We start from the raw sequence: 54611 nt of genomic DNA on the forward strand, positions 1-54611 counted from the left end.
AGAACGCCATGGCGCGATCCGCGTCGGCACCCCGCAGGAACTGGCGACCCTGCGCCGCTTGTTCGCGGTGATGGGCATGTACCCGGTGGGCTACTACGATCTGTCGGTGGCCGGCGTGCCGGTGCATTCCACCGCCTTCCGCCCGCTGACCGCCGCTGCGTTGGCACTGAATCCGTTCCGCGTGTTCACCTCGCTGCTGCGCCTGGAGCTGATCGAAGACGAGGTGCTGCGTGCGCAGTCGGCCGAGATTCTCGCCCGCCGCCGCATCTTCACCGACGACGCGCTGGCGCTGATCGAGCAGGCCGAGCGTGACGGTGGCCTGACCCAGGCCGATGCCGAGCGCTTCGTCGAACAGGCGCTGGAAACCTTCCGCTGGCATGGCGACGCCACCGTGGATCTGCCGACCTACCACGCCCTGCACAAGGCGCACCGGCTGGTGGCAGATGTGGTCAGCTTCCGTGGCCCGCACATCAATCATCTGACTCCGCGCACGCTGGACATCGATGCTGCACAGGTGGCGATGATCGAGCACGGCATGGCCGCCAAGGCGGTGATCGAGGGCCCGCCGCGTCGTGCCTGCCCGATCCTGCTGCGGCAGACCAGCTTCAAGGCATTGGAAGAAGCCGTGCATTTCCCGGACAACGAGGGTGGCGACGCCGGCACCCATACCGCGCGCTTCGGCGAGATCGAGCAGCGCGGCCTGGCACTGACCGCCAAGGGCCGCGCGCTGTACGACCAGCTGTTGACGCAGGCGCGCGATGCCGGCGGCGCGGGCAGCACCGGTGGCGACTACGGCCAGCGCCTGCAGGCGGTGTTCGCCAGTTTCCCGGATGACCACGACACCCTGCGCCAGGAAGGCCTGGGCTACTACCGCTACCAGCTGACCGACGCGGGCCGCGCCGCACCGGAACGCGTGGCCGACCTGCCGGCCGAAGTACTGGTTGCAGCGGGCTTGGCCACGGCTGATCCGATCGTCTACGAGGACTTCCTGCCGGTCAGTGCAGCCGGCATCTTCCAGTCGAACCTGGGCGGTGGCGAGCAGCGCGCGTACGCCGCCCATGCCAATCGCGAAGCCTTCGAGCAGGCGCTGGGCACTGCCGTGAATGATGAGTTCGAGATCTACGAGCGCATCCAGGCCGAATCGCTGGCGGCGCTGCGCGGATAAGCCGCGTGCCGCGGAGCCGAGCATGGGCTCGGCTCTACAGGGATGTTGCGGTGCTGCCATTTGTAGAGCCGAGCCATGCTCGGCTCCACAGAAGCGGGCGTCAGCCCTTCATCGTGCCCGTATCCAGCCACCGCTGGTGCCACGACAGCGCCTCCGGCAGCAGATGCGGGGTGTGCTTGCCGTAACTCTCGCGGCTGGCGCGGTCGAAGTAGTCCTGCAGCTGCGCGCGGAAATCCGGGTGCGCGCAGTTGTCGATCAGCACCTGCGCGCGCTTGCGCGGGGTCAGGCCACGCAGATCGGCCAGGCCCTGTTCGGTCACGATCACCGACACGTCGTGCTCGGTGTGGTCGACGTGGCTGGCCATCGGCACGATCGCCGAAATGGTGCCGTTCTTCGCCGTCGACGGGCTCAGGAACGCGGACAGGAAACCATTGCGCGCGAAGTCGCCGGAACCGCCGATTCCGTTCATGATCCGCGTGCCCATCACGTGCGTCGAATTGACGTTGCCGTAGAGGTCCACTTCGATCATGCCGTTCATGCCGATGCAGCCGAGGCGGCGCACCAGTTCCGGATGGTTGGAGATTTCCTGCGTGCGCATGATGATGCGCTCGCGGTAGAAATCGATGTTTTCCTTGAACGTCTCGTTGGCCTGCGGGCTCAGTGCGAAACCGGTGCACGAGGCATAGCTCAGCACGCCGTCGCGCAGCAGGTCGAGCATGCCGTCCTGGATCACTTCGGTGAACGCGGCCAGGTCACGGAAACCGCTCTTGGCCAGGCCGGCCAGCACGGCGTTGGGGATGTTGCCCACGCCCGACTGCAGCGGCAGCAGGTTGGCCGGCAGGCGGCCGCGCTTCACCTCGTGCTGCAGGAACTCGATCAGGTGCGCGGCGATCTGCTCGCTGGTCGCATCGATCGGGCTGAACGGGCTGTTGCGGTCCGGGCCGTTGGTGCGCACCACCGCCACGATCTTGTCCGGGTCGCAGCGCAGCGCGGTCTCGCCGATGCGGTCGTTGGCATTGACCAGCGGAATCGGCTTGCGGTGCGGCGGCAGCGCGGTGCCGTAGTAGATGTCATGCATGCCATCGACGCCGGCCGGCTGCCACTCGTTGACCTCGATGATCACCTTCTTGGCCAGGTCCAGCCAGGTCTTGTTGTTGCCCAGCGAGGTGGACGGCACCAGCGAACCATCCTCGCGGATGGCCGAAACCTCGATCACGGCGGTATCGATCTCGCCGTAGAAGCCGAACCAGACGTGCTGGGCGACGTGGCTGAGGTGGATGTCGATGTAATCCAGCTTGCCCTCGTTGATGCGGTTGCGCGCATCCGGGTCGCTCTGGAACGGCATGCGCATGGCGATGCCATCGGCCTTGGCCAGCGCGCCATCCAGTTCCGGCGCAGTGGAAGCGCCGGTCATCAGGCTGATCTGGAAGGGCAGGCCCTGGGCATGCACCGATTCGATGCGGCGGGCCAGTTCAACGGGAACAGCCTTGGGGTAACCGGAGCCGGTAAAGCCGCTCATGGCCACGGTTTCACCGGGCTGGATCAGCGCGGCTGCGGCCTCGGCGGAGACCACGCGGTCACGAAGACGCGCGTTGGCGATGCGATCAACAGTCATGACGACAGCGTTTCTGGGGGGAATCCCGATTATCGGCCATCCCCTGCCGTACGGGGGGTTCTACCTTCGTGGAATGGCGTTTCCGCGAACGCCTCTCCCATACCCGCCGGTTTTGTTTTGCAGTGCAGCGTGCAAAGTACTTTCGTACACCGCACGATGGCCCTGCATCCCGACGTGGGGGAGGGAGCAGAGCCCGCTGGCAGTTCGCTGCAAGCGGGCTTTTTTATTGCCTGCCGCTAAAGCTGAATGCGCGGTGCCGGGGTCGGATCCTTTTGCCAAGGGCAAAAGGCTCTGACCCACAGGCCACGGCAACGGGTCACAGCCCTTCGCCGTTGGCAAAGGGATCCGACCCCGCGAGAATCACGGTATGACCCTCGCCCCCGCCGAATTGCCCGCCACCCTGCAGCCCCTCGTCGACCGCGCGCTGGCGCGCCTGGCCCAGGCAGTACCCGATCCCATCCCGGCCGAGCTGCAACCGATGCTGGTGCAGTTGGCGGTCAGCAGCGACTTCGCCATGGACACCCTGGTGCGCCAGCCCGGGCTGTTGGCGCAGCTGTCCGCACCCGGCTGCCCGCCACTGCCGGCGCCGGTGCTCGACCCGCTGCAGCCCGGCGACTGGCCGGCACAACTGCGGCGCTGGCGCACGGCGATGTCGACCCGCTTGATCTGGCGCGACCTGGCCGGGCTGGATGACGTGCCGCAGACCCTGGCGGGCGCCACCGCGTTGGCCGAGGACTGCCTGCGCTTGGCGCTGGACGCCCTGCAGCAGGAGTTCGCCCAGCGCCACGGGGTGATTGCCGATGACAACGGCCGACCGCAGCAGCTGGTGGTGTTCGGGCTGGGCAAGCTGGGCGGTGGCGAGCTCAACTTCAGTTCCGACGTCGATCTGGTCTACGCCTACGTGCAGGGCGGTGAATCCGACGGTCCGCGCGCGCTGGCGGCCGAGGAGTACTTTGCCCGCCTCGGTCAGCGCTTGGCCAAGCTGCTGGATGAAACCACCGTCGATGGCTTCAGCCATCGCGTTGACCTGCGCCTGCGCCCGTTCGGCAGCGCCGGCCGCGTGGCGCTGTCATTCGCGGCGATGGATCAGTACTTCCAGCGCGAAGGCCGCGACTGGGAGCGCTATGCGTGGTTGAAGGCGCGCGCGGTGGCGGGCGATATCGCCGCTGGCGAGGCGTGGCTGCAGACCCTGCGTCCGTTCGTGTACCGCCGCTACCTGGACTTCACCGCGCTCGATGGCCTGCGCGAAATGAAAGCGGCCATCACCGCCGAAGTCGCGCGCCGCGAGATGCACGACGACATCAAGCGTGGCGCCGGAGGCATCCGCGAAATCGAGTTCCTGTGCCAGGCACTGCAGCTCATTCGCGGTGGCCGCGAGCCGGTGTTGCGCGAGCGGCGGCTGCTGGTCGCGCTGGATGCGCTGGTCGCCGCCGGGCAGATCGCCAGCGATGATGGCGCCGCGTTGCGCGAGGCCTACCTGTTCCTGCGCCGGCTGGAAAACCGCCTGCAGATGCTGCGCGATGCACAGACCCATGTGCTGCCATCCGATGTGCTGGATCGCGAACGCATTGCCATCGGCCTCGGCTATGCCGACTGGGATGCGCTGCGTGCTGCATTGAGCGTGCAGCAGCAGCGCGTCAGTACCGAGTTCGCTGCGCTGCTGGCACCACGCAAGGGCCAGGCCGCGCCGGATGCGCTGGCCAATTACTGGCGCAGCCTGCCCGAGGGCAGCAACGCGCCGCTGCTGGCCGAGGCCGGTTTCCTCGATGCGAATGGCGCCGATCAGTCACTGCGTGATTTCGCCCAGGGCACGGGCGTGAAGTCGCTGTCCGATGCGGCACGTGCGCGCCTGGATCGCGTATTGCCGGCCTTGCTGCACGCCGCCACCCGTTCGCCGCAGCCCGACGCTGCACTCAAGCGCGTGCTCGGCCTGCTGCAGGCGGTGCTGCGCCGTACCAGCTACCTGGCGCTGCTGGACGAACAGCCCAGCGCGCTTGCGCGCCTGGTCGACGTGCTGGCCCGTAGTGCATTGCTGGCCGAACGCCTGGCCGCGTATCCGCTGCTGCTGGATGAACTACTGGACGTGCGCGTGTCCGGGCCGATGCCCGATGCGGCCGGCATGCTGGCCGAATGCCAGCAGGTGCTGCCGGTGGAAGATCCGGAATCGCAACTGCGCTGGCTCAATGAGACGCGGCTCGCCCTCAGTTTCCGCATGGCCATGGCCACGCTGGATGGCCGCCAGGGTGCGGTCGACAGCACCCGGCAACTGGCCGAACTGGCGCAGGCGGTGGTCATCACCGTGCTGGCGATGGCCGAGGCGGATATGCACGCCGCGCACGGCGCTATCGCCGGAGGCCGCTTCGCGATCATCGGCTACGGCAGCCTGGGCGGCCTGGAGCTGGGTTTCGGCTCGGATCTGGACCTGGTGTTCCTGCACGATCACCCGGCGGGTGTGGAAGCGAGTGATGGCGCCCGCCCGCTGGAGCCGGGCCGCTGGTATGCGCGCCTGGCCCAGAAGGTGATGGCGCTGCTGGCTGCGGTCACCGCCGCCGGGCGGTTGTACGACATCGACGTGCGCCTGCGCCCGGACGGTGGCAAGGGCTCGCTGGTGTCTTCCCTGGCCAGCTACACCGAGTACCAGCGTGATCGCGCATGGACCTGGGAGCACCAGGCGCTGGTACGCGCACGCGGCGTGGCCGGCGATGCCAGCCTGCTGCAGGATTTCGAACAGGTACGTGCGCAGACGCTGGGCCGCGAACGTGATCGCGCGACGCTGTACGCCGATGTGGTGAAGATGCGCGGGCGCATGCGCACCGAACTGGACCGCAGCGATGCCGCACGGCTCGACCTGAAGCAGGGCGCAGGCGGCGTGGTCGATCTGGAATTCCTGCTGCAGACCGGTGTGCTGGCGCGCAGTGCGCAGACACCTGCGTTGCTGCAGCCGCGTGCCACGCCGGCGTTGATCGACGCGTTGGCAGCGGCGGGATTCCTGCCCGATGCCACCGCACAGGCGCTGCATGGCGCGCACGCCACGCTGCTGGAGGTGGGGCTGGCCTGCACGCTGGATCGCCGGCCGCGGTTGGCGCCGACGACGCCGGCCATCGAAGACGCGTGTGCGGCGATCAGCGCTGCGTGCATCGCCGCGGAGCTACCGTTCGGCTGAGTACCTGAAATGGCTGTAGCGGCTTTGGGTGGGTGCCGACCGTTGGTCGGCACAATCTCTCAGCTGCGATGAACCCTGAAGAAGCGTGCCGACCAACGGTCGGCACCCACCGGGGTATGGGATCGTGCCAACCCAGGTTGGCACCTACCAGTGCAACGGTGGTCAGCCGGCCGTACGCAGCGGCGCCATCTTCCACAGCAGCGCGCGGAACGGGGCCAGCAGGCATACGCCGATCGCCAGCTTCACCGCCAGGTCGCCGGCGGCCCAGCTCACCCACGGCAGGGTGGAGCCAGCGAACGCGATCGACCAGAAGATGGTGGTGTCCACCGTCGCGCTGCAGGTGGTAGCCACCATCGGCGCGCGCCACCAGCTGCCACGGCGCAGGCGGTCGAACACGGTGATGTCCAGCAACTGGGCCACGATGAAGGCCGAGCACGAGGCGATCGCAATGCGCGGCGTCGCCACCCACACCGACAGCAGCACCGCCACCGCAAAACCAATCCACGCCACGCGGCGGGCCGGGCCCGGGCCGAAGCGACGGTTGATCAGGTTGCTGACCAGAAAGGCCACTGGGTAACTGAAAGCTCCCCAGGTCAGCCAGTCATTGATCGGGTACTGCACCAGCACGTTGGACAGCAGCACCACCGCGCCCATGGCCAGCACCGCCAGCACCAGGGCGCGGGCGGTCAACGGAGCAAAAACAGGCGCAGGACGCGCGGACATGGCGAGCCAGGAGAAAAATGGGATCGCCCATTATCCGCCCGGCCCGCCGCAAAGCCAAAAACGGCCGTTCAGCTTTACAGCTGCTCGCTCAGCGCGTCGCCGGCCGCATAGGCCGTGGGGACATAGGCCAAGGCCTTGCCGTCGCTGTTCTTCACCGTCCAGCCGGCACCGGCATCGGTCGGGTCGAAGCGCACCTGCTGGCCGACCACGAAGCCGGCCACCGGGTCATCGCCCTCGATCGCCGGCCACTGCAAGGTCGCAGTCTGGTCGGCCTTGTCCGGCACCTGCAGCTGCACCTGGCGCTCGCCAGCGGCGGTGGTCGCCACCTGCTTCACTTCCATCGGCGGCAGCGGCACCGCCGGGGTGCGCTCGGCAACCTTGCCATTGCGCTCGCTGGCCTTGAACGGCGCCTTGGACAGCGCGGCCAAACCCATCGAGGTGGCCAGCGGAACCGACACCACGATCAGCGACGTGACCAGCACGCTGGCCTGGCCGCTGTTGATGTGCGGGGCAGCACCGGCGTGCACGGTCGGCACCGTCAGGGCCGAGAGCAGCAGGGCGGCGGCGGGGGCGCGCAGGGAACGAAGCATGGTGACCTCCTGGTCAGGATGGAGGCAGCGGCTCAGCGCTGCGTATCGAAGATGTCGCGTGGGCCGGTGGCCTCGGGCAGGTACTCCAGCGGCCGGCCCTGGTTGTCGCTCACCCGCCAACCGTTGCCCGATTCAGCGGGTTCGAAGTTCACGGTCTGGCCCACGTTGAACTGCACGGCCGGGTCACCGGGGCGCTTGGGCCATTGCATGGACGCGGTGTTCTGCGGGTTGGCGGGGTCCTGCAGCAGCACCTCGCGGCGACCATCGACGGTGGTGGAGATGGCGCTGACCTGCATCTGCGGCAGCGTCACCCGCGGGCCCTGGCCCGGAGGCATGCCCGCATCGTTGGTTTCCCCAGCCGCGGCTGCGCGCGCCCGTTCCACCATCGGTGCGGACATCTCCAGGCTCGGACCCTCGGGCACGCTGTTCTGGATGATCACGATGCGGCGCTCGGCATGTGCCGGCGCTGCAGACAACAGGCTGCCGCACACAAGCACGGCCAACGCGGAAAACGGCAGGTTGCGCATCATCTTCTCCTTGCCAGGTCAGGGCGCAGCGGCGGCAGTGTCGGCCGTCGCATGCGCAATGGTCAGTTCCTGCTGCAGCTGGCTGCGCTGGTGCAGGAAGTCGAATACCGATTCCACCGTCACTACCGAGTAGTTGCCGGAAATACGTTCGCTGGCCGGATGGTCGGTGGTGGTGGCGTTGGCCACGAACAGGCGCGCACCCACGCGCTTGCCCAGGCCGATATGCAGAACGCTGGGCTGGTACTTCTGCGCACGCAGCCAGTGCTGTGCCTGTTCGCGCTTGACGATCACCGGGCCGCCTTCAGCCTGCGCCATCGCCGCGGCCAGCACTTCCAGGATCCACTGGTTGGAATTCTGGAAGTCGGTGGCGAACGGATAGGCCACGACGTTGTACTTCGATTCGTGCAGCGCCTTGGGCTGGATCGCCGGTGCTGCCAGCATCCGCTTCAGTGCCAGCTGCAACGCCGGTGGCGGCACGCCGATGCGCAGATCGGTATGGGTGCCGCTCTCTCCGACGAAATTGCCCAGGCCCTCGCGGTAAAGCTGCGAGCTGTCGGTCTTGCAGCGGTTGAGCAGGTGCATCGCCCGCCAGCGGCCGTCGTCCTCGCGCAGCAGGAAGGCCAGGTGGCTGTGGTGCAGGCCGTAGCGGCTCAGGTCCTGGCCACCACGCGCGGCGATCACCACGTCCACGCCGGGCAGCGCATCCAGGCGCTCGGCGGCGGTCCACGCCACATCGAACATCGCCGCCTGCGCGGCCACGCTGGGGTAGCGCTCGACGCAGGTGCCGCTGTCGGCCCATGCCGGCGCGGTGGCCAGCAGGCCCATCAACAACAGCAGACCGCAGCGCAGGCGATGCAGACGTTCCATGTATACCGCTCCAGACACGGGCAGGCCCGCGCGCCGATCATACCCGCATCGCTGGAATCAACGCTCCACGCCCTTGCGCCGCAATTCCTTGTCGCAGGCATCGCTGATCGGCGCGATCGGCAACGGCGGGCGCTCGTTGCGCGGATTACGCAGCGCCGGCTGCTCGCGGTAGGCATCCAGCTGCTGCTGGCAGGCGTGCGACAGCGGGTCCAGTTCGGTGGGGGTAGTGGAGCAGGCCGCCAGCAGGGCCAGCGGCAGCAGAAGCAGGGTACGCATGGGGACGTCCAGTCCGAGGGGGAGGCTGGACTCTAACTGCGCCGACGGATCGAAATGTTCAAAAAGCGCTGGACGCCCTCACGCCAATGCGAGGCGCGCTTTGACTTCGGCGGCAATCCGCGTGGTCTCGCGCAGCGGCTCGATGCGGTCGTACTGCCAGTCCAGCCAGCGCGCCTGCAGCCGCCCGCGCTCGCGCAGCTGCTGCTGGAAGCGCGCCAGCCGACCCTGCGCCGTATCGGCCAGGGCCACCATCACCGGCATGCGCGTGGCGCTGGCCTCGGACAGCAGGTTCACCGAATCGGGCGACACCACCACCCGGTTGGCCCAGCCGAGCAGACCGGCGTACGGGTTCACGCCATCGCCGCCATCGCCCCAGATCACATGCGGCAGGTCGGCGAACTTCGCGCGCAGGATCTCGGCCAGCGCCGGCGGCGTGCGCCGCGAAGTAGTCGCCAGCAGGCTGCCACCCTCCCTGCGGATCTGTTCGGCCAGCGCCTGGAACACGTGCACCATCGCCGTCTCATCCCATGGTGCCAGCGGCGTCGGGCCGCCCACCAGCAGCGCGGTGCGCGGGCCGGGCAGGGTGCTGAAGCTGGCGAACGCGGCGCGGCCCAAGGCCAGCCAATCATCGTCCACCGGGTTCAGGCTGCCGATCAGGGTCAGCACGTTGCTGCCGCGCAGGGCGTCATGCTCGGGCACCACCACCACGTCCCAGTGGCGGGAGCCGATGCGCGGGTCGAGGATCTGCACCACCTGGCTGCCACGCGCACGCAGCACGCGCAGCGCACCGGCGGCCTGGCGCCCACAGCCGATCGCCAGTGCGGGCGCTTCGGCAGCGAGTGACGCAAACGCCTCGCCGTAGCCGTTCACATCACCGGGCAAGCGCCGCGGCGACAGCCAGCGCCACGGGGCGCGGGGTTGCAGTACCAGGGGGCGGTGGCTGCCCAGGCGCAGCGCCGTCGCCAGCGCGACCGCCTGGCGGACATTACCGGCACGGCCATCGGTGACCGTCCATGGCGTGCTCGATCGTTTCACCATTGGCATTAATTCGTTTCAATCCTGCTGGGTGTTGCAACAGTCGCGACACTCTACACTGCGGATCGACGTTTCGCCCCGCGCCGCCCGCGGGCACTGACCTTAGCCGCCCTGGAGATCCACCGATGTCCCACGCGCTCGACGCTGCTGCACTGGACCAGTTGTTCCGCACCGCCCGTACCCAGAACGCCTTCCTCGACAAGCCGGTCGAAGACGCACAGCTGCACGCTCTGTACGACCTGCTGAAGTGGGGCCCGACCGCCGCCAACGGCAGCCCGGCGCGCTTCGTGTTCGTGAAGTCGGCCGAAGCCAAGGCCAAGCTGGCACCGGCGCTGTCCGAAGGCAACCACAACAAGACCCTGGCCGCCCCGGTCACCGTCATCGTGGCCTTCGACCAGGACTTCCACGAGAAGCTGCCGTACCTGTTCCCGCACACCGATGCCAAGGCCTGGTTCGACGGCCCGCGCGAAGGCCGCCACGAAGGTGCGTTCCGCAACGGCAGCCTGCAGGGTGCCTACCTGATCCTGGCCGCACGCGCGCTGGGCCTGGATGCCGGCCCGATGTCCGGCTTCGACAATGCCAAGGTCGACGAAGCCTTCTTCGCCGGCACCAGCATCAAGTCGAATTTCCTGGTCAACCTGGGGTACGGTGACGATTCGGGCCTGTTCCCCCGTCTGCCGCGCCTGTCCTTCGACGAAGCGGCGCGCATCGCGTAAGTCGCTGTATCGGTTTCGGGCCCGCCCGCCGTGGCGGGCCATTGCTGCACTGTGTTCCCACCCTACGATCCGGAGAGTTCCTGAGATGAGCGCCACCCGTAAACTGCTGCTGCCGCTGGCCCTGACCCTGGCCATCGCCGCCTGCTCCAAGCCGGCCGACACCGCCGCCCCGGCCGCCGATGCTGCTGCCCCGGCCACCACCGAGCAGGCTGCCACCACCCCGGCTGCCGATGCCGCTGCTGCCGCCCCGGCCGCTGCCGCCATCACCATCGCCTCGGGCACCTACAAGCTCGACCCGACCCACACCGACGTGCTGGCGCAGTGGAGCCACTTCGGCTTCTCCAACCCGAGCGCGCACTTCGGCAACGCCGAAGGCACCCTGGTGTACGACGCCACCGACGTCACCAAGTCCACCGTGGAAGTGAAGCTGCCGCTGAGCGGCCTGAACAGCTTCACCGCCAAGTTCGACGAGCACCTTAAGAGCGCCGACTTCTTCGACGCTGCCAAGTTCCCGGCTGCCAGCTTCAAGAGCACCAAGGTCGAATCGGCCGGCACCAACAAGCTGACCGTCACCGGCGACCTGACCATCAAGGACATCACCAAGCCGGTGACCCTGGATGTGACCGTCAACGGCGGCGGCGAGCACCCGATGGCCAAGGTTCCGGCCGCCGGCTTCGATGCCACCACCACCATCAAGCGCAGCGATTTCGGCGTCGGCGCCTACGCCCCGAACGTCAGCGATGAAGTGAAGATCCGCATCACCACCGAAGCCACCGGCGAGAAGCCGGCTGCTTGATGCAACATCCCGCTCACTCGTCGTGAGAAGGCAGAAGGCCCGCTGAAAAGCGGGCCTTCTTTTTTGGGTTCTGGTAGAGCCGGCCGCTGGCCGGCTGCGGACCTGGATTCGGTGGGTGCGGACCGTTGGTCCGCACAATCTCTCCGAAGCAGGATTTCTCAGCGCAGCGTACCCAGCCATGCGGCCGATGCTTCGCTCGGGCTCTGCTTGGCCTTCACCGTCAACCCGCTCGCGCGCACGAACGTCTGTGCGGCCTGTGCCACCACCTGGCGGGCGATCAGTGCCGCCTGCCTGGTAGACGCCTGCTGCTTGCGCAGCTGCACGATATGCACCGACGGGCGACCCACCGGCGCGTACTTCTGGTCGCGGCGCAGGATGTCGGCCACCTGTGCCACTTCATGTTCGGCCTGCAGGTAGCGGTGCTGTGCTTCGACCAGCTCACGCAGCGGTACGCGCGCCGCAGCCGGGTCGGCGAAGGCGGACAGCACTGCGTCGCAGGCGCTGTCGTCGGCCAGGCGGGTACGCAGCGTATCCACGCCGCTCAGGGTCAATTTGCCCACGTGGGGCCTCGTTGGTGCAGGAAAGGAGCGCGATTGTCGCATGGGGTCGCGGTTACCATGGCGGCCGCACTGAACCACGGAAGGCAACACCATGCAGGAAGCGCAGTACTGGCTTGGCGAATTCTGGACCGGCCTGAGCGTGCTCGATCTGATCGGCGGCAGCGTGCTGGGCACCCTGTTGGGGCTGGCGCTGGGCATCTTCGCTTGGCGCGGGTTGCATCGGCGCGGTTGGCTGCGGCGACAGCGAGGTTGGCACCACGGGCTGCTGGCCTCGTATGTGGTGCTGCTACCGTTGCTGGTCGCGTTCTTCGGCCTGCAGCTGGGCTTTACCACCGGCGCGCACCGCGCGCTGTTCAAGCAGCTCGATCACTTCCAGCCATACCTGCAGACGATGGTGGAAGGCTGGAGCAGTGGCTTCACCGCCTCGCTGGAAGACGAGCGCATGCGTGCAGCGCTGCAGAGCCAGGGCACGGTGGGGGATGTGGCAGATTCGCTGGCCGCGATCTACCTGAGCGAGCATCCGTTGCCCGGCGTGGACCGGCTGGGTGACGGGCCGATGGCACGTGGCGTGGGCTGGGTGATCGGCAAGGTGCGCGCCGGGCTGCTGCGCGCGATGGTGGAAGACACACTGATCGACAAGGCCGGCACGGTCGGGCTGGAGCCGAAGATGGTGCGCGAGGCGCTGACCATGCGCATCGACGAACTGCTGCATACACGCGGCGTGCTGCGGCTGGTGAAGGCGCAGATCAACGGCATGATGCCGGGCGTGTACCTGGGGTTGCTGCTGCCGCTGGCGATCATTGCGCTGCTGGTGGCGCTGGAGATCTGGGCCGCGCATCGGTTCGGGTGGACGCGGCAGGTGGCGCCCAGCGCTCTTGTAGAGCCGAGCCCATGCTCGGCTCATCGCGCGTAGCGCGAGGGCGGATAGAACAGCAGCCGAGCATGGGCTCGGCTCTACATAGTCAAAGACGTGCGGACCAACGGTCCGCGCCCACCGGCTGCCCGGTCAATCGCCGTCCTGTTCGTCCGGGTGCGCCTTCCAGTAACCGGTCGAGCGGATCCAGTCGCGCGGCACGCCCAGGTGGCCTTCGATGAACTTGCGCATCATCCGTGCGCGGCGCGATTCGGTGGCGATCCAGTAGAACGCATCGCCGTCCGGGGCCTCGAAGTCGGTCAGCATGTCTTCCAGCAGCGTGCTGCTGGCCGCCGGGAAGCCATTGCGCTCCAGCCAATGGATACGCACGTTCTCGTACTGCGGCAGGTCCTGGCGCTCGTCCTCGTCGGCCACTTCGATGTACGCCTGTACCTGCGCGCCTTCGGGCAGCACGTCCAGCCAGCGGGCGATGGCTGGCAGCGCGGTTTCATCGCCAATCAGCACATAGGCGTCGTAGCTGTCGGCCACCACGAACGAACCACGCGGGCCGCCGATCACCAGCGTGTCGCCGGCCTGTGCGCGCTCGGCCCACGGCCCGGCAATGCCCTGGTCGTGCAGCACGAAGTCGATGGCCAGTTCGCCGGTTTCGTGGTCCCACCAGCGCGGGGTGTAGTCCCGTGCCGGCGAAGGCTGCTTGCCCTCCGGGTAGCTGCGACCCTCGGCGGTCAGCACCGGCAGCACCATCTCGCCGCTGGCGTTGGGGAAGAACAGCTTGATGTGGTCGTCGGCGCCGGGCGAATCGAAGCCGGCCAGGTCGTCGCCGCCCAGCACGATGCGGCGCATGTGCGGGGTGACAGTCTCGGTGCGCAGCACCGTCAGTTCACGGAAGCGCACATCCAGGCGCAGGCGCGAGTTGTGATGTTCGGTCATGGGGGTACCTGTGGGAAGGTCGCGCGGGGGCGCGCGGCATGGGGGAAGACCTGGCTGGATTCAGTCTGGCTGGGTCGTAGAAAAGGGAGAGGACACGTTGCCGGCCTGGCCATTGATCAGCGCCGACGCGCGCGACAGCAGCGCGGCCACCTGCTCGGCTTCACCGTCGGCCCAGCGCCCGTGGTGGTGCACCAGCGCCAGCTTGAACTCGCGCAGCGCAGCGGCCAGCGGCGCCGGCAGCGAGGCCTTGGTGATCTCGCGGGCGCGGTCGAACGCGCGTCGCTGGGCCAATCGCACCTGGGTGCGCTGCACCTTCAGCTCGAACTCGCCGGCGCTGGTGATGCGGAACACGCGACGGCCGTCCACCTCTTCCGATTCCACCCAGCCGGCCTGCTCGAAGCTGGCCAGCAGCGGGTACATGGTGCCGGCACTGGGGGTGTAGGCCTGCATGAACATGGTGCTGATGTGCTGCATCAACTCGTAGCCGTGGCGCGGCTGCTCGCCGATCAGCGCCAGCACCAGCAGGCGCAGGTCGCCACGGCTGAGCACGCGCGGCTGGCCGTTGCGGCGGGGTACCGCGGCATCGTCGGTGCGGCTTTTGGGGGAGGGGGAGCGGCCCATTTCGATATATCGGTAACGTGTGTCGCAAACGATATATCGATACGCCGGGCCCGACAAGCATGGTTTCGGCCACAACGCTTGCCAGATCGGGCCACGCAGCCAGGTACCGCAAGGGATCAGGGCAGGGTTGCGTGGGGCGCAAGCCACCGTTGCGCGGCCCGACATCCGTATCGGGCCACGCAACGGCGCTGCGGGTTTTCGCCCCGGGCGGGGCGCAGCAGACGAGCGGCGAACCGCGGGAAGGGGCCTGCTCGCCGCCAACCGTGCGCAGCGGTGTCCTCCGCGTCGAGAGGCGCGCGCGACACGTTGTCGCGGGTTCAGCGGCAGCCCGTCAGACAACGCCGACACGGCGCCGGGCTTGCCCCACAACGGTCATCCGCAGCAGTAACACTGCGTCCTGCGCATGGGCGCAGCAGGCCGCAGGCGACAGCTGGCGCAGCCCTTGCAGGCAGCCACAGCGGCCTGCAGCAGTGCTTTGTCCCGCCGGTGGACGTCCCGGGACATGCCATGCAGACAGGGGTGGCCTGCCTCCATACGCCAGCGTAGCCAAGTGACGAAAGCCCTTGGTGCGCTACACTTTGCGGTCTAGAAATCTATCAACAGTCGCGCGCGTGCGTGCGGTAATGGGAGCGCTAATGAACTGGTTGAACGAGGTGCTGAACAACGACCCGAATCCTGTGGAAACCCAGGAGTGGATCGAGTCGTTGAAGGCCGTTATTGATGTCGAGGGCCCCGAGCGCGCGCATCAGCTGCTGGAAGGCATGGTGGAACTGACCCGTCGTTCGGGTGCCTATCTGCCGTTCTCTCCCACTACCGAATACGTCAACACCATCGAGCCGCAGCTGGAGGCCAAGAGCCCGGGCAACGCCGAACTGGAATGGCGTATCCGTTCGATCATCCGCTGGAACGCGATGGCCACCGTGGTGCGCGCCAATCGCAAGCCGGGTGACCTGGGCGGCCACATCGCCTCGTTCGCCTCCGGCGCAACGCTGTACGACGTGGGCTTCAACCACTTCTGGCGCGCTCCCAGCGAGAACCACCCGGGCGACCTGCTGTTCATCCAGGGCCACAGCGCCCCGGGTATCTACGCGCGTTCCTTCCTGGAAGGCCGCATCAGCGAAGAGCAGCTGGACAAGTTCCGCATGGAAGTGGACGGCGGCGGCCTGTCGTCGTACCCGCACCCGTGGCTGATGCCGGAATACTGGCAGACCCCGACCGTGTCGATGGGCCTGGGCCCGCTGGCCGCCATCTATCAGGCGCAGTTCATGCGCTACCTGGAAAACCGTGGCCTGATCGAGAAGTCCGACCGCAAGGTGTGGTGCTTCATCGGCGACGGCGAGAGCGACGAGCCGGAAACCCTGGGTGCCATCGCGCTGGCCGGCCGTGAAGGCCTGGACAACCTGATCTTCGTGGTGAACTGCAACCTGCAGCGCCTGGACGGCCCGGTGCGCGGCAACGGCAAGATCATCCAGGAACTGGAAGGCGTGTTCCGTGGCGGCGGCTGGAATGTCATCAAGCTGCTGTGGGGCGGTTACTGGGATGCCCTGCTGGCCAAGGACACCAACGGCGTCCTGAAGAAGCTGATGATGGAAACCGTCGACGGCGAATACCAGAACTGCAAGGCCTTCGGCGGCGCGTATACGCGCGAGCATTTCTTCGGCAAGTACCCGGAAACCGCTGCGATGGTGGCCGGTCTGTCCGACGACGACATCTGGCGCCTGAACCGTGGCGGCCACGACCCGCACAAGGTGTACGCCGCCTACCACCAGGCCGTGAACACCAAGGGCATGCCGACCGTCATCCTGGCCAAGACCGTGAAGGGTTACGGCATGGGCAGCGCCGGTGAGGCACTGAACCCGACCCACCAGACCAAGAAGCTGGACGACGAAGCGGTGCGCCACTTCCGCGACCGCTTCAACATTCCGGTGACCGACGCGCAGCTGGCCGACGGCCAGGTGCCGTTCTACCACCCGGGCCCGGATTCGCCGGAAGTGCAGTACCTGCAGGAACGCCGTGCCGCGCTGGGCGGTTACCTGCCGCAGCGCCGCCGCAAGGCCGAAAAGAGCTTCAATGCACCGAAGCTGGAAAGCTACGAGCGCCTGCTGAAGAGCAGTGGCGAGCGCAGCTACTCCACCACCATGGCCTTCGTGCAGAGCCTGAACATCACCCTGCGCGACAAGGAACTGGGCCCGCACATCGTGCCGATCGTGGCCGACGAAGCCCGTACCTTCGGCATGGAAGGCCTGTTCCGCCAGATCGGCATCTACGCGCCGTTCGGCCAGAAGTACAAGCCGGTCGACGCCGACCAGCTGATGTTCTACCGCGAAGACCAGAGCGGCCAGGTGCTGCAGCAGGGCATCAGCGAGCCGGGTGCGATCAGCTCGTGGATGGCTGCCGGTACCAGCTACTCGGTCAGCAACGTGCCGATGCTGCCGTTCTACATCTACTACTCGATGTTCGGCTTCCAGCGCGTGGGCGACATCGCCTGGCAGGCCGCCGACATGCGTACCCGCGGCTTCCTGCTGGGTGGTACCGCCGGCCGCACCACGCTGAACGGTGAAGGCCTGCAGCACGAAGATGGCTTCAGCCATCTGGTGGCTGGTGGCATTCCGAACGTGCGCAGCTACGACCCGACCTTCGGCTTCGAAGTGACGGTGATCCTGCAGCACGGCACCAAGGCGATGATGGAAGATCAGATTGACGAGTACTACTACGTCACCCTGATGAACGAGAACTACACCCACCCGGAGATGCCGGAAGGCGCGGCCGAAGGCATCGTCAAGGGCATGTACCTGCTGACCGACGCCGGCAAGCCGAAGAAGGGCGAGCTGCGCGTGCAGCTGCTGGGTTCGGGCACCATCCTGCGCGAAGCCATTGCCGCGGCCGAGCTGCTGGACAAGGACTTCGGCGTGACCGCCGATATCTGGAGCTGCCCGAGCTTCAACGAACTGCGTCGCGATGGTTTCGACGTGGAACGTGCCAACCGCCTGCATCCGGAAGGTGAGCAGCGCAAGGCCTACGTGACCGAGCTGCTGGAAGGCCGCCAGGGCCCGGCGATTGCCGCCACCGACTACGTGCGTGCGTATGCGGACCAGATCCGCGCGTTCGTGCCGATGTCGTACACGGTGCTGGGCACGGATGGGTTTGGTCGCTCGGATACCCGTGCGAACCTGCGTCGCTTCTTCGAGGTTGACCGGTACTACATCGCGCATGCCGCGATTGCGGCGCTGGCGAAGGACGGGAAGATGACCGCGAAGGATGTGGCACGGGCGATCAAGCAGTACAAGATTGATCCGGAGAAGGCTAATCCTGTTGGGGTTTGATTGAGCGTTGACCAACGCTCTTTAGAGTGATCTGACTGGGGAGGGCGATGTTATCGCCCTCCCCATTGTCGTTTATGGCTATCCAACTGTAATATCAAGGAATCGGAGTTCCAAAAACGGTGTTCCAGGGAGTTGCAAGGGGGGGGGTATGGAAACGATAGAATCTGTCGCAGATTATTTGATTCATCTCAAGGGCTTGAAATATACTCCGGGTCAGCTGCCCTGGTATCGCGGGCATGCAGATAAGAGTTGGAATCTTCTTCCTGCTTACCATCGGCTAAAAAATCCAGCGCCAGAGAGTGTTCTGATCAATCGATTTCGTCAGAATGCAAATCTCTTGATTGCACAGCGCCCAGAGTCGAATTTCGAGTGGCTATTTCTCATGCAACACTACGGTGTTCCCACTCGGTTGCTCGATTGGACTGAAAGTCCCTTGATTGCCCTCTATTTTTCAGTAGTGGGGGAGCCAAAGAAAGATGGGGCAATTTGGGCTCTTGATCCGGTAAAGCTAAATCAGTCGACTAAAGCTCGGCCTCAGGACTACAAATTTGTTCCAAGCTTTGATGACGAGCGCGTACGCGATTACGACACATTAAGTGTGGAGGCTAAGCCTGAGCTGGGGATGGAGCCTATGGCGGTAATGGCGACCAGGAATAACGCCAGAATTCAAGCTCAACTTGGTGTTTTTACCATCAGCCATTTTGCCAAGAAGAGCGTCTCCGATATCGCTGGTGGCGATCACTTGACTGAGTTTGAGGTGCCATGGAAGAGGAAGAAGGAGATTCTTAAGGAGTTGGAACTCCTGGCATACGGGAAGTTTCAAGTGTTCCCAGAGCTTTCTAGTATCGGTGATATTATTAGAGGAGGGTTGCGGTGAGTGAGTTTGAAACTTACGCACTTTCGCACAATAATGTTCTTTCGGTATATTCCGATAGGGACAGGATTGATCTTGCGCCGTCATATCAGCGACAAGGGGATGTGTGGCCGCTAGAGAAAAGACAGCTCTTAATCGACTCTATAATTAATAGGTATGATATTCCAAAATTGTACTTCCATCGCCTGGAGAGGTCGGAGTCTAAGAAAAAGAAAAAAGACTTCGCCGTTGTCGACGGACGGCAGCGGTTGGAAGCCATCTTTGGATTTTTAGACGGCAACTATCCGCTGGCCTCTGATTTTGAGTATTTGGGAGACGACTCGGTAGCTGCGGGAGGGATGAAATATGCTGAAATCGCAGTTAAGTATCCAAGGCTCCGGCAAAGATTGGATGCGTTCGCACTCCCGATAATATGCATTGCTACGGAAGATCTGGATCTTATTGATGATCTTTTCTTTAGGTTGAATGAAGCCGTTCCATTAAATGCCGCCGAAAAGAGAAATGCGTTCGGCGGCGATATGGCTAGTGCGATAAAGAAGGTCGCGGCGGAGCAGTTCTTTGTTAAGAAAGTAAGGTTCTCCAACAGACGATATCAGTTCCTTGAGGTTGCGGCGCGCCTTATGTTTATTGAGGACAATATTTCCTCAAATAAACTTCTTGATACAAAGAAGCCTTTGCTTGATAACTTTGTAAGAGACTATCGCTCTGGAAAGGCTAGGCGTGTCGCGAAGATTTCGGATGAAGTGAAAGTGGTGCTTTCCAGTATGTCTTCAGTATTTGGCGCTAAGGATACTCTTCTGGCCTCTCAGAGTGTTGTTCCTGTTTATTATCTTCTATTTAGAAGAGCTCTCGCCCGGGGGACGATTAAGTCTATTACTCGGAAGAAATTCTTGGAGTTCAATGAGCTGAGGCAGGAGAATAGACTCAAGGCAGCAGCAGATATCGGAAAGGCCGACTATGAGCTCCTTGAGTATGATCGAATGTCCCAACAGGGTACCAATGACGCTGGATCTATAAGAGAGCGCCTCCGAATTCTCCAGGAGAGAATAGATCCATAGGCGCCGTTGCTCTAAATTTTCTGTGTGCCATGTCTTTATTGAGCTCAAATGTTGCCTGGAGCTGTAGACACTTTCTGGCAGTATTTTCGATAAATTGTTGCCCCTCTCTCTCAAAAGATCGGGGCATGTTTGAATGGATTTTTTGGGGGGGGGCAATGGCTTCTGATAAGACCGCAGTTATTGAGTATTTATTCAACAAAAATTGGGATGAAGCCACAGGGACTCTGCGAAAGTCTCTAATGTCCTTGACGGATGTGTCGGACGCTATTCGGGCCTGCAATCTTGCCGATGGCAAATCTCGGAGTGACCGAAATCCGGCGAATTTCTTGAAGGATGTGGTTCGATCAAGGTCGGCATCATCAATCTGGCCGAAATCAGTTTCTGAAAGAAAGTTTACAGGAGTTCAGAGGACTGGTAAGGGTGATTCTTTCGAATTTGTTCCATACAAGGATGAGCAGAAGCAGGCGTTTCCCGATGGCTTTCGTCATAGTACGAGCACGAAAGTGTTCGACATGCAGACGCTGAGTATTCCATTGGCATCGAAGGCGCTGGGGCGCAGCGACGAAGCATGGTTGGTTCAAACCGCCGTGAAGCTTGGATTGGTCGAGCAGCTACTCGCAACTGTTTCGACCTTGAATGTTTCGCAGGTAACTCATCTTCAAATGAATATTAAACTGCGAGCTGCCGAAATCGATTCGCTGTACCTGCTGACAATGGAAAATGAATCGCTCGTTCTGGCAACCTGTGAAGCAAAGTTGCAGTCAGAGCGACTCATTCCTGATCAAATCATTGCTCAAGTCAAGGCTGCGTTCGATGCCACCGACGCTTCGATGGTTGTTCCGATGGCAATGCGAGCTGTGAAGGGGATAGGAGTCCACGTTCTCCAGTTCCAGGCTGTTCGTCGCGAAGACGCGGCACAATATGAGAATTTGGTGCTCGAAGCTGAGGCGGTGTATCGCCTCAAACCATCAGTGAAGGGGATTTGAAGTTATCTATCCAGACGTTCTCATTATTTTTCAATAACTGGACTAAGGATATCGGGATAGGAAGACTTGTCTTCCCCTTTGGGAGGCTTTCTGCTTCTTTGAGCAATTGGGCTCACGATACCCCAGTGACTCGCGGCGTCCGAGATGCTAAGTCGAAGCAGGGCATCTGCTCCAAGTTGGATGATCGAATCGGGTTTAGAGGGCGCAATTCCCAGTGCGTCATGAACGGACGTGGCAACGGCTCGCGCCAATGGGGGCGGCACGGAGTTGCCAATTTGCCGCGCGCCATGCCACTTCGTTTCATTGAAGCGGAACCAATCTGGAAAGCCATGCAAGCGTGCCATTTCTCGCACAGTCACGCAGCGATTCCATTTGTAGTGAATGGGGCGAGGACTTGTAAAGGCTCCTCGCGCGGAATCTGTTCCCGCGCGCAGCGTATTACTCACGCCAAGCGGCGATAGTTTCAGGAATCGAGAGATCGGCTCCACTTCTCCCGGTACCGTCTTTGCAAATCGTTCTCTTGAAGCTTCGGTGTGCTCGGAGCGTAGGCTCGAGGTCAGAAGCTGAGAGTCCCATTTCCTCTCGTAGCCAAAGTACCACCCCTGACCGTTCTGGCAGCGCATTAGTGCGGCATAGGAGCTCGGCTCGCCCCAGCTCTTCACCTTAACTTGGTCGGTCCGGCGAAGTGTCTCGAAGCGTTCTGCGTCGGGAAGATCATCCAACGCATCTTTACAGGTTGGGCCGAACGGAAGATCTGAGGCCATCGTACCTGGCTTCGTGGTGGTTGGAGAGGGATAGGTGGGGATCCTGAGGCCCTTTTTTGCGCCGAGCAAGAACAACCGCTGCCTATCCTGGGGTACGCCATACATACACGCATTCAGAACCCTCCAACTCTTGAGGACGTCATAACCGGAGGCTTCGAAAGCCGCAATGATCTCGTCAAGAAACTTTCTATGCTTTCCGATAGTGAGGCCCTTGACATTCTCAAATACAAAATATTCTGCATCCAGCTCGCCAACAAGCCGGACAAAGTCCTTCACAAGTGAGTTGCGTGGGTCGTCCATAGCCCGTTGACCGATCAATGAGAAGCCCTGGCAAGGTGCGCCCCCAAAAACAACATTAACTTTCTTGTCTCCGAGGCTAGCTACCTCTCGAATATAATTCCCAGTTAGCTCAGTTACCGAGCGAGGTATAACCTTGCAGTCAGGAAAGTTGTAGGCATGAACGGCGGCGTGAACTGGGTCAATCTCCACGGCAGCTACGACGTCGAAGCCTGCCTGTTCGAAGCCGAGACTGAGGCCGCCAGCGCCCGCAAAAAGATCAATTCCAATAGGTCTACTCATGCGTCGAATTATAGAGCTAGGTTGGCCAGAAGTCGATCGGGGTGCTAGGTGAACTTCGCGGGCAAAGGCCCCCGATAGGGCGTAAGGTTAAATCCGTTCAGTCTCAGCGATTGAGATGGACAGTCAGATGCACCAACGTCTCTCTGTCTCGCTAGACCAACAGAAATGCCAAGCACGAAGAGGTACTTCATTGAGCCAATGGCTGAAGCCTCATGGCACACGACGCAGCCGTTGCGACCTCACTTATCAACACGCTTGCAACCGCTCAGCCACCTGCGCAGTCAGCGCTACACAAGCCATCTTCAACCCCTCCATCACCCGATCCCCCAGGTACTCCTCGGGCGCTCCGTTCTGCCGCGTGCGTTCCGCAGCCAGCATCAACTCCGCCACTACGCGCAGGCCCGCCAGCGCGCAATCCGCATCCGCCAATTGAAGGCACCTGCTAGGCAGTTGATGCCGCTCCGGCCAAGGCTGGCCGTCCGCAGCCGCACCAGTGCCGATGCGACGTAGCGTGGCAACGAAGGTGTGGGGATCGACGGACGGTTCGCGCTCGGTTTCGGCGTTGTCCGAATCGTACTGCGCGTGCAGGGAACGGAAGTCCGATGTGTTCATGGCAATGCTCCGTACAGGACAGATAGCAGCGCCACCGATAAAGGCGGCGGACGATGCGTGGCTCGAAAACCGGTGAATACCCAAGCCGGCGGGTCCGAAGACCCCCACGCACCGCCCGCCATGGAACGCGAACGGATTGCCAGCCGGCGCCATCCGAAGATGACGCCGACTGGCAAGCGCAAAGCACTGGGTATTCAGACGGGTTTTCGAGTCCCGCGCCACCCTTTTCCGGTGGCACGCCAAGAGATACCCGCGCAGCTGCCAAATGCCAAGAAACTGCAGAACTGACGATTGCCAGTCCTGACGCTTTCGGAATTGTCGCACACGGTGTTAAGCCGGCAAGCGATTGCGCCGCAACGCTATTGAAGGGCTTGGCGCTATTGGCCCCAAGCGCAGGATGCCTACAGCCAGGCCCACGGCGTAGGACCAATTACGACAGATTGGAGCAGCAGTTCAGCCGGGCTGCGCCTCGGCCGTGGGCACGAAGGTCATACGGACCCGAACCCGCGCATGCCGCGCGACGCCTTCAGCCACGACCGGCTCGAAGCGCCACTGGTCCACGGCAGTAAAGGCCGCACGATCAATCTCCCGCAGTCCGCTGGACCGCGCCACCATCACGTTGGAAACGTGGCCCAGCTCATCCAGTTGAGCAACCAACAGCACCGCCATGGGGACCTGCAGCAATGTATCGGGCGGCGTAGCAGGGGCCGTTGAATACACAACGGCAGGCGCCTGTTGCAGTTCGAAGGTGGGGTTGTCACCGCGCTCTACGAACACTTCAGTGGAAACCTGCGGGTCTGCCGCCGTGGCCAAGGCAGGTGTAGCGCCTAGCAGCATCAGAACAAGGTTCAGTGCCAGGGCGGTGTTCAAACGGGGCATACGTGGTTTCCATTCCGGTGCGCTGCCAGCATAGCGGCCATCCCCTGGTATCGCTTGCCTTGAATGCCGGCGTGCCGGACTGCTGCTCGGCTCACACAGGCACGCCCGGGCGTGGCCACAGCGCATCGTCGCGCTCCAGGTCGTAGTCGCTGCCGAAGGCGAGCGCTGCGTCGCGTGGTGGAAGGTCTGCGTAGCAGATCAGCAGATACTCATCCATGCCGGCATCGCGATGGTCGATGGCGAACAGGTGGAGGAGCTCTTTGTCGAAGGCTTCCAGCCATGTGGGGTCGATCTTGGTCATGGTCATCCTCCACCGGTGCAGGGAGGATGGCCTGAAGGTGTCTCATGTGCTTGGAATGACGCTGCCCCAGTCAGTTTCTTGGGGGAGCATTCGCGGAGGCGCCAATCGCGACGGACTTCACCCCATACGCATGGAGTGACTCTGCTGTTCCTGGATGCGGGCGTCCAACGCCTGCTGCTCGTTCTCGCGAGCAAGCGCGCGTTGGTCGCCAACAATAGCCAATTGCTGCAGGGATTCCACCATAGGCGTTTGTGCCGCCACCGCTGTGGGCATGCCTGCGCGCAAGTGGGCAGGGTCAGCCAGATCGCCCTGCACGACAAAGATGTTGTGCCCGGCCGGCTGGCTGGCCGTTGCATTGCTCAACAGCACGTGGTCGGCACGCTCCAAGCCCTGCTCACGCGCCTTCACGGTCAAGCTGGCGGTCAAGTTCTCACTGGTCGCGTCGAATGGCCGGCCGTGCTTCTCATCCAGCGCGGCTACACCTTGGCGAATCTGCTTGTGCAACGCGTAGTCGGGATGACCCGGCGCAATACTCGCCAAGCGGCGTCCTTCTGCGGAAGGAAGTTCGGGCTCTTGGTTGGAAACCACAAGTGGGCTCTTGGCGATTTCCCTGTAGGGATCATCGGGATGGAACTGAGTCGCTTTGACCTCACGCTCCAGGCGAACCTCACGGGTCTCGTTCAGGCGCGAAATCTCCTTCGCATCGGTTTCCTTCGTTGTTACATCGATGGGAGGAATGCCCCGGGTGTGGCTCCAACTGCCATCCTTCGCGTTGTACGTGTGGTAATCGATCTTGGTACCGATGACGTTGGGGTCGACAGCGTCGCGCTGCAGGGTCGCCAATGCCTCGAACTTGCTCAGCTCTACGAAGTAGAAGTGCCCGGCGGGCTGGGGCATGTCCAGGTGCACGCTGACCGCGGTCTTGCCAGCACGGAACGCACCGCCGGCCGTGTTGTCGAGCATGTTCTGCCAGACTTTTTCTGCCGCCTGCTCGCCCTTGCCGTGCTCTGTGGCGACCAGCAGCATGCGCGGTGTCCAGCAGTTCACGTTGAGATTGTTGGCCTCGAACGAGACATCGTGGGATTTGAGTGTGCTGGTATAGGGCAGGTTGAGGGCCAGCTCTGGCCTACCCGCTCCCATCCACTTTTTGCGTTCGGCCAGATCATTGCTGATCAGCTCTTGACCGAACGTCTCCTGCCTGCGTTCAGTGAAATCTACATTTTCGTTACTACCGAACAGCTTCTCCTGCTGCTCGGCGACTGCTGTTGCAAAGCTGTTGGCGACCCGGCCAGGCAGGCTGTCGTTGCGTACAACACCCAGCGCCAACAGCCCATAGCCGTCGTTGTCGGGAAGCTGTGCGAGGTAGTTCCAGTAAAGCTCTCGGTTCCCATGCTTGGCATAGAAATCCAGGACTTTAATGTCCTTATCGGTAAGTCCGCTCATGGTTCATCCTTGAAGTTCGATCACGACTTGGCGCGATAGCGGCGCAGAAGCTCGCGCACTGCAGCTTCCATGCGCTGCCAGTCGCTCAGCATCACGCGCGCGTAGGTCATCTCGATAGTGATGCTGTCGTCCAGATCGACCAGGGAATGACGGCACATGGCAACTCGATCACCGTCGGCGCGTTCAAGTGCCTTGCCATGCGCAACCAAGCCATCGGGAATCCTGTCCGCAGGATCGCAGCTGATGAACGTTTTCAGCTGGCCATCTGTTGAACGCGCCACGTACCAGTCCGGTTCCATCTTCGGATTGTGCACATAAGGCACGCCCAGCTCCTGTTCCGAATCCTTCGCATACGCGGTCAGCAACGAGGGATCGATTGCATAGGGAGTCAATCCCCATCGCTCGGGTTGTGCTACCCGCAGGTCCAAGCGCTCTACCGGGTCCCTGCGTTCCAGCGATCCTGCCTCGGTCGTGGCGTCGTTGCTGGACCGTCGTGCGAGGTAATCGGTGATGGGTACCCGGTCCAGGTAGTGCAGCTCGATCAGGACCTGCCGTCGGCTGTCCTGGGTTGTACGTACTGGACGGTCACCCGGCGGCGCTGCGTCAAAGTCGGGCCAGAACACGGTGAGCATGACCCCACCATCGGCGAAGGGACCGATCTGGTTGTAGTAGAGATTGGCCGGGAACATGAAACGGTGCGGCCCCAATGTGGCCTCGACCGGTTGCGTCGTATAGGTATGTCCGCCCACCGTGCGCGGGCTGGTTGCGTCTTCGGACATGGCGGTTCCGTTCTGATCCTTTTCCGTGGATGGAGACTTCGCACAGGCGGTTGCGCTTAACACAGCCACCAAGGCGAAGGACGCGAGCCGGCGAGCCGGTGCTCTGCTCATGGGCGATTTCCTTGCGTGATCGAAAACGACTATAGAGCGGCGGGGGAGGAAGCTCCAGTGGCTGCGCTTCTTCACGAGCAGCCTGCAGCCGGGTATCTCCGGCGATGTGGAGTCAATTCAGAACTGGCCGGCTGGCGCGGTATATAACAGCCTAGGACTGCGTGCTGGCATGTGAGGAACGGATGCAACACCTACTGAGACCATGGATGGTACTGCTGCCACTGCTGATGCGTGGCTGTGGCACCCAGGCCCCCCAGATGTACGGCGATGGTTTCCCCGTTGCCAAGCCGATGGATCTGGTCCACGCGAGTGCGACGGTAGAGGCGCGTTTTGAGCTGCCGCCGCCCTGGGAGAAAGACCCCAAACCTCGCACGTTCCTGATCGGCTTCCGTACCGGCGGGCCGCCCAAGCGCCCGGACATGAAACCGGGGGATGTCGACTTCCTTGAAGACGCGCGGATTCCCCTGAAGGTGCAGTTGTGGAAGCAGGATGGTGGCACCGAGACGCCCATCGCGCTGCAGGAGTTGAATCGTGATCTGCCCGCTGTCGGGCAGGGCAGCCGATATCAGCAAGCCAGTGGGGATGTGTTCGAATACAGGAATGCCGTCGGCGCGGATTCGAACAGTCTTGTCAATGCAGGAAAGTACGACATGTCAGTGGCGTACCGGGAGTACGAGGTGGCCCGTGCCGAATCCGGGAATCTGACGGCCGGGAAGTACCGGCTGGAGGTGACCAACCTTCAGGACAACCCGGAAGTTGCACATCTCAACATCGAGCTTCTGGCCGCCAACTACGATGTGAAATAGGTCTAAGGAAGACTCAACAGCGGTTCGATGCTTGCTTCGATTCCTTTCACATGTCACCTCCTGAAAACCTGATCTCATATACACACGTTCGGAATCCAGCGCGCTCATCAATGCGGTATGTCAGGAGGCTGGTGCTCATGCCTTTGCCCGCGTCGATAGGACGCCAGTAGCGCCTGACTCCACCTCTCTGGAATGGCGACTCCCCTAGGCCCTTGTAGCCCAGCCGTTCCAACGCCTGCCCCGCGCTATCCGCATCCCAATAGCAAACGTCGCCAGGAGCTTCGGTTACCGAAGGCTTCCCAAGCTGGTAGAAGACGACGGAATGCCGGGGGTAGTCACGCGGAGACTCAACAGAGAAGTATGAGGCGGCGTAATTGAAGCCTTCTGCCATCACCAGGTCTTTGGCGATGCTCCTGATGCTGACCTTCTCGTCCGGTACCAGGGATACCCCGATTGCTGCGCCGAACTTCTCAGGGCTGATGTCAGCTCGCGACTTGAGCGAATCGGCGTAGGCGAGGAGTCTCCTCTGAAGCTCCGACATCGAGATATCGGCGGGGCGGCTCACCGAAGCAGGGGGCCGGGTCTCGCCAACAGGCGTGTCTGATACGGGCGCGCATGCCGAGGATAGAGCGATCAATGCCAATGGCCCGACGGCTACAGCGGATCGGGCCAGATACGACATTAAACGCAGTCGGAGCGACCGATCCAGTGAGATAGGGGCCGGGCGCAATCGAGCCGAAGCGCCAGAGGTTGGGGTACCCATCAGCAAGTCCATTGCAGCGTTCCAGCCACTATACGGCGGTGCCCCAAACCACTCCAGCCGCGAGCTTTCGGGGTGCTGGTACTGCACGCTGGTTCACACATTCAGCAAGCCACCGCCATCCCGGCCCGAGCTCTCCACCTGCCCGCGAACCCACCTATGCGATCATCCGGCCAGGACCGCAGTACCCAACAAGGCTGAGCAGGCATGGAGCAAGCAACACGCTACACGGTAACCCTCTTTCTGGCCGCGCCCGGCACCCCGCTGAACAGCGGCGGCAGCTCACCGCGCGGCCACATGTATTTCCAGACCGCCGCCGGCGAAGAAGTACACAGCTACGGCTTCGCACCGCCGCGCCTGCCGAGCGCTGAGGCCGCTGCCGGTGTGCAGTACGCCGAGGTCGTACACGATGATGCCGACGAGCACCGCGACCCGTACTACAGCCGCACCCTTGAGATCAGCGAGGAGCACTACGGCTGCCTGCGCGATTTCGCCGAGGAGCCGGCCGAGTTCGGCTTCGACGTCGATCGCCCAGCCACCATCAATCGCTGCAGCGATTTCGTCTGGGCCGCACTGCACTACGCGGGCCTGCATTCGCAGCCGGCACCGCTGGATGGCGGCAGCAATCTGGGCGAGTTCGCGGTGTTGTTCAACCTGCCGGAAATCCAGTGCATTGCCGCACCGTTCCCGGCCAGCGAACTGAATGGCGAACAGCATCACCCGATGCCCGAACGCGAGGCCGAGCTGCACCGTGAGGGCGGTCGTTCGAGCCACGAGCCGCCGCCCAGCCCGATGGAAGTGGCGGGCACGCTGCTGGATCCCTCGCACCCGGACCACCGGCTGTTCGCGCAGCTGATCCAGAAGGTGGCCGAGCTGGACGCCGCCCACGGCCGCACCTTCGACGACACCAGCCAGCGCATCAGTGCCAGCCTGCTGGTGCTGGCCAAGCAGAACAACCTGTCCCGCGTGGACCACGTGCTGCTCAGCCGGCCGACGAAGAGCAGCCATGAGGCGGAGAGCATTTTCATCGTGCAGGGTGACCGCGATGACCCTGGGCATCGTCGCGCGAGCATCGCTACGGAGGTGGCGGCGCAGACCGATGTGGCCGATTCGCTGCGGTTGAAGGAGCAGTGATGCGGGCGGTGCGTGCGGTTGTTGCGTTTGCTGCGCTTGCCCTGTTGGTGGGCTGCGGCAGCGCCTCACCGCCAGCTGAAGCGCCGAAGCTGCTGACCCGGGCCGAGGCTGATGCACGCACCGTGGTGCCGTTCACTCGCGGCGTGCGCTTGGACAAGGCGGGGCGCATCGTGGATGTGACCTTCGAGGCGCCCGTGGTGGTCGACCCCCAGATGTCCTGGCTGAAGCTCGGGTTGAGAATGCAGGGCGCCGACCAGAAGCCTGTATCAGATGCTGCTGATCGCCTCAGGCGCGGGGCGTTTCAGACGCGGATTCGCTTGGAGCGTGTAGGCGGCTCAACGCCGGTGCCCATGCCGCTTTCAAGGTCGTCCGATGATGGCCGCGGCTGGCAAAAGCTTCCCCACGACGGCCGCGTTGAGCGTCTGTTCCAGGACAGTGTGGATACCTATCCTCTGGAGCAGGCTGGTCTCTTATCGCAGGATATGTTCTATGAGGTTCTGCAGATCGCCGATGCAGGTTTGATTGATCCGGGTCGCTATCGGGTTACCGTTGAGGTTGTGGAAGATCGCCCTGAGTTTGAGGGGATGCAAGCCGAGTTCATCGCCGCGTATTACTCGATAGGGAAGAAGTAGATCATGCAGGATGCAGCAGAACGTTACACCGTCACCATCCATGTTGCTGCGCCGGGCACGCCTCGTCGCGGCATGCGGGGCAATGAATGGATTGATCTGGATGACTCCGATGTCGGCCATATGTATCTGTCCCTCAATCGAGTGGGGGAAAAAGCAGACCCGCTGAGTTTTGGTTTCACCCGCAAGATCGAGCCGGATGGCAGCAGCCATGGCACGGTGGATGCCAATGATGTGAGGGTTTACCAGGATCCTCGCTATCAGCGAACGATCGAGATCAGCAACGAGCAGTACGACAAGATCGTCGAGTTCGCCAAAGATCCTGCCAAGCATGGCTTCGATGCAAAGAACTACAACCTTGCCTCCAACTCCTGCGTGGACTTTGCCTGGGGCGCCTTGAACCACGCCGGTATTCACGGCAACACCATCTTCGGTGAGTTCAAGACGTACGAAGGTACGTTGAAGGTGCTGGACAACATCGCGCCGATACAGAGCATCCGGCCACAGGTGAAAGGCAGCGAGCTGGATCGGGAAGAATGGAAGCCGATGCCCGTGCAGACCAATGCGATACAGCGGTGGTCCACGGACATCAATGATCCCGCCCATGAAGATGCCTTGGCCTGGACCGGTACGCCGGGCGATCCCAACCACGCCGACAACCCACGTCTGAATCAGATTCACGAGCGCGTGGTTGCGATGAATGCCTTCGGTGCAGACACCGGCAATGTCAGCGCCAGCCTTCTCGCGCTCTCCAAAGAGCAGCAGTTCGCCCGCGTTGACGACGTTCTGCTCGGCGAGCGCCGTGGCGATGCAGCGCCCAACCTCTTCATCGTGCAGGGCGACCGCAACGACCCGGCGCACCAGCGCGCCAGCCTGCCGGCTGACGTCGCGGCGCAGACGCCGGTAGCTGCCTCCTTCGAGCGCATCGAGCAGCTGGCGCAGGCACAGCCGCAGCGGGATGCCCAGCGGCAACAGGAAGAGCAGCAGCTGGCCCAGGCGCACGCCCCGCGCATGGCGTAGGCGCCCGGTGCAGGATCGCGCGTCCGCCATGCATCCGCAGGCGGACGCCACGGGCCCCACCTGCTACCATTCCCCCGCTACCCAGCCAGCCCCACCCCGCGCAGACAGATGCAGGGCCGGGCCGTCGAAGAACGGCCCCGCGAGCCAGGACACCCTCCGTGCCCATTGAAGGACGCTCGCATGATCCGCAATTCCCTTTTCCGTTCGGCCGCGCTGGCCGTTGCCGTGTCGCTGAGCCTTGGCGCTCCGACCGCCTTCGCCGCTGACGCCGCCACCGCAACCAGCCCAGCCACCGCCGTGCAGCGCCAGGCCGTCGCTCAGGGCCTGTACGAGCTGGCCTACAGCCCCAAGCAGAACGCGGTGTTCGTTGCCTCGTCCGGTGGCTTCGGCGATGACGCCGGCCCGGCCCAGGTGCTGCGCCTGAACCCGACTACGCTGGCCGTGGAAACTCGCATCCCGCTGGAGCGCAAGGCGTTCGGCGTGGTGCTGGACGACGCCCACAACCGCCTGTACGTGGGCAACACCGTGGACCTGTCGGTGACCGTGGTCGACACTGCGCAGAACAAGGCCGTCGGCACCGTGCAGCTGATGGAGAAGAAGACCGGCAAGGACGGCAAGGCCGCCTACACCCACGACCTGCGCGAACTGGTGGTCGACAGCGCCGCCAACCGCCTGTACGTGACCGGCCACAGCAGCCAGCCCGATGTGAGCAGCGTGCTGTTCGTGATCGATACCAACACCTTGAAGGTGATCAACACCATCCCGGGCCTGGGCAATGCCAAGGCGCCGGGCCTGGCGCTGGATGCGGCGAACAAGCGCGTGTACACCAGCAATCTGCTGGCCGATCTGGTGGTGGTCGGCACCGACTCCAACAAGGTGGAAGCCCAGCACAGGATCGCCGCCGAGCAGCCGATGAACATCGCGCTGGACCCGGCCGGCAAGCGCCTGTTCGTGACCGACCAGGGCTCGGAAATGCTGCGTGGTTACCAGGCCAAGAGCAGCGGCCTGGTCAGCAAGCACCCGGGCCAGCGCGTGCTGGTGCTCGACCGCAGCAACGGCAAGGAACTGGCCAGCATCCCGACCGACGCCGGCCCGCTGGGCATCCTGTTGGATGCACCGCGCAAGCGTCTGTACGTGACCAACCGCGAAGCCGGTACGGTGACCGCGTACAACAGCGACAGTTACCAGAAGGTGGCCACCTACGCCGTGCCGACGCACCCGAACAGCCTGGCGCTGGATGCGAAGAACAACGTGCTGTACGTGAGCATCAAGAACGGCGAGAAGGATGCCAAGGGCTCGGAAGAGAGCGTGGCGCGGATTCAGCTGTGATGCGATGACGCTGGGCCACGCCCGGCGTCCTGGCGCGTGAAGAAGGCAGGGTGCACACCCTGCCTTTTTCTTTGCCCGGTTGCAGTGCCAGCCGCCAACCCGCTAGGGTTGAAGCCCATGGCAGGGAGCCAAAGGGTCTGAATCATGCTGGGTATCCACCGCTGGCTGCGCGCCGGCCTGTTGATCATCTTGAGCTCCGTGCTGGGCGCCTGTTCCAGCCGCATCCCGGAGCCGCCGGAACCGCTGGAACTGACGCAACCGATTACGGTGGATCAGCCGGGCCAAGAGGTGCGGTTCGAGTTCGAAGCGAATGCGCTCAATTTCGATCCAGGCCGCACCTATGCGCTGGAGCTTGAGGTGCAACGGCAAGGCGGGCGCGAGAACGGCGAACCGGACATGCGCAAGTTGAATATTCCCTTTGAGGTGTCACTGCAGCGATGGGGCGCAGGTACCTGGCAGGACGTTCCCACCCATGACAGCTACCAGGCACTCGCGCTCAACGCGGGGAAGCCGCTTCCTGCATGGCACACATCCACTGCCTGGCGCTATGCAGCGTTGAGCGCGGGCAGCGGAGGCGAGTATCGATGGAGCATCGTTGCCCTGCCGTTGGAGCCTGGTGCTCGCTATCGCGCGCGGGTTCGTACCGTACAGACCACGCCGGAACTACAGCACTACGTGGCTGAGGTGCGGATACATGCTGCATGGCCTGTGGGTAAATAGCTGTCCTCACGTTGAATAGCTGCCCCTTCATCCGACTCCTGATGGGTTGCCTGCTTGCCCGCCCCATGGCACAGCGGCTAGGGTTGAAGCCCATGGCAGGGAGCCAAAGGATCTGAACATGCTGGGTATCCACCGCTGGCTGCACGTCGGCCTGTTGATCATCTTGAGCACCGCGCTGGGTGCCTGTTCCAGCCGTGATCCTGTTCCACCCGAGCCGCTGGACCTCACGCAGCCGATCGCTGTGGATCAGCCGGGCCAAGAGGTGATTTTCGAGTTCGAGATGAATGGACGCAATTTCACTCCCAGCCGCATTCATGCGTTGGAACTCGAGATGCAACGCCAAAGACCGTACAGCGCGGATGCGCCGGACTTGGAGCGCTTGAACATTCCGTTCGAAGTGGTCCTGCAGCGCTGGACAGGCGGGGCTTGGAAGGATGTGCCTACCTACGACAATTACCAGGCACTAGCACTCAACGCAGGTCAGCCGCTTCCTGCGTGGCATACGTCGGACACTTGGCGCTATGCAATGTTGCGGTCAGGTAGCGGCGGGCAGTACATGCTGAGTGTCGTTGCCTTGCCCCTGCAGAGCGACAACCGCTATCGAGTGCAGGTTCGCACCGTCAAAGCGATCCCGGAACTGGGCGAGTATTCGGCTCGTCTTCGCGTTCACGCTGCACGACCCGTTGGTAAGTAGGCTCTATCTACATCCCTTGGAAGGAACTGAAGGAACAATCTTATGGACAAGCCACGCTACACCGTAGATATCGTCATTGCGGCACCCGGGACCCCTCTGCTTGATCTTTCGACCGGTAAGCAGGAGGTTGTGGATGGTGTTCTGCAGACTTCCGCGCCGGGGCACATGTTCTACGTCCTGCACGCTACGGGTGTGCCTCCCCAGAGCTACGGCTTTGCACCTGTGGTGCATGGCGACATCAATGGGCCGGGCGACATCGTGAAGAAAGATGATCTGATCTATAAGGATCCGCGATACACCCGGACGCTCGAAATCAGCGAGGAGCAATACAAGAAGCTCGACGCCTTCGGCAAAGATCCCGAGGGGTTTGGCTTCAGCAAGCACTACCAGGATGTCCGCCACAACTGCGTGGACTTCATCTGGGAAGCGCTGAACCACGCGGGCATCGAGCGGAAAAGAAGCATCGACGTGAATGCGCTGGGAGGTCCCGCCGGGCAGCTTTTCCCGGATGTCCGCATTCCTCTGGACATCAACGGCGGGGGCAAGGACGGTTATCGTCCGCTGCGTAACATCCACGGCGTCGACAGCATCGATCCGCCGTTCCCCAACAGCGATCTCAACCGTACGAAAACCAACCCGATGCCGGATCGTACGTGGAAGCAGCGGCTGCTGAGCGACAACGACGACATCGGCGAGCGCAGTGGCGAGCGTTTGGTCGACGCACGCGTGGCGGGCAACGCATTGCATCCTCTCGACCAGCGGGTGCGGGCAGCGCTGGGCGACGCCGCCGAGCGCCAAGGGCTGCCGCCGGGACAGCAGCCCGAGCTCTTGGCGGGCCACCTGACGCGATTGGCAGTGCAGGGCGGCTACACCGAACGCGATACCTTGCAGGTGGCCTTCAGCAGTGGCGGTGCGGCGGATTCGCCAGGCTATGTTTTTCTGCAGCGCACTGGCGACACCGCTTCACCGGACCCTGCAGCGAACCGCCAGCGCTTGTCGCTGGTCGATGCCCAGCAGGGCACGGTTGAAGAGGTGTACCAACAAGCCAGCCTGCAGCATCAGGGCCGCGAGTCCAGCCGTGTCGCGCAGGAAGACCAGCTGCAGCAACAGACGCAGCAGTCCCAGCCGCGAATGGGCTGATAGCGGCCCATGCCACAGAGGCGTCGATGACATCGATGCCTGGTGGTGTTCACCCCATCCGATGCGCAGGATTCTGCTGCTGATCCTGCGCCTGTGCATCCAGCGTCTGCTGCTCGGCCTGCACCGGCTGTTGCCCACCCAGCCCCAGCTTCTGCAGCGACTCCTCGGCCGGCGTCTGCGCGGCCACGGCAGTCGGCAGCATTGCCCGCAGGTGCGCCGGGTTGGCCGGGTCGCCCTGCACCACGAAGATGTTGTGCCCGGCCGGGTGGTTGGCCGTGGCGTTGCTCACCACCACGTGGTCGGCGCGTTCCAGGCCCTGTTCGCGGGCTTTGACGGCCAGGCTGGCGGCCACGTTCTCGCTGGTGGCGTCGAACGCGCGGCCGTGCTTTTCGTCCAGTGCGGCCACGTTCTGGCGGATCTGCTGGTGCAGGGAATCATCAGGGGTCATTGGGGGCTCCATGTGGCCGCTACCGTGTGGCCGGATGTGGCCAGTGTAAAACGGTCGCGGGCTGCGCCGGTAACGGCTTTGTTGCTAGCCTGTGGCCCGGCGACGCAGGGGATGGCGTCCGGTGCAATGGCAGCGGGGGAGAACGTGGTGCACGGGGAGACAAACCGGATACGGGGACTGGCGGCTGCGCGGTTGCTGCTGGGCGTGGGGCTGTGGGCCTGCGCAGGTAGTGCGGTGGCTGACACGCCGGTAGCAGCGGACGATCCCGCCTGCCCATCGCAGGACTTCACCCGCTTCCTGCAACGATTTGCCGACCCTGCCGATGACCGGGTGCGCCTGCGCTACACCTCCGACCCGCTGGAGTACGAGGTGCCCATGCACACCGTGCGCGACGACCACGAGGGGCTGGCGGCCACGCATGTCGTGCTGGAACAGGGCGCCGCGCGATTGAAGCGCTTCAACTACCGCTACCTCGCTGCGTTCGATCTGTTCGTGCCTTCGCCGGTCAGCCGTGACCCGGTCGCGCTGGAGCGCATGCGCGCAAGTACCTACAACGCGCCCACACGCATCGATGCGATCGACGACAACGGGCAGCGCGTGACCTTCGGCAGCGACGCCGAGCGCGATACCTACACCTTCGCGCGCCGCTACGGCTGCTGGATGCTGACGCGCGCCAGCAACCTGCGCGACTGAGCGGGCGCCGCGGCGTTGATGTTTATTTGTCCGCCGGGCGGTGGTCGTAGCTGATCACCCGCTCGGCCTGCCATTGACCGTCCACTCGACGCCAGACCTGGATGAAACGCGCCTGGCCGGTCCAGCGTTCAACGCCATCGGTGCCGCGCTCATGGAAGCGGTGGTCGCCGATTTCCAGTGCGCGATCATCGTGCAGCGGAAAGACCTGCAGCGAGCTCTCCACCAGCTCGCGCCGCAGGTGCCAGCCGCCCTTGCGCGCGTTGTCGCACAGGTTGGCCACGCTGCGGCGGAAGTCGGCGCGACTGCTGGCGGACTTGCCATCCTTGTCATGGAAGAACTCCATGTCCTCGGTGGTCATCGCGGCGGCTTTGTCGGGGTCGCAGCTGTCGAACGCTGCGGCGAACAGTTGCGTGTCGGCTGCGCGGATCTGCTCGCGCAGGGTGTCGCTGGCGGGGGAGGTGCCGGCGACTGCGGCGGCGAGCAGGGGCAGGGCGAGCAGCATGGCGTGGCTCCGTTGAGGACCGGCGCAGACTGGCACGGGGGCCGTCTCACCGTAAGCGGACGCTGACGAAACGGGGCCAGGGCCCGACCAATGCCGCACTGGCGGGTGTGAACCTGTGCGGCCCGGCACCCGTGTACGCGATGTCATGGCCTGAGCCGATTCCATCACGGGCGTCTCCGTCGCGAGTGCCTAGGCTGGGGTCCTCATTCCCCCCCGGAGCTCCCATGCCTACCTCCTCCGTCCGCCTGCACATTGAAGACACCGGCGGCACCGGCCGGCCGGTGATCCTGATCCACGGCTGGCCGTTGTCGGCCGAAGCATGGAAGGCCCAGGTGCCCTTGCTGCGTGATGCGGGTTACCGCGTGATCAGCTACGACCGCCGCGGCTTCGGTCGCTCCGAAAAGCCTGCCGATGGCTACGAGTACGACACCTTGGCCGCTGATCTGGCCGGCCTGATCGACGAGCGTGACCTGCGCGACGTGACCCTGGTCGGCTTCTCGATGGGCGGTGGCGAGGTGGCGCGCTACATCGCCAACCATGGTGAGGATCGCCTGCACAGCGTGGTGTTCGCTTCGGCTGTGCCGCCGTACCTGCTGAAGGGCGCGGACAACCCGGACGGGCCGCTGACCCAGGAAAAGGCCGATGAGATGCGCCAGGGACTGGAGAAAGACCGCGAAGCGTTCTTCGACGGCTTCACCCGTGACTTCTTCAGTGCCGATGGCAAGCTGATGGTCACCGAGGACGAGCGCCAGGCCGCCATCGCGCTAGCCCATCAGTCCGACCAGAACGCCGCGCTGGGGTGCATGAAGGCGTTCGCCACCACCGATTTCCGTGCGGACCTGAAGAAGGTGACGGTACCGACGCTGGTGCTGCACGGTGACAGCGATGCCACGGTGCCGTTCGAAGGTTCGGGCAAGCGCACACACGCGGCCATCGCCGGCAGCGAGGTGGTGGTGCTGAAGCATGCGCCGCATGGCTGCAACACCAGCCACGCCGATGATTTCAATCTGGCCCTGCTGGAATTCCTGAAGAAGTAACAGCGACTACGGCATCATCCGCACATGACTACTGCCCGCACGCCGCCCTGGAAGAAGCACAACCCGAAGGGCCAGAAGACACAGCCCCTGACAGAGGCGCAGAAGGCGGCGGCGCGGCAGCGGGCGGAAGAGAACGGGCGCCGTTACCCGAACCTGGTGGACAACATGTGGGCGGCGAAACTGCCGCGCGGTTGAAGCCTTACTGGCTGCTGCGCCCCGGCCACGGCTGCCAACCCCATTCCCGCCATGGCGCGACGGTGCGGGCATGCATCGTCAGTGCAGCGCCGGACGATGTGCTGCAGGCGTGCAGGGCATCGCGCAGCGCCGCCACGTCCACCGGCTGGGCCGTGGCCACCTGCAGCAGTGTGCCTCGGCGACGCACCTGCACCGGCAGCACGCCATGTACCTCGACCGGGTTGCCGGTTCGGGACCTGCGATAGCGCATGGTGATGGGACGGACAGTCTGCAGCAGTACCGGCGTGCAGCTGTCCAGCAGGCGCAGCTGCTGCTCCGCCGGCGCCCGGACCTCGATGACGGTGGAGGGATAGCCCACGAAGCTCTCCACCATTACCTGGAAGCGCGGGCCGTCGGGCGTCAGGTAGACGGCCAGGCTTATCGTGCCGATGAAAACCATTGCTGCCAGCCAGATCCAGCTCCGCGGCACCTTCGGCGGTAGGGTGATGCTGTTCAGGCCGGGGCTGCGGCGCCGCAGGCGGCGATAACGCCGCTGTGCAGCGGAGCTGGGCAGCAGGCTGTCATCAGGCAGGGCAATCACGCGTGGCGGTAGACGGGCCAGCCGTCGATTGATCACCCGCGCGCCCAGCATCGCAACCGCCCCGCCCAGCAGTGCCGGCAGCACGGTACGCACGAACAGATACAACCCCAGCATCGCCAACACTCCTGCATTGAACGCACATGATGGCGCATCACCGGCGATGGTGTCGCATCTGCCAGCCGACAGCATCGATTGGCTTGGCTAGCATGCGCGTCACTCGCTGGGGATACACCGATGACTGCCTTCACTGCCCGCCTCGGACACTTCTTCGGCGCTGGCCTGATGTTGTTACTGCTGCAGGTGGTGGCGCTGCTGTCGGTCGGCTTGGCCGCAGGCTACTTCCATCACCGCGTGGACCTGCTGCTGGAGCCACTGTCCTTGGCCTGTGGTGGCACCGATCCGGGCGCGCGCCTGCACGTGGCCGAGCATCTGCTGGCGCGTGCCGGTGCGCTGGATGATTGGCAGCCGCTGTGCTGGTTGCCGATGGCAGCGCTGGTACTTGCTCTGCTGGGTACGCTCCTGGTCTGCGTACACTGGCTGCGCCATGTTGATGCGCCGCTACGCCGCAGCGCATGGGGCCTGCTTGCCCTGCACGCGGCGGCACTGCTGCTGGCCAGCGCGATGCTGCGGCTGTATGAGCATGTGTGGGAAGGCATCACCACAGCACTGCCGGCTGCGTGCATGACAGATCTGGCACCGGACGGGCAGGCGCTGCCGTCCTCGATGCGGCGATGGTTGCTGCAGCTGTTCGCCAAGGCCGAGCTGATGCCGCCGCACGCACCTGACGCGCTGGCCATCATCCTGTGTGGGCTGTTGCTGGCCGCGATGGTGGTTGGTGTGTGGCTGTGGCGCACCACTTCGCAAGCGAACCGGTTTTGATGCCGGCGCGGACCGCTGACTGGCACCAACCGCGGCATTTACGGCACTCTATGCGGATGAATACGGAAACTTCATCCAAGCACACCAGCAAGTTCCTCAGTCTGGTGCTGCGCCATGAACCCGAGAAGATCGGGTTGATCCTGGACGGCCAGGGCTGGGCCAACGTCGATGAGCTCCTGCAGAAGCTGGCTGCACATGGGCAGACGCTCGATCATGCCGGACTGCAGCACATCGTGGCGACCTGCAACAAGCAACGCTTTGCACTGAGCGATGATGGCCAGCGCATCCGCGCGAACCAAGGGCATTCGGTCACGGTCGATCTTGGACTGGTGCCGGTCGAGCCGCCACAGTGGCTGTACCACGGCACGGTGTCGCGCTTCGTCGGCTCGATCCGCGAGCAGGGCCTGCGTGCGGGCGAGCGCCAGCACGTGCATCTGTCACTGGACCGAGAGACGGCCCACCAGGTTGGCGCTCGCCGCGGTGCACCGGTCATTCTCAGCGTGCACGCCGGGCGCATGCATGCTGAAGGGCATGTCTTCTACCGCTCCGCCAATGGCGTGTGGCTGACGGACCACGTGCCGCCGAAGTACATCGCCGACTGACTCGGCCCGGCGCCGCAACGCCGCGCCCACACTCGGCTGCAAGGCGCAATCGCGCTACAGTCGCTGCATCCTCATCCCATGGATGTACCGATGCGTCTGTTCCTGCGTGCGTTGCCGTTGCTGTTGTTGTCACTCACCGTCCACGCTGCCGAGGTCGATCGGCGCATTGCGGTGACCATTGACGATCTGCCTTGGGCGCGCCTGGATGAGATCGTGCCGGCCGATCTGCAGGCGCGTCATGCTGCGTTGATGGCACAGCTGCGCCAGGCTGAGGTGCCGGTGATGGGTTTCGTCAACGGCAACAAGCTGGAAGTGGATGGCAAGGTGCAGCCGGCGCGCGTGCAGATGCTGCGCGACTGGCTGGATGCCGGCTACGAGCTGGGCAACCACACCTGGTCGCATATGGACCTCAATGCCAAGGGCGTGCCAGCGTTCCAGCAGGATTTCCTGCGCGGCGAGCAGGTGCTGCGACCGCTGCTGGCCGAGCGCGGGCAGACGCCACAGTGGATGCGTCATCCGTATCTGCGTGCGGGGCGTACGCCGGAAGATCGCGTGGCGATGGACGTGTTCTTCAAGCAGCACGGCTACCGCGTGGCGCCGGTGACGGTCGACAACGGTGAGTGGGTGTGGGCCTTCGCCTACGCCAACGTGATGAACGAGCAGCCCGACTCACCTGAGCGCGAGGCGACCCTGGCGAGCCTGCGCAAGGGCTATGTGCCGTACATGCTGAACAAGGTGGATTACTACGAGAAGCAGTCGCTGGCGCTGCTGGGGTATGCGGTGCCACAGGTGTGGCTGATGCATGCCAACGAACTCAATGCGGCGACCTTCGCCGAGCTGGTGGCGGCCACCAAGCGTCGTGGCTATCGCTTCGTGTCGCTGCAGGAGGCCATGCGCGACCCGGCCTATGCGCGGGGTGCCGAGGGCTACAGCGGTCGCTATGGGCCGAGCTGGTTGCACCGCTGGGCGATGGCCGAGAACAAGCCCAAGGAATTCTACGCCGGCGAGCCGGAAGTGCCGAAGTGGGTGATGAAGCTGGCCAAGGTGGATGGCGAGTGAGGCTCAGCGCTTGATGGCCAGCACGCCGTCCAGCGCCAGCTCGGCCTTGAACCCTGCCTTTTCCAGGCGCTTGGCCACTTCGCGGGGTACGTCGCGGCCGCTGGTCAGTTTGTTCGGCGCGCCGGTGTAGTGGAACAGGCGCCCCCCCTTGCGGATGACGCGGGCGAGGTGGTCGTAGAACACCTGCGAGTAGAGTTCGCCGGCGATGCCGAAGCGCGGCGGGTCATGCAGGATCGCATCGACGCTGTTGCTGGCCACCTGTTCGATCTGCTGCGATACGTCGCCGTGGCTGAAGTGCAGGCGACCGCCAGCGGCGGCTGAATCCGGATCGGGCGACCACGGATTGAGCGTGCGCAGCCACATCACGTCGGCGTTCTTTTCGAACGAGCGGATCTGGCCGACGCCGGCCTCCAATGCGCACGCAGCGAAGTAGCCCAGACCACCGCAGGTATCGAGGATCATCTTGCCGGCCGGGGCGACCAGCTCGACCTTGCGGCGCGCGTCCTCGAACGGCGACAGCTTGGAGGTCGGCAGCATCTTGATGCCGTCGATCTCGAAAGTCGGCGCGCCCCACTCGGTCGGCACCAGCTTGATCAGCGAGCCGCTGAAGCGGGAAATGGCGGAAAACTCCTCGCCATCCCAGTAGTACAGGGTGCGGTCCTTCAGCTTGCCCGGCCACGGGTAGTGCTGGCCACGGAAGGTGAAACCTTCGGCATCCAGCTGCGCGGCCTCTTCGCTGCGCCCCAGGTCGAGCGAGCCCTGCCATTCGGTAGCGCCCTTGTCATGGGCACGGCGCAGGGTGTCAGCGCTGTCGCGGGTCAGCAGGGGGCCGGTGTAGTGGGGCACGGTGGGTAGCGCAGGGTGGTTCGGGGGAGGGCATGGTACCGCAGGCGCTGTGCAGCCGAGCCGGGCATGGGCGCGGCGCTACCGCAGGTCGGTGCAGCTGAATCCGTGGATGGTTCCTTCTCCTCAGATCATGCCGACGCCTCGTGAGGGCTTCATGCCCTGCAACGCGCACGAACGGCGATGGGCATCCTGGGTGGCGGTTGGCTGCCGGTCGAAGTCGTAGCGCATGCTGCCGTCTTCCTGCAGCAACCAATGCACGGTTACACGCTCGGCGCGTTCCCCTTCGATTTCCCAGTCAAAGGTGCGCATCACCACGACCTTGCCGTCATCGGTCTCACGCACCTCGTCATAGGCACCCTGGGTCTTTGCGGTGCCAGCGGCCAGCAGGAGAAGAAAGAGCATCGGTATTCCTCCTCGAAACCGGCAGCGTGTGCCAGCGGCATCGCTGACGCCATGGGAAGAATTGCAATCTGGCCGCTACTGGCACTTCACCGCATACACCGGCCCCGCACCGATCAGCAACAGCGCCATGTAGTCGCTGTCGCGTGCCCGGGCCTTCAACGTGGCGCCGTCCTTGACGTGGAAGATGCCGAAGCCGCCGGCCATGCGGATCAGCGCGCTGTCGATCTGGTCGGCGTCGTCGCGGAAGTACTGCTGGATGTCGCTGCGGCTGGCCTTGTACAGCGCATTGGGTTCGCGCTGCCATTGGCCGTCGCGCTCGAAGGACACGAAGTACTGGCTTCCTTCCTTCTCGATGCGGAACTCGGCGGACCTGCGCGGGCTGGTGGCGAAGCAGCCGAGCATCGGGTCGGAAGAGAACGGCAGCTGGGTGTCGCCGGAACAGGCCACCAGCAGCAGGAGGGCACCGGGCAGCAGCAGGCGGAGCGCGCGCATGGGATGTCCCGACGGGGCAGGTGCGGCCAGTGTAGGCAGCACGCGGCGGCGCCCGGTACAGATTTTCGGCAAGAACCGCGCCCCGCCCGGGTCACGTGCTGCGATGGATCTCCACGGTCACGTGCACCAGCTCTTCATGGATCGCCAGCGCTTGGCGCACGGTGTCCGGATCGAGCGTGGCATCACTGGTGACCACGCTGGCGGCGACGGCGTACTTGCCACGCCCCACCTGCCACACGTGCAGGTCGGCCAGGCGTGCCGGCCAGGGACCCTGCTCGATCACTTCGCGTACCTCGGCCACCACCGGCGCATCCATCTGCGCGTCGAGCAGGATGCGGCCGCTGTCGCGCAGCAGGCCGATCGCCCACGCGGTGACCAGCACCGCGCCGACCAGGCCCATCACCGGGTCCAGCCAGGTCAGGCCGAGCAGCTTGCCGCCGAGCAGGGCGACGATGGCCAGCACCGAGGTGGCGGCGTCGGCCAGCACGTGCACGTAGGCCGAACGCAGATTGAGGTCGTGCCCGTGGGAATGGCCGTGATCGTGGTCATGCCCATGATGATCGTCATGGTCGTGTCCGTGTCCGTGGTCATGATGGTGATGCGCGTGACCGGGGCTGTCGTGCAGCCACCACGCGCATAGCAGGTTCACGCCCAGGCCGACCGCAGCGATGGCGATGGCCTCGTTGTAGTGGATGGGGGCGGGCACCCACAGCCGTTCCAGTGACTGCACTGCCATCAGCGCAGCAACACCAAGCAGGGCGATGGCGCTGGTGTAGCCGGCCAGGATCTCGATCTTCCAGGTGCCGAACGCAAAGCGCGGATCGTGTGCGTAGCGCCGTGCACAGCGGTAGGCGAACACCGAGAGGCCCAGCGCCAGCGCGTGCGAGCTCATGTGCCAGCCGTCGGCGAGCACGGCCATGGAGTTGAACCACCAGCCACCGACGATCTCGACCAGCATCATGCTGACGGTGAGCCACATGGCGCGACGGGTATTGCGTTCGGCCAGCGGGTTGCCGTCGTCGAAGCGGTGTTCGTGGCGGCGGGCAGCGGCGAGGGCGTCCAGGTGCATGGCGGCAGTGATGAATGGATACCCCCGTAGGGTATATGATCCGGTCATGGCGCATGTACACAGGAATCGAAAGCAGCTGCTGACCCGGGTCCGTCGCATCGGCGGCCAGGTGGCGGCGTTGGAGCAGGCGTTGAACGCGCCCGAGGGCGAGGCAGGCGACTGCGCCGACGTGCTGGTGCAGGTGGCCGCCGTGCGTGGCGCTGCCCATAGCCTGTTGATGGAACTGCTGCACGAGCACCTGCAGGAACACGTGGTGGGCGCGGAAGACCCGGCCCAGCGGGCGGCCGAAGCCGAGGTGCTGGTGGAGCTGCTGCGCCGCTACGGCAAATAGCCGGGAAATGCCGGCCGTTGGCCGGCAACCGCATGAACTGCGGACGTAGCCTGCAGTTGCCGGCCAGCGGCCGGCACTACCCCGTGGCGTTATCGGTGCCGGTGCCGCGCGTTCCAGATGTGCGTGGCGGCCAGCAGCAGGCTGCCGGTGACCGTCAGCGGGGTCTCCCACGCGTGCGAGGGCAGCGCCAGGGCGCCGGCCATCAACAGGGCCAGGCCGATACCGGCGCTCAACCACGCCAGCGCAGGCAGGGGATGTCGGCGTTCGGCGCGCCACAGGGCGAAGCCAGTCAACGGCAGCGCGATGGCCACGAAGACCAGGTGCACCCATTCCGCTTCGGCCCAGACGCCGAACAGCGGCAACGCGGCCGCCAGCAGGGGCAGTGCCAGGCAATGCAGCAGGCACAGGCTGGACAGGGCGACGGCACCGGCATCAAGCAGGGCGGCGGAGGGCGACTTCATGAAGGGAGGTTCCTTGCGCGACAATTGTTATAGAGTAACATTTCCGTTCCGCAGCCAACCCGCTCCGACATGAACACTGTTTCCCGCGCCGACCGTCGCCTTCCGGTCACCGTGCTTTCCGGCTTTCTCGGTGCCGGCAAGACCACCCTGCTCAACCAGATCCTGCGCAACCGCGATGGCCTGCGGGTGGCGGTGATCGTCAATGACATGAGCGAGGTCAACATCGATGCGCAGCTGGTGCGCGATGGCGGCGCAGAGCTGCGTCGCACCGAAGAGACGCTGGTGGAATTCAGCAACGGCTGCATCTGCTGCACGCTGCGCGATGATCTGCTGCAGGAGGTCCGGCGCCTGGCCGACAGCGGCCGCTATGACTACCTGCTGATCGAATCGACCGGTATCGGCGAGCCGATGCCCGTAGCGGCCACCTTCGCGGTGCGCGATGAGCATGGCTTCAGCCTGAGCGATATCGCGCGGCTGGACACGATGGTGACGGTGGTGGACGGCAGCGCCTTCCTGGCCGATTTCGGTTCGACGCTGCGCTTGGCCGAACGCGGCCAGCAGGCGGGGCCGGACGATGACCGTGGCGTGGTCGACCTGCTGTGCGAGCAGGTGGAGTTCGCCGACGTGATCGTGGTCAGCAAGGTAGACCAGGTGGAAGAGGAACTGCTGCAGGACACGCTGGCGGTGCTGCGCGGGTTGAACCGCGATGCGAAGCTGCTGCTCTCCCGCTTCGGCGACGTACCGCTTGCGGAACTGCTGGATACCGGCCGCTTCGATTTCGAGCGCGCGCAGCAGGCTCCGGGCTGGGTGAAGGAGCTGCGCGGCGAGCACACGCCGGAAACCGAGGAATACGGCATTGCCAGCTTCGTCTACCGCTCGCGGCGGCCGTTCCATCCGGCCCGCTTCGCACGCACGTTGCAGCACGGCATGCCCGGGGTGATCCGCAGCAAGGGCTGGTTCTGGCTGGCCAACCGCATGGATTGGGTGGGTGAGTTGAACAGTGTGGGCGCGGCCACGCGCACGCAGGCGGCGGGCTTCTGGTATGCGGCGCGCGAGCGTGTGCGCGCTGGCCAGGAGGACACCACGCCGCTGCTGCCGCCAACGCCACTGCCTTACAGCGATCTGGGCTGGGCCCGGCAGCAGGCCGACTGCTGGAGCGCGCCGTTGCCCGATGCACAGGAATTCCCGGACGCTGCCGCGCACGCGGCGATGGCGCGCCTGTGGCACCCGCTGTGGGGTGATCGCCGGCAGGAACTGGTGGTGATCGGCGTACACATGGATGAGCGCGTGGTGCGGAATGCGCTGGACGCATGCCTGCTCAACGACACCGAGCTGCAGGCCGGACCCCTGCTGTGGCAGCAGATGCCGCAGGCCTTCCCGGTGTGGAAGCGTGGATGAGTAGATCCACGCCATGCGTGGATGAATGCTCGGCTGGCAGTAGATCCACGCCATGCGTGGATGAATGCTCGGCCAGCCAGTAGATCCACGCCATGCGTGGATGCCAGCCGGCGGGAGCCGAGCATGGGCTTGGCTCTACAACGCATCGCGCCACTGCCAACCTGCATCACCGACCTGCAGCACCTGCGTTGGCCGCAGGGCCTGCAGCAGGTGGGTGTCATGGCTGACCATCAGCAACGCCCCCGGCCATGCCGCCAGCAGTTCTTCCAGCGCCTGCAGCGCGGCCAGGTCCAGCGCGTTGCCCGGCTCGTCCAGCAACAGCAGCTGCGGGGCAGGTTCGGCATACAGCACGCTGGCCAGCGCACCTTTCACCCGCTCGCCATCGCTGAGGCTGCCGGCCGGACGCTGGATGCGCTGTGCATCCAGGCCCAGCAGGGCAAGACGCGTACGCAGTTCACCCGCATCGGTCGCGGGATTCGCAGCGCGCACGGCATCGAGGATGCTCTGTTCACCTGCAAGCCCCAGCAGTTGCTGGTCGAGCAGGGCCAGCGGCGCATGCCGCTGCACCTGACCGCTGCGCGCCGCCAGCTGTCCGGCCAGTACGCGCAGCAAGGTCGACTTGCCGCTGCCGTTGTCGCCCACGACGGCGATGCGCTGGCCGCGCCGGATCTCCAGCTGCAGCGCCGCGTTGCAGCCATGCGGCAGCACCAGATCGTGCGCCTGCAGCACGCGGGCCTGGCCACGCTCGCTCTCGCCACTGAACAACGCCAGTTCTGGTGCCACGTGTACTGCCGCAGCGGCGGCGCGCACCTGCGCCGCGCTGGCCTGCAGGCGATCACTCTGGATCTGCTGCGCACGCCCGTGGCTGGCTTCGGCGCGCTGCTTCTGCCGACCGAGCAGGATCGGAGCCTGGTTGGCATCGCGGGCCTCGCGGTTGCCGCGTGCCTGCCGCTGCTGCTGGCGCTCGTGCTGCTCGCGCGCGCTGCGTTGCTGCTGCCGGTGCTGGGCACGGGCATGCTCCAGCTGCGCGGCGGCGGCCTCGCGTTCGGCGGCGCGTGTGTCGGCATAGTGCTGCCACGGTCCGCCGTAACGATGCAGGCCGTGCGCGTCCAGTTCGACGATCTGTGTCATCTGCGAGAGCAGGCCACGGTCGTGGCTGATCGCCAGCAGACCGCCCTGCCATTGCTGCAGCTGTGTATACAGTTGGCGGCGGTGATGGGCATCGAGGTGATTGCTCGGCTCGTCGAGGATCAGCCAGTCCGCGCCGCTGGCCCACGCGCCGGACAGGGCGACCTGCATCGCCTGGCCACCACTGAGGCGCGCGGCGGGTTGCGCGGGATCAAGGTCGGCCGGCAGCTGCATTGCCTGCCATTGCTGCTGCAGGCGTTCGCGCAGGTTCCAGCGGTCGCCGATGCAGGCGAAGTCGGCTTCATCGACGTTGCCCGCTTCGATGCGCGCCAGCGCCGCCAGTTCGGCGCCTACGCCGGCCAGTTCGCCGACCGTGCCACGTGGCGGGTAGCCCGGCGTGGGCAACAGGAATACCTGGCCACTGCGGTGCACCTGGCCCTCGTCCGGCGACAGCTGACCGGCGAGCAGGCGCGCGAGCACGCTCTTGCCGGCACCATTGGCGCCGACCAGGCCGGTGGCCACCGGTTCGAAGGAAAAGGACAGATTGGAAAACAGCGGACGGCCATCGGCCAACCGATACGACACGCGATCGAGCGTGAGGGAATGCGAAGTCATGCGACCTCCATGGATGCCTGGTTCTCCCCTGCGCGCAGGGGCGGGAAGAGTCGGGCCGTCTAATGCGAAGACGGCGGCATCACTGGCGCATTGGTCGCGAGCCTCTTGGGGGAATGAGTGCGCAGTATAGCGCCGTGAGCTGAATGGTCGCGGCCGCTGCGCCGCGTTACGGCACCGTATCCAGCCGCGCGCCGACGAATTCGATGAACACCCGCAGCTTCGGCAGTACGTGGCGGCCCGACGGCCACAGCAGGTGGAACGTGCCGCAGGAATGCACGTGCTCATCAAGCACGGTGACCAGCCGGCCGTCAGCGAGTGCATCGCGTACCGAATGCACCGGCACGAACGCCAGGCCACCGTCGCTCAGTGCCAGTGCCACCCGCGCCTCGATGGTGTTGGCGACCAGGTGCACCGGCAGTTCCTGTGCCACTTCACCCTCCGGCCAGAGGATCGGCCACGGTTCGAGTTTGCCGCTGCTGGGGAAGCGGTAATGCAGCAGTCGGTGCTGCAGCAGGTCCGCCGGCACCTGCGGCGTGCCATGCCGTTGCAGGTAGGCCGGCGATGCGACGACGCGGCGCGGGAACACACCGAGGCGGCGCGCGGTGAGGCGTGAGTCGCTGGGCTCGCCGACACGCAGCACGGCGTCGAAGCCTTCTTCGATGACGTCGACCAGTCGATCGGAGAAATCCAGCTCCAGTCGGATGTCGGGATAGGCGGCCATGAATTCCGCCATCAACGGCAGGGTAAGGTCGCCCACCAGCGGCAGGCTGATGCGCAGGGTGCCACTTGGCGTTGCATGCTGCTGGGCCAGTTCGGTGCGTGCGGCGTCGCGCTCGTCGAGGATGCGGCGGCAACGCGCCAGGAACAGCTGGCCCTCGGCAGTGAGGGTGATGCTGCGCGTGCTGCGATGGAACAGGCGCACGCCGAGTGCGTGTTCCAGCCGGGCCACGCACTTGCCGGCGGCCGAGGCCGAGATGCCCTGCACGCGACCGGTGTCGACGAAGCTGCGGGTGTCCGCGGCGTGGACGAAGGTCTGCAGGTTGGCCAGGTTGTCGAGGACGGACATAGGGATGGTCGCTGCGAAAGAGGGCAGGGTAGGCGGCGGTCGGCAGGCCCGGTGACGCGGCCGGTGCAACAGTGCAGTGCGGGCGCTGGGCGGGTGGGTGCGGCCTAGTGGTTCCGGACATCATGCCGATTACGGACCGTGTGGTCCATGATGCGCGGAGCCCCACCCCGCTTTTTGTCGGCGCCGGGGCTGCCTACCGTGGCGGCCTCTCCCCACGGATCATCTCGATGACACTCGCCCTCCCTGTTGATACTCCGCCGGTACTGCCCGCGGTGAGCGCGCTGCTGCAGGCCGTGCACCCGCAGCGTCTGGTCGGTGCGGTGGTGCTGGTGCGCGAGCACGGCGTGCTGCGCCACGCCAGCGCCAGTGGCCTGGCCGACCGTGAGTCGAACACGCCGATGCGTCGCGACCACCTGTTCCGGCTGGCTTCGGTGAGCAAGCCGCTGCTGACCACGGTGATCCTGCGGCTGGTAGCCGAGGGCGTGCTCGACCTGGACGCGCCGGTGCAGCGCTGGCTGCCGGCGTTCCACCCGGCACTGGCCGACGGCAGCCGGCCACCGATCAGCCTGCGCCAGCTGCTCAGCCACAGCAGTGGGCTGGGCTATCGCTTCCTGGAAGCCGACGCCGCGGGCCCTTACGCGCAGGCGGGCGTAAGCGATGGCATGGACGCGAGCGCGGTGACGCTGCAGCAGAACACGCAGCGCATCGCGCAGGCGCCGCTGCTGTTCGCACCGGGCAGCCAGTGGCTGTACTCGCTGGGCGTGGACGTGGCTGGCGCGGTGGCTGAAGCGGCTACTGGCGAAAGGCTGCAGGTGTTGTTCGACCGGTTGTTGGCGCAGCCGTTGGGCCTGCGAGATACCGCGTTCGCCACCGGCGAAGGCGCCCGTCTGGCCACGCCGTATGTCAGTGACCTGCCGCAGCCGCATCGGTTGCAGGAGGGCGAGGTGGTGGCGGCGTTCGAGGGCTCGGTAGGCATCGAATACAGCCTGGCACGGGCGACCGATCCGCACCGCTATCCGTCGGCAGGCGCGGGGCTGGTGGGCAGCGCCGACGAGGTGATGGCCGTGCTGGAAGCGTTGCGCGATGTGCGCGCCTCGCAGCTGCTGCCGGAATGGCTGGCGGCGCAGATGGGTACGCCTCAGCTGGGCGAACTGGGACCTGTCGATCCACCCGGTTGGGGCTTCGGCCTGGGCTTTGCCGTGCTGCGTGATGCCGCAGCCAGCGGCACACCACAGACCGTGGGCACATGGCGCTGGGGCGGTGCCTACGGCCACAGCTGGTTCGTCGACCCGGCGCGCGGCCTGAGCGTGGTCGCGCTGACCAACACGCTGTACGAAGGCATGCATGGCGCGTTCGTGGATGAACTGCGCGATGCGGTGTACGCCGATCTGGAGACGGCGCGATGAGCGGCCACGCGATCGACGCCGGGGCACCGGCCGGTGAGGCAACGCGCTTGCCGTGGCGTGGCCTGCTGGCCTTGGCCGGTGGTGGCTTCATCACCCTGCTGACTGAAACATTGCCCGCCGGTGTGCTGCGGCCGATGGGCGAGAGCCTCGGTGTCAGTGATGCGGCGGCAGGGCAGCTGGTGAGCGTGTACGCACTGGGCTCGCTGCTGGCCGCGTTGCCGATGACCGCGCTGACCCAGCGCCTGCCGCGTCGTCCGCTGCTGTTGGCGGCGATTGCCGGCTTCATGGTGGTCAACACCGTGACCGCGCTGAGCCACGACTACGTGCTGACCCTGGTGGCGCGCTTCCTGGCCGGCGTGGGCGCGGGCCTGCTGTGGTCGCTGGTGGCCGGCTACGCCGCGCGCATGGTGGTGCCGGAACTGCAGGGCAGGGCGATCGCGGTGGCGATGATCGGCTCGCCGCTGGCGCTGTCGCTGGGAGTGCCGGCAGGCACGTTGCTGGGCCAGCAGATCGGCTGGCGCTGGGCGTTCGCGTTGATGAGCGTGCTGGCGGTGCTGCTGCTCGGCTACGCGCGCTGGGCGCTGCCCGCATTGCCGGCGGCCGGCGCCGGCCGGCGCATGTCGCTGGGCTCGGTCTGGCGCATGCCCGGCATTCGCAGCACGCTGCTGGTGATGGTGCTGTACGTGCTGGCGCACAACGTGCTGTACACCTACATCGAGCCGTTGGCGGTGCAGGCGGGCGCGGGTGCGTGGTTGGACCGGCTGCTGCTGGCGTTCGGAATCGCCGCGATCGTGGGTATAGCCATTGCCGGCTGGGGCGTGGATCGCCATCTGCGCGCGCTGGTATGGGCGAGCGTGATCGGCTTCGTGCTGGCGGTGGTTTCGCTGCTGCTGTGGCCGGCCGCGCCGGGCGTGCTGCTGCTGGTGACGATCCTATGGGGCGTCGCATTCGGTGCCGTCCCAACCCTGTTCCAGACCGCACTGGCCCGCCGCGCCGGCGCCGCTGCCGACCTCGCGCAGTCGATGCTGGTGACCGGCTGGAACCTGGCCATCGCCGCCGGTGGCGTGGGCGGCGGCCTGATGCTGCAGGCCAGCGGTGCACAGCACCTGGCCTGGTTGCCGTTGCTGCTGCTGGCGGTGTGTGCAGCCTGGCTGTGGGCCCGACCGAAGGCCTGGGCATAGGCGTCACTCAACGGTGACGGGGTTGCCGGCCAGCGGCCGGCACTACAGAGAGCGGAACGTGCGAGCGCAGCGACCCGCTGTTGTTTTTCTCTTCTCTCTTACGTGGTGGAACGCCGCAGAGATCTGTCCCGGGTCGGGCGGGGTGGGTACGCGGGGGTGTCCGCGGCATGGATGCCGCGGCCAAGCCTCCAGGGACGGATTCACGGCGTCCCCCGCGTATCCACCCCGCCCGACCAACCCACGAACCGCTCTTAGCGACCCACCACGAGGGGCTGCGCCGTTCGCCGACTACTCCTCCCCCGCCTGCTCGCGCTCGAACGGCACGCTGCGCGGATTCTGCATGTGCTCCCGCGCCGCGCCGTACTGCTGCTGGCGCTTGCGATGGAAAGCGATGAACTCATCGCGCGGCAACGGCCGCGAGAACAACCACCCTTGGCCGAACTGCACGTGCTGGCTGTGCAGGTAGGCCAGCTGCGCTTCGGTTTCCACACCTTCAGCGACCACCCACAGGCCCAGCTCGCGGGCCATGCCGATGATGTGCGGCGTGACCGGGCTGGTCGCGCTTTCGGTGCCGATCGCATCGATGAAGGACTTGTCGATCTTCAGCGCATCCAATGGCAGCTGCTGCAGGTACTGCAGGCTGGAATAGCCGACGCCGAAATCATCGATGGCGACGCTGTGGCCTGCGCGCCGCGCCGCCGCCAGCATGGTGCGCGCACGGTCGATGTCGAGGAAACCATGCTCGGTGGCCTCCAGCCAGATCTGCTGCGGCAGGATGCCGCTGCCGGCCATGCGCTGCGAGATCACCTTCAGCGCCCGCCCACTGCTGATGTCCTCGGCCGCCAGGTTGATCGCGATGTGTGCGCTGCGATCCTCGGCCAGCAGTTCACGCATGTCGGCAACCACGTTCTCGATCACCAGATCAGTGATGGCGGCGATCATCCCGGCCTCCTCGGCCAGGGGAATGAACAGGTCCGGACGCACCTGCGTGCCATCGGGACGCTGCCAGCGCACCAGCGCCTCGGCGCCGACGCAGATGCCGGTATCCAGTTCGATGATGGGCTGGTAGTGCAGATAGAGTTCGCGGCGGCGGATGGCGATGCCCAGTTCGCCGCGCATCGACAGCCGTCGTCGCGACAGCCAGATCACCAGGCCGGCACCGGCGGCGGCCATCAGCAGTCCCATCGGCACGAACAACCACGCCTGCTGCCGGAACGTGGCTGCCAGCGCGGTGCGCGGGGCGGTGGCGATCGCCAGCCATTCACCGCTGCGGGCGCTGGCATACAGGGTGTTGCGGTCCAGGCCCTCGCCGGGCTCGCGCAGCAGTTGCTGCAACAGGGCCGGGTCCATGCCGTCCTGCTGGGTCAGCAGCCGTCCATCCGGGCTTGCCAGGGCAAGCCGCACATCCGGATCGACGATGACATCGACGAAGCGACGGGGGTCGACCAGCACATCGTAGGCCCCGTACATGATGGACAGCATCGGCCGCCGGCCGGCCGCCTCGGGGCGCACATCGACGGTGATGCCGGCGCCATCGCTGGTGACGTGGTCCGGCGTGGGCTGGTCCACATCCCGCTGGAATGGGCCCCAGGACGTGCAGCGCAGCTTGCCGCCCTCGAAGTAGCCCATCTGGTCGGACGACGGGGTGGTCATCACCAGCGTCTGCATGCGCTGGATGTGTTCGGCTCCGCAGGCCGGCAGCACCGTGGCCTCTGCCGACTTCAATGCCGCCAGGGCCTCGTGGTAGGACACTTCGGTACGGCGCAGGCTGCGCTCGGCGATGGCGTGCAGTCGCTGTTGCTCGACACTGACGGCGCGGTCCCAGGTGGCATAGACCATGACCGCGATCGGCACCGCAGCGGCCAGTACGGCCAGTACGGTGCCGCCGATGATGACCCGCAGGCGGCTCATGACCGGGGCTCCAGAGATGTGTACAGGGCTGGGCACATGGGCAGGGCCGGTCCTTGGGCGATGGCGGTATATGAACACGGCGCCGGGCCGGGCGGAATGGCACAAATGCGGTAACGGGTCACATTGTGGTGAAAGTGACACTTGTTGGCGGGCTTGGGCCGTCCGGCGCTGGCGTTGTGGCAGCCGGAGGACTACCGTCGAACGCTTCACCCGCCCCTTCCCGCGCCCATGACCGAGCCCGCCACGCCCCCCGAACACCTGCGCCGCAGTCTGTCCAACCGCCACCTGCAACTGATCGCCATCGGCGGTGCCATCGGCACCGGCCTGTTCATGGGCTCGGGCAAGACCATCAGCCTGGCTGGCCCGTCCATCGTGTTCGTCTATCTGATCATCGGCGCGATGCTGTTCTTCGTGATGCGCGCGATGGGCGAGCTGCTGCTGTCCAACCTGCAGTACAAATCGTTCATCGATTTCTCCACCGATCTGCTCGGGCCATGGGCCGGGTTCTTCTGCGGATGGACGTACTGGTTCTGCTGGATCGTCACCGCCATCGCCGATGTGATCGCCATCGCCGCGTATGCGCAGTTCTGGTTCCCTGGCCTGGACGCATGGATACCGGCGCTGGCCTGCGTGCTGCTGTTGCTGGCATTGAACCTGGTGACGGTGAAGCTGTTCGGCGAAATGGAATTCTGGTTCGCGCTGATCAAGATCGTGGCGATCTGCGCGCTGATCATCACCGGTGCCGGGCTGGTGGCGTGGGGCTTCACCTCGCCCAGCGGGCACACCGCAGCGCTGTCGAACCTGTGGAATGACGGCGGCATGTTCCCGATGGGCCTGGTTGGTTTCTTCGCCGGCTTCCAGATCGCGGTGTTCGCCTTCGTCGGCATCGAACTGGTAGGTACCACCGCTGCGGAAACGGCAGACCCGGAGCGCAACCTGCCCAAGGCGATCAACTCGATCCCCGTGCGCATCATCATCTTCTACGTGCTGGCGCTGATCGCGATCATGGCGGTCACCCCATGGCGCCAGGTGGTGCCGGACAAGAGCCCGTTCGTGCAGCTGTTCGTGCTGGCCGGCATTCCCGCCGCTGCCAGCCTGATCAACTTCGTGGTACTGACCTCGGCCACCTCGTCGGCCAACAGCGGCATCTTCTCCACCAGCCGCATGCTGTTCGGGCTGGCCGAAGAAGGCCATGCACCGCGCGGCCTGTCCAAGCTCTCGCGCGCCGCGGTGCCGGCCCGGGGCCTGCTGTTCTCCTGCCTGTGCCTGCTGGGCGGCACCCTGCTGATCTACCTGATCCCCAACCTGGTGACCGCCTTCACCCTGGTGACGACCCTGGCGACGGTGCTGTTCATCTTCGTCTGGTCGCTGATCCTGGTGGCCTACATGGTCTACCGCCGTCGCTACCCCGAACGCCACGCAGCCTCGATCTTCAAGATGCCCGGTGGCGTAGCGATGTGCTGGGCCTGCCTGGTGTTCTTCGCCGCCGTGCTGGTCCTGCTGAGCCTGCAGGCCGACACCCGCCAGGCGCTGGTGGCCAGCCCGGCGTGGTTCGTGCTGCTGGGCGCAGGCTATTGGCTGCGGCGGAAGATGGCGCGGTAATCAGGAAGACCCATCCACGCATGGCGTGGATCCATGTGTCGACCAAGGTCGACACCCACCAACAGCAGCATGGTCGATAGTCACCAAGAGCAGGCCATGCCATTCCGGCAGATCGCGGAAATCTGTCGAAGGCGGGGTGGGTCCGGTTGCGGGGGTGTACGCGGCATGGATGCCGCGGCCAAGCCCCCAGGGATGGGTTCACGGCGTCCCCCGCAACCGGACCCCCCCCGCCATCCCACGGATAGCCCGCCGTTGCTGTTGCTGTTGCTGTTGAGGTTGCCGTCGGCCGTAGCCTCTGCGGGTGCCGGG

Annotated in this window: 56 protein-coding genes (1 of these 56 only partly in view); 28 read left to right on the forward strand and 28 right to left on the reverse strand. The window is 64.9% G+C overall.

Annotation, left to right across the window (positions count from 1 at the left end; translation table 11 throughout):
* A protein-coding gene (gene hglS / locus MRBLST15_RS12860; RefSeq protein WP_367786106.1) for a 2-oxoadipate dioxygenase/decarboxylase HglS crosses the window boundary here: on the forward strand, nt 1-1165 show its 3' portion. Its footprint begins 197 nt before the window's first position; the window shows 1165 of its 1362 coding nt (coding positions 198-1362); its start codon lies off the left edge, out of view; the stop codon is at nt 1163-1165.
* 100 nt (nt 1166-1265) lie between these two features.
* Here hglS and MRBLST15_RS12865 read toward each other — a convergent pair whose 3' ends face one another.
* Nucleotides 1266-2780 (reverse strand): acetyl-CoA hydrolase/transferase family protein, encoded by a 1515-nt coding sequence (locus MRBLST15_RS12865; RefSeq protein ID WP_229980891.1) that lies wholly within the window; start codon nt 2778-2780, stop codon nt 1266-1268.
* A gap of 367 nt (nt 2781-3147) precedes the next feature.
* On the opposite strand from MRBLST15_RS12865, the gene glnE reads away from it, so the two are divergent.
* Nucleotides 3148-5943 (forward strand): bifunctional [glutamate--ammonia ligase]-adenylyl-L-tyrosine phosphorylase/[glutamate--ammonia-ligase] adenylyltransferase, encoded by a 2796-nt coding sequence (gene glnE, locus MRBLST15_RS12870; protein WP_367786108.1) that lies wholly within the window; start codon nt 3148-3150, stop codon nt 5941-5943.
* A 162-nt stretch (nt 5944-6105) separates the two neighbouring features.
* On the opposite strand, the gene MRBLST15_RS12875 is transcribed toward glnE, so the two are convergent.
* From MRBLST15_RS12875 to MRBLST15_RS12900, 6 genes are all read right to left on the reverse strand, one after another.
* Complete coding sequence (locus MRBLST15_RS12875; RefSeq protein WP_340572470.1) at nt 6106-6666, reverse strand: queuosine precursor transporter; 561 nt, start codon at nt 6664-6666, stop codon at nt 6106-6108.
* A gap of 74 nt (nt 6667-6740) precedes the next feature.
* Entirely contained in the window at nt 6741-7256 is a 516-nt protein-coding gene (locus MRBLST15_RS12880) for a hypothetical protein (RefSeq protein WP_099821369.1), read from the reverse strand.
* 32 nt (nt 7257-7288) lie between these two features.
* A complete protein-coding gene (locus MRBLST15_RS12885; protein ID WP_265953147.1) occupies nt 7289-7783 on the reverse strand; it encodes a hypothetical protein in 495 nt (164 codons plus the stop codon).
* Between the two features lie 18 nt (nt 7784-7801).
* Nucleotides 7802-8650 (reverse strand): DUF2145 domain-containing protein, encoded by an 849-nt coding sequence (locus MRBLST15_RS12890; RefSeq protein WP_367786111.1) that lies wholly within the window; start codon nt 8648-8650, stop codon nt 7802-7804.
* A gap of 57 nt (nt 8651-8707) precedes the next feature.
* Nucleotides 8708-8926: a hypothetical protein gene (locus tag MRBLST15_RS12895; protein WP_032975596.1), complete on the reverse strand. Its 219-nt coding sequence runs from the start codon at nt 8924-8926 to the stop codon at nt 8708-8710.
* Nucleotides 8927-9004: 78 nt separating this feature from the next.
* Nucleotides 9005-9964, reverse strand: coding sequence for a mitochondrial fission ELM1 family protein (locus MRBLST15_RS12900; RefSeq protein ID WP_367786113.1), 960 nt, complete (start codon nt 9962-9964; stop codon nt 9005-9007).
* 122 nt (nt 9965-10086) lie between these two features.
* Between MRBLST15_RS12900 and MRBLST15_RS12905 the strand changes: the two genes are divergently transcribed.
* Nucleotides 10087-10677: a malonic semialdehyde reductase gene (locus MRBLST15_RS12905; RefSeq protein ID WP_025878215.1), complete on the forward strand. Its 591-nt coding sequence runs from the start codon at nt 10087-10089 to the stop codon at nt 10675-10677.
* Between the two features lie 85 nt (nt 10678-10762).
* On the forward strand, nt 10763-11473 hold the full coding sequence (locus MRBLST15_RS12910; RefSeq protein WP_089238300.1) for a YceI family protein: 711 nt from the start codon (nt 10763-10765) through the stop codon (nt 11471-11473).
* A gap of 158 nt (nt 11474-11631) precedes the next feature.
* Here the strand turns inward: MRBLST15_RS12910 and MRBLST15_RS12915 are convergent, their stop codons facing one another.
* Nucleotides 11632-12033, reverse strand: a complete 402-nt coding sequence (locus tag MRBLST15_RS12915) for a hypothetical protein (protein WP_346559627.1) — start codon at nt 12031-12033, stop codon at nt 11632-11634.
* A gap of 91 nt (nt 12034-12124) precedes the next feature.
* On the opposite strand from MRBLST15_RS12915, the gene MRBLST15_RS12920 reads away from it, so the two are divergent.
* Nucleotides 12125-12946 carry a hypothetical protein gene (locus MRBLST15_RS12920; protein WP_367786116.1) on the forward strand — a complete coding sequence of 274 codons (822 nt, stop codon included), beginning with the start codon at nt 12125-12127 and terminating at the stop codon, nt 12944-12946.
* Nucleotides 12947-13039: 93 nt separating this feature from the next.
* Here MRBLST15_RS12920 and MRBLST15_RS12925 read toward each other — a convergent pair whose 3' ends face one another.
* Both MRBLST15_RS12925 and MRBLST15_RS12930 read right to left on the reverse strand, forming a co-directional pair.
* A complete protein-coding gene (locus tag MRBLST15_RS12925; RefSeq protein ID WP_127564109.1) occupies nt 13040-13837 on the reverse strand; it encodes a siderophore-interacting protein in 798 nt (265 codons plus the stop codon).
* A 60-nt stretch (nt 13838-13897) separates the two neighbouring features.
* Entirely contained in the window at nt 13898-14458 is a 561-nt protein-coding gene (locus MRBLST15_RS12930; RefSeq protein WP_367786118.1) for a PadR family transcriptional regulator, read from the reverse strand.
* Nucleotides 14459-15093: 635 nt separating this feature from the next.
* On the opposite strand from MRBLST15_RS12930, the gene aceE reads away from it, so the two are divergent.
* From aceE to MRBLST15_RS12950, 4 genes are all read left to right on the forward strand, one after another.
* The gene (aceE, locus tag MRBLST15_RS12935) at nt 15094-17781 is read left to right on the forward strand and encodes a pyruvate dehydrogenase (acetyl-transferring), homodimeric type (protein ID WP_099841795.1); all 2688 of its coding nucleotides are present in this window, start codon (nt 15094-15096) and stop codon (nt 17779-17781) included.
* 148 nt (nt 17782-17929) lie between these two features.
* Nucleotides 17930-18658 carry an FRG domain-containing protein gene (locus MRBLST15_RS12940; protein WP_367786120.1) on the forward strand — a complete coding sequence of 243 codons (729 nt, stop codon included), beginning with the start codon at nt 17930-17932 and terminating at the stop codon, nt 18656-18658.
* Nucleotides 18655-19713, forward strand: coding sequence for a DUF262 domain-containing protein (locus MRBLST15_RS12945; RefSeq protein ID WP_367786122.1), 1059 nt, complete (start codon nt 18655-18657; stop codon nt 19711-19713). The genes MRBLST15_RS12940 and MRBLST15_RS12945 overlap by 4 nt, the downstream gene beginning before the upstream one ends.
* A 125-nt stretch (nt 19714-19838) precedes the next feature.
* Entirely contained in the window at nt 19839-20699 is an 861-nt protein-coding gene (locus MRBLST15_RS12950; RefSeq protein WP_367786124.1) for a hypothetical protein, read from the forward strand.
* 23 nt (nt 20700-20722) lie between these two features.
* Here the strand turns inward: MRBLST15_RS12950 and MRBLST15_RS12955 are convergent, their stop codons facing one another.
* The 6 genes from MRBLST15_RS12955 to MRBLST15_RS12980 form a co-directional block, all read right to left on the reverse strand.
* Nucleotides 20723-22042: a DNA cytosine methyltransferase gene (locus MRBLST15_RS12955; RefSeq protein WP_367786126.1), complete on the reverse strand. Its 1320-nt coding sequence runs from the start codon at nt 22040-22042 to the stop codon at nt 20723-20725.
* Nucleotides 22043-22288: 246 nt separating this feature from the next.
* Nucleotides 22289-22654, reverse strand: coding sequence for a hypothetical protein (locus MRBLST15_RS12960; protein ID WP_367786128.1), 366 nt, complete (start codon nt 22652-22654; stop codon nt 22289-22291).
* 453 nt (nt 22655-23107) lie between these two features.
* Nucleotides 23108-23533: a TonB family protein gene (locus tag MRBLST15_RS12965; protein WP_367786130.1), complete on the reverse strand. Its 426-nt coding sequence runs from the start codon at nt 23531-23533 to the stop codon at nt 23108-23110.
* Nucleotides 23534-23624: 91 nt separating this feature from the next.
* Nucleotides 23625-23834, reverse strand: coding sequence for a hypothetical protein (locus MRBLST15_RS12970; protein ID WP_367786131.1), 210 nt, complete (start codon nt 23832-23834; stop codon nt 23625-23627).
* A 117-nt stretch (nt 23835-23951) separates the two neighbouring features.
* Nucleotides 23952-25277, reverse strand: a complete 1326-nt coding sequence (locus tag MRBLST15_RS12975) for an XVIPCD domain-containing protein (RefSeq protein WP_367786133.1) — start codon at nt 25275-25277, stop codon at nt 23952-23954.
* Between the two features lie 20 nt (nt 25278-25297).
* Complete coding sequence (locus MRBLST15_RS12980; protein WP_367786135.1) at nt 25298-26056, reverse strand: hypothetical protein; 759 nt, start codon at nt 26054-26056, stop codon at nt 25298-25300.
* Nucleotides 26057-26373: 317 nt separating this feature from the next.
* Between MRBLST15_RS12980 and MRBLST15_RS12985 the strand changes: the two genes are divergently transcribed.
* Nucleotides 26374-26973 carry a hypothetical protein gene (locus MRBLST15_RS12985; protein WP_367786137.1) on the forward strand — a complete coding sequence of 200 codons (600 nt, stop codon included), beginning with the start codon at nt 26374-26376 and terminating at the stop codon, nt 26971-26973.
* Between the two features lie 46 nt (nt 26974-27019).
* On the opposite strand, the gene MRBLST15_RS12990 is transcribed toward MRBLST15_RS12985, so the two are convergent.
* The gene (locus MRBLST15_RS12990; RefSeq protein WP_367786139.1) at nt 27020-27514 is read right to left on the reverse strand and encodes a hypothetical protein; all 495 of its coding nucleotides are present in this window, start codon (nt 27512-27514) and stop codon (nt 27020-27022) included.
* A 426-nt stretch (nt 27515-27940) separates the two neighbouring features.
* Between MRBLST15_RS12990 and MRBLST15_RS12995 the strand changes: the two genes are divergently transcribed.
* The 7 genes from MRBLST15_RS12995 (at nt 27941) to MRBLST15_RS13025 (ending at nt 34399) form a co-directional block, all read left to right on the forward strand.
* A complete protein-coding gene (locus MRBLST15_RS12995) occupies nt 27941-28867 on the forward strand; it encodes an XVIPCD domain-containing protein (protein WP_367786141.1) in 927 nt (308 codons plus the stop codon).
* Complete coding sequence (locus tag MRBLST15_RS13000; protein ID WP_367786143.1) at nt 28867-29499, forward strand: hypothetical protein; 633 nt, start codon at nt 28867-28869, stop codon at nt 29497-29499. Before MRBLST15_RS12995 ends, MRBLST15_RS13000 begins: the two co-directional genes overlap by 1 nt.
* Before the next feature lie 3 nt (nt 29500-29502).
* A complete protein-coding gene (locus tag MRBLST15_RS13005; protein WP_367786145.1) occupies nt 29503-30516 on the forward strand; it encodes an XVIPCD domain-containing protein in 1014 nt (337 codons plus the stop codon).
* Between the two features lie 180 nt (nt 30517-30696).
* Complete coding sequence (locus tag MRBLST15_RS13010; RefSeq protein ID WP_258266281.1) at nt 30697-31845, forward strand: YncE family protein; 1149 nt, start codon at nt 30697-30699, stop codon at nt 31843-31845.
* 144 nt (nt 31846-31989) lie between these two features.
* A complete protein-coding gene (locus MRBLST15_RS13015; RefSeq protein ID WP_367786147.1) occupies nt 31990-32565 on the forward strand; it encodes a hypothetical protein in 576 nt (191 codons plus the stop codon).
* Between the two features lie 118 nt (nt 32566-32683).
* Nucleotides 32684-33259, forward strand: a complete 576-nt coding sequence (locus MRBLST15_RS13020; RefSeq protein ID WP_367786149.1) for a hypothetical protein — start codon at nt 32684-32686, stop codon at nt 33257-33259.
* 42 nt (nt 33260-33301) lie between these two features.
* Nucleotides 33302-34399, forward strand: a complete 1098-nt coding sequence (locus tag MRBLST15_RS13025) for a hypothetical protein (protein ID WP_367786151.1) — start codon at nt 33302-33304, stop codon at nt 34397-34399.
* Between the two features lie 49 nt (nt 34400-34448).
* Here the strand turns inward: MRBLST15_RS13025 and MRBLST15_RS13030 are convergent, their stop codons facing one another.
* On the reverse strand, nt 34449-34847 hold the full coding sequence (locus MRBLST15_RS13030; protein WP_243380336.1) for an XVIPCD domain-containing protein: 399 nt from the start codon (nt 34845-34847) through the stop codon (nt 34449-34451).
* Between the two features lie 147 nt (nt 34848-34994).
* Between MRBLST15_RS13030 and MRBLST15_RS13035 the strand changes: the two genes are divergently transcribed.
* Complete coding sequence (locus MRBLST15_RS13035) at nt 34995-35540, forward strand: hypothetical protein (protein WP_367786153.1); 546 nt, start codon at nt 34995-34997, stop codon at nt 35538-35540.
* A gap of 22 nt (nt 35541-35562) precedes the next feature.
* On the opposite strand, the gene MRBLST15_RS13040 is transcribed toward MRBLST15_RS13035, so the two are convergent.
* Nucleotides 35563-36042 (reverse strand): nuclear transport factor 2 family protein, encoded by a 480-nt coding sequence (locus tag MRBLST15_RS13040; RefSeq protein ID WP_367786155.1) that lies wholly within the window; start codon nt 36040-36042, stop codon nt 35563-35565.
* A 224-nt stretch (nt 36043-36266) separates the two neighbouring features.
* On the opposite strand from MRBLST15_RS13040, the gene MRBLST15_RS13045 reads away from it, so the two are divergent.
* Nucleotides 36267-37079 (forward strand): alpha/beta fold hydrolase, encoded by an 813-nt coding sequence (locus tag MRBLST15_RS13045; RefSeq protein WP_367786157.1) that lies wholly within the window; start codon nt 36267-36269, stop codon nt 37077-37079.
* Nucleotides 37080-37103: 24 nt separating this feature from the next.
* Nucleotides 37104-37274: a hypothetical protein gene (locus MRBLST15_RS13050; protein ID WP_367786159.1), complete on the forward strand. Its 171-nt coding sequence runs from the start codon at nt 37104-37106 to the stop codon at nt 37272-37274.
* Between the two features lie 4 nt (nt 37275-37278).
* Here the strand turns inward: MRBLST15_RS13050 and MRBLST15_RS13055 are convergent, their stop codons facing one another.
* A complete protein-coding gene (locus MRBLST15_RS13055) occupies nt 37279-37968 on the reverse strand; it encodes a hypothetical protein (RefSeq protein ID WP_312705336.1) in 690 nt (229 codons plus the stop codon).
* Nucleotides 37969-38088: 120 nt separating this feature from the next.
* On the opposite strand from MRBLST15_RS13055, the gene MRBLST15_RS13060 reads away from it, so the two are divergent.
* The 3 genes from MRBLST15_RS13060 to MRBLST15_RS13070 all read left to right on the forward strand — a co-directional run bounded on the left by MRBLST15_RS13060 (nt 38089) and on the right by MRBLST15_RS13070 (nt 40394).
* The gene (locus MRBLST15_RS13060; protein WP_367786161.1) at nt 38089-38733 is read left to right on the forward strand and encodes a hypothetical protein; all 645 of its coding nucleotides are present in this window, start codon (nt 38089-38091) and stop codon (nt 38731-38733) included.
* A 56-nt stretch (nt 38734-38789) separates the two neighbouring features.
* The gene (locus MRBLST15_RS13065; RefSeq protein ID WP_414716149.1) at nt 38790-39335 is read left to right on the forward strand and encodes an RNA 2'-phosphotransferase; all 546 of its coding nucleotides are present in this window, start codon (nt 38790-38792) and stop codon (nt 39333-39335) included.
* A 90-nt stretch (nt 39336-39425) separates the two neighbouring features.
* Nucleotides 39426-40394: a polysaccharide deacetylase family protein gene (locus MRBLST15_RS13070; RefSeq protein ID WP_367786164.1), complete on the forward strand. Its 969-nt coding sequence runs from the start codon at nt 39426-39428 to the stop codon at nt 40392-40394.
* A 3-nt stretch (nt 40395-40397) separates the two neighbouring features.
* On the opposite strand, the gene MRBLST15_RS13075 is transcribed toward MRBLST15_RS13070, so the two are convergent.
* From MRBLST15_RS13075 to dmeF, 4 genes are all read right to left on the reverse strand, one after another.
* Nucleotides 40398-41240 carry a class I SAM-dependent methyltransferase gene (locus MRBLST15_RS13075; RefSeq protein ID WP_312705340.1) on the reverse strand — a complete coding sequence of 281 codons (843 nt, stop codon included), beginning with the start codon at nt 41238-41240 and terminating at the stop codon, nt 40398-40400.
* Nucleotides 41241-41363: 123 nt separating this feature from the next.
* Complete coding sequence (locus MRBLST15_RS13080; protein WP_367786166.1) at nt 41364-41642, reverse strand: hypothetical protein; 279 nt, start codon at nt 41640-41642, stop codon at nt 41364-41366.
* Between the two features lie 75 nt (nt 41643-41717).
* Nucleotides 41718-42134 carry a hypothetical protein gene (locus MRBLST15_RS13085; protein ID WP_367786168.1) on the reverse strand — a complete coding sequence of 139 codons (417 nt, stop codon included), beginning with the start codon at nt 42132-42134 and terminating at the stop codon, nt 41718-41720.
* A 91-nt stretch (nt 42135-42225) separates the two neighbouring features.
* Complete coding sequence (dmeF, locus tag MRBLST15_RS13090; protein ID WP_367786170.1) at nt 42226-43203, reverse strand: CDF family Co(II)/Ni(II) efflux transporter DmeF; 978 nt, start codon at nt 43201-43203, stop codon at nt 42226-42228.
* A 46-nt stretch (nt 43204-43249) separates the two neighbouring features.
* Between dmeF and MRBLST15_RS13095 the strand changes: the two genes are divergently transcribed.
* Entirely contained in the window at nt 43250-43534 is a 285-nt protein-coding gene (locus tag MRBLST15_RS13095; protein WP_367786172.1) for a metal/formaldehyde-sensitive transcriptional repressor, read from the forward strand.
* Nucleotides 43535-43623: 89 nt separating this feature from the next.
* On the opposite strand, the gene MRBLST15_RS13100 is transcribed toward MRBLST15_RS13095, so the two are convergent.
* Nucleotides 43624-43995, reverse strand: a complete 372-nt coding sequence (locus tag MRBLST15_RS13100) for a MerC domain-containing protein (protein WP_340572521.1) — start codon at nt 43993-43995, stop codon at nt 43624-43626.
* Nucleotides 43996-44064: 69 nt separating this feature from the next.
* On the opposite strand from MRBLST15_RS13100, the gene MRBLST15_RS13105 reads away from it, so the two are divergent.
* Nucleotides 44065-45393 (forward strand): GTP-binding protein, encoded by a 1329-nt coding sequence (locus MRBLST15_RS13105; RefSeq protein WP_265956004.1) that lies wholly within the window; start codon nt 44065-44067, stop codon nt 45391-45393.
* A gap of 135 nt (nt 45394-45528) precedes the next feature.
* Here the strand turns inward: MRBLST15_RS13105 and MRBLST15_RS13110 are convergent, their stop codons facing one another.
* Complete coding sequence (locus MRBLST15_RS13110; protein ID WP_367786174.1) at nt 45529-47136, reverse strand: ATP-binding cassette domain-containing protein; 1608 nt, start codon at nt 47134-47136, stop codon at nt 45529-45531.
* A gap of 166 nt (nt 47137-47302) precedes the next feature.
* Nucleotides 47303-48202, reverse strand: a complete 900-nt coding sequence (locus MRBLST15_RS13115) for a LysR family transcriptional regulator (protein WP_312705343.1) — start codon at nt 48200-48202, stop codon at nt 47303-47305.
* A 227-nt stretch (nt 48203-48429) separates the two neighbouring features.
* On the opposite strand from MRBLST15_RS13115, the gene MRBLST15_RS13120 reads away from it, so the two are divergent.
* Nucleotides 48430-49608, forward strand: a complete 1179-nt coding sequence (locus tag MRBLST15_RS13120; protein ID WP_367786177.1) for a serine hydrolase domain-containing protein — start codon at nt 48430-48432, stop codon at nt 49606-49608.
* Nucleotides 49605-50789: an MFS transporter gene (locus MRBLST15_RS13125; protein ID WP_312705345.1), complete on the forward strand. Its 1185-nt coding sequence runs from the start codon at nt 49605-49607 to the stop codon at nt 50787-50789. The genes MRBLST15_RS13120 and MRBLST15_RS13125 overlap by 4 nt, the downstream gene beginning before the upstream one ends.
* Nucleotides 50790-51077: 288 nt before the next feature.
* Here the strand turns inward: MRBLST15_RS13125 and MRBLST15_RS13130 are convergent, their stop codons facing one another.
* The gene (locus tag MRBLST15_RS13130; protein ID WP_367786179.1) at nt 51078-52700 is read right to left on the reverse strand and encodes an EAL domain-containing protein; all 1623 of its coding nucleotides are present in this window, start codon (nt 52698-52700) and stop codon (nt 51078-51080) included.
* 228 nt (nt 52701-52928) lie between these two features.
* On the opposite strand from MRBLST15_RS13130, the gene cycA reads away from it, so the two are divergent.
* Nucleotides 52929-54302: a D-serine/D-alanine/glycine transporter gene (gene cycA, locus MRBLST15_RS13135; RefSeq protein ID WP_099821548.1), complete on the forward strand. Its 1374-nt coding sequence runs from the start codon at nt 52929-52931 to the stop codon at nt 54300-54302.
* Nucleotides 54303-54611: the final 309 nt, after the last annotated feature.

Source organism: Stenotrophomonas sp. LST15-1-1.1 (assembly GCF_040815575.1).
GTDB lineage: Bacteria > Pseudomonadota > Gammaproteobacteria > Xanthomonadales > Xanthomonadaceae > Stenotrophomonas > Stenotrophomonas lactitubi_B.

What these genes read in the sequence shown, in the direction of transcription:
- glnE (WP_367786108.1), top strand. Translation starts at nt 3,148, where the DNA reads ATGACCCTCGCCCCCGCCGAATTGCCCGCCACCCTGCAGCCCCTCGTC.
- MRBLST15_RS12875 (WP_340572470.1), bottom strand. Translation starts at nt 6,666, where the DNA reads ATGTCCGCGCGTCCTGCGCCTGTTTTTGCTCCGTTGACCGCCCGCGCC.
- MRBLST15_RS13105 (WP_265956004.1), top strand. Translation starts at nt 44,065, where the DNA reads ATGAACACTGTTTCCCGCGCCGACCGTCGCCTTCCGGTCACCGTGCTT.
- MRBLST15_RS12890 (WP_367786111.1), bottom strand. Translation starts at nt 8,650, where the DNA reads ATGGAACGTCTGCATCGCCTGCGCTGCGGTCTGCTGTTGTTGATGGGC.
- MRBLST15_RS12985 (WP_367786137.1), top strand. Translation starts at nt 26,374, where the DNA reads ATGGTACTGCTGCCACTGCTGATGCGTGGCTGTGGCACCCAGGCCCCC.
- MRBLST15_RS13080 (WP_367786166.1), bottom strand. Translation starts at nt 41,642, where the DNA reads ATGCTCTTTCTTCTCCTGCTGGCCGCTGGCACCGCAAAGACCCAGGGT.
- MRBLST15_RS12965 (WP_367786130.1), bottom strand. Translation starts at nt 23,533, where the DNA reads ATGCCCCGTTTGAACACCGCCCTGGCACTGAACCTTGTTCTGATGCTG.
- MRBLST15_RS13045 (WP_367786157.1), top strand. Translation starts at nt 36,267, where the DNA reads ATGCCTACCTCCTCCGTCCGCCTGCACATTGAAGACACCGGCGGCACC.
- MRBLST15_RS13115 (WP_312705343.1), bottom strand. Translation starts at nt 48,202, where the DNA reads ATGTCCGTCCTCGACAACCTGGCCAACCTGCAGACCTTCGTCCACGCC.
- MRBLST15_RS13100 (WP_340572521.1), bottom strand. Translation starts at nt 43,995, where the DNA reads ATGAAGTCGCCCTCCGCCGCCCTGCTTGATGCCGGTGCCGTCGCCCTG.
- MRBLST15_RS12920 (WP_367786116.1), top strand. Translation starts at nt 12,125, where the DNA reads ATGCAGGAAGCGCAGTACTGGCTTGGCGAATTCTGGACCGGCCTGAGC.
- MRBLST15_RS13070 (WP_367786164.1), top strand. Translation starts at nt 39,426, where the DNA reads ATGCGTCTGTTCCTGCGTGCGTTGCCGTTGCTGTTGTTGTCACTCACC.
- MRBLST15_RS13120 (WP_367786177.1), top strand. Translation starts at nt 48,430, where the DNA reads ATGACACTCGCCCTCCCTGTTGATACTCCGCCGGTACTGCCCGCGGTG.
- MRBLST15_RS12895 (WP_032975596.1), bottom strand. Translation starts at nt 8,926, where the DNA reads ATGCGTACCCTGCTTCTGCTGCCGCTGGCCCTGCTGGCGGCCTGCTCC.
- MRBLST15_RS12930 (WP_367786118.1), bottom strand. Translation starts at nt 14,458, where the DNA reads ATGGGCCGCTCCCCCTCCCCCAAAAGCCGCACCGACGATGCCGCGGTA.
- MRBLST15_RS13095 (WP_367786172.1), top strand. Translation starts at nt 43,250, where the DNA reads ATGGCGCATGTACACAGGAATCGAAAGCAGCTGCTGACCCGGGTCCGT.
- MRBLST15_RS13055 (WP_312705336.1), bottom strand. Translation starts at nt 37,968, where the DNA reads ATGCTGGGGTTGTATCTGTTCGTGCGTACCGTGCTGCCGGCACTGCTG.
- MRBLST15_RS12885 (WP_265953147.1), bottom strand. Translation starts at nt 7,783, where the DNA reads ATGCGCAACCTGCCGTTTTCCGCGTTGGCCGTGCTTGTGTGCGGCAGC.
- MRBLST15_RS12950 (WP_367786124.1), top strand. Translation starts at nt 19,839, where the DNA reads ATGTTTGAATGGATTTTTTGGGGGGGGGCAATGGCTTCTGATAAGACC.
- MRBLST15_RS13025 (WP_367786151.1), top strand. Translation starts at nt 33,302, where the DNA reads ATGGACAAGCCACGCTACACCGTAGATATCGTCATTGCGGCACCCGGG.
- MRBLST15_RS13005 (WP_367786145.1), top strand. Translation starts at nt 29,503, where the DNA reads ATGCAGGATGCAGCAGAACGTTACACCGTCACCATCCATGTTGCTGCG.
- dmeF (WP_367786170.1), bottom strand. Translation starts at nt 43,203, where the DNA reads ATGCACCTGGACGCCCTCGCCGCTGCCCGCCGCCACGAACACCGCTTC.
- MRBLST15_RS12975 (WP_367786133.1), bottom strand. Translation starts at nt 25,277, where the DNA reads ATGAGCGGACTTACCGATAAGGACATTAAAGTCCTGGATTTCTATGCC.
- MRBLST15_RS13040 (WP_367786155.1), bottom strand. Translation starts at nt 36,042, where the DNA reads ATGCTGCTCGCCCTGCCCCTGCTCGCCGCCGCAGTCGCCGGCACCTCC.
- MRBLST15_RS12940 (WP_367786120.1), top strand. Translation starts at nt 17,930, where the DNA reads ATGGAAACGATAGAATCTGTCGCAGATTATTTGATTCATCTCAAGGGC.
- MRBLST15_RS12900 (WP_367786113.1), bottom strand. Translation starts at nt 9,964, where the DNA reads ATGGTGAAACGATCGAGCACGCCATGGACGGTCACCGATGGCCGTGCC.
- MRBLST15_RS12925 (WP_127564109.1), bottom strand. Translation starts at nt 13,837, where the DNA reads ATGACCGAACATCACAACTCGCGCCTGCGCCTGGATGTGCGCTTCCGT.
- MRBLST15_RS12865 (WP_229980891.1), bottom strand. Translation starts at nt 2,780, where the DNA reads ATGACTGTTGATCGCATCGCCAACGCGCGTCTTCGTGACCGCGTGGTC.
- MRBLST15_RS12955 (WP_367786126.1), bottom strand. Translation starts at nt 22,042, where the DNA reads ATGAGTAGACCTATTGGAATTGATCTTTTTGCGGGCGCTGGCGGCCTC.
- MRBLST15_RS13125 (WP_312705345.1), top strand. Translation starts at nt 49,605, where the DNA reads ATGAGCGGCCACGCGATCGACGCCGGGGCACCGGCCGGTGAGGCAACG.
- MRBLST15_RS12990 (WP_367786139.1), bottom strand. Translation starts at nt 27,514, where the DNA reads ATGTCGGAGCTTCAGAGGAGACTCCTCGCCTACGCCGATTCGCTCAAG.
- cycA (WP_099821548.1), top strand. Translation starts at nt 52,929, where the DNA reads ATGACCGAGCCCGCCACGCCCCCCGAACACCTGCGCCGCAGTCTGTCC.
- MRBLST15_RS13130 (WP_367786179.1), bottom strand. Translation starts at nt 52,700, where the DNA reads ATGAGCCGCCTGCGGGTCATCATCGGCGGCACCGTACTGGCCGTACTG.
- MRBLST15_RS13050 (WP_367786159.1), top strand. Translation starts at nt 37,104, where the DNA reads ATGACTACTGCCCGCACGCCGCCCTGGAAGAAGCACAACCCGAAGGGC.
- MRBLST15_RS13060 (WP_367786161.1), top strand. Translation starts at nt 38,089, where the DNA reads ATGACTGCCTTCACTGCCCGCCTCGGACACTTCTTCGGCGCTGGCCTG.
- MRBLST15_RS13110 (WP_367786174.1), bottom strand. Translation starts at nt 47,136, where the DNA reads ATGACTTCGCATTCCCTCACGCTCGATCGCGTGTCGTATCGGTTGGCC.
- MRBLST15_RS12905 (WP_025878215.1), top strand. Translation starts at nt 10,087, where the DNA reads ATGTCCCACGCGCTCGACGCTGCTGCACTGGACCAGTTGTTCCGCACC.
- MRBLST15_RS13010 (WP_258266281.1), top strand. Translation starts at nt 30,697, where the DNA reads ATGATCCGCAATTCCCTTTTCCGTTCGGCCGCGCTGGCCGTTGCCGTG.
- MRBLST15_RS13020 (WP_367786149.1), top strand. Translation starts at nt 32,684, where the DNA reads ATGCTGGGTATCCACCGCTGGCTGCACGTCGGCCTGTTGATCATCTTG.
- MRBLST15_RS13015 (WP_367786147.1), top strand. Translation starts at nt 31,990, where the DNA reads ATGCTGGGTATCCACCGCTGGCTGCGCGCCGGCCTGTTGATCATCTTG.
- MRBLST15_RS12970 (WP_367786131.1), bottom strand. Translation starts at nt 23,834, where the DNA reads ATGACCAAGATCGACCCCACATGGCTGGAAGCCTTCGACAAAGAGCTC.
- MRBLST15_RS12880 (WP_099821369.1), bottom strand. Translation starts at nt 7,256, where the DNA reads ATGCTTCGTTCCCTGCGCGCCCCCGCCGCCGCCCTGCTGCTCTCGGCC.
- MRBLST15_RS12995 (WP_367786141.1), top strand. Translation starts at nt 27,941, where the DNA reads ATGGAGCAAGCAACACGCTACACGGTAACCCTCTTTCTGGCCGCGCCC.
- MRBLST15_RS13000 (WP_367786143.1), top strand. Translation starts at nt 28,867, where the DNA reads ATGCGGGCGGTGCGTGCGGTTGTTGCGTTTGCTGCGCTTGCCCTGTTG.
- MRBLST15_RS13065 (WP_414716149.1), top strand. Translation starts at nt 38,790, where the DNA reads ATGAATACGGAAACTTCATCCAAGCACACCAGCAAGTTCCTCAGTCTG.
- MRBLST15_RS12960 (WP_367786128.1), bottom strand. Translation starts at nt 22,654, where the DNA reads ATGAACACATCGGACTTCCGTTCCCTGCACGCGCAGTACGATTCGGAC.
- MRBLST15_RS13085 (WP_367786168.1), bottom strand. Translation starts at nt 42,134, where the DNA reads ATGCGCGCGCTCCGCCTGCTGCTGCCCGGTGCCCTCCTGCTGCTGGTG.
- aceE (WP_099841795.1), top strand. Translation starts at nt 15,094, where the DNA reads ATGAACTGGTTGAACGAGGTGCTGAACAACGACCCGAATCCTGTGGAA.
- MRBLST15_RS13030 (WP_243380336.1), bottom strand. Translation starts at nt 34,847, where the DNA reads ATGACCCCTGATGATTCCCTGCACCAGCAGATCCGCCAGAACGTGGCC.
- MRBLST15_RS12910 (WP_089238300.1), top strand. Translation starts at nt 10,763, where the DNA reads ATGAGCGCCACCCGTAAACTGCTGCTGCCGCTGGCCCTGACCCTGGCC.
- MRBLST15_RS12980 (WP_367786135.1), bottom strand. Translation starts at nt 26,056, where the DNA reads ATGTCCGAAGACGCAACCAGCCCGCGCACGGTGGGCGGACATACCTAT.